The 51647-nt window shown below is 38.9% G+C and carries 41 protein-coding genes (1 of these 41 cut by a window edge); 29 read left to right on the top strand and 12 right to left on the bottom strand.

Going from position 1 to position 51647, the window contains the following annotated elements; genetic code table 11:
* Positions 1-108 precede the first annotated feature (108 nt).
* The 5 genes from GO621_RS01895 to GO621_RS01875 form a co-directional block, all read right to left on the bottom strand.
* Positions 109-1020, bottom strand: a complete 912-nt coding sequence (locus GO621_RS01895) for a Fic family protein (RefSeq protein WP_157563595.1) — start codon at positions 1018-1020, stop codon at positions 109-111.
* Positions 1021-1033: 13 nt separating this feature from the next.
* Complete coding sequence (locus GO621_RS01890) at positions 1034-2497, bottom strand: TonB-dependent receptor (protein WP_157563592.1); 1464 nt, start codon at positions 2495-2497, stop codon at positions 1034-1036.
* A 235-nt stretch (positions 2498-2732) separates the two neighbouring features.
* A complete protein-coding gene (locus tag GO621_RS01885; RefSeq protein ID WP_157563590.1) occupies positions 2733-3212 on the bottom strand; it encodes a gliding motility lipoprotein GldH in 480 nt (159 codons plus the stop codon).
* Entirely contained in the window at positions 3209-4564 is a 1356-nt protein-coding gene (locus tag GO621_RS01880; protein ID WP_157563587.1) for a PSP1 domain-containing protein, read from the bottom strand. The genes GO621_RS01885 and GO621_RS01880 overlap by 4 nt, the downstream gene beginning before the upstream one ends.
* A gap of 1 nt (position 4565) precedes the next feature.
* Complete coding sequence (locus tag GO621_RS01875; protein WP_157563584.1) at positions 4566-5711, bottom strand: DNA polymerase III subunit; 1146 nt, start codon at positions 5709-5711, stop codon at positions 4566-4568.
* Between the two features lie 121 nt (positions 5712-5832).
* Here GO621_RS01875 and ruvX point away from each other — a divergent pair, with 121 nt between their 5' ends.
* The 12 genes from ruvX (at position 5833) to GO621_RS19340 (ending at position 16691) form a co-directional block, all read left to right on the top strand.
* Positions 5833-6249, top strand: a complete 417-nt coding sequence (gene ruvX, locus GO621_RS01870; protein ID WP_157563581.1) for a Holliday junction resolvase RuvX — start codon at positions 5833-5835, stop codon at positions 6247-6249.
* A gap of 65 nt (positions 6250-6314) precedes the next feature.
* Positions 6315-6962, top strand: coding sequence for an O-methyltransferase (locus GO621_RS01865; RefSeq protein ID WP_157563578.1), 648 nt, complete (start codon positions 6315-6317; stop codon positions 6960-6962).
* Positions 6959-7429 (top strand): glucosaminidase domain-containing protein, encoded by a 471-nt coding sequence (locus GO621_RS01860; RefSeq protein WP_157563575.1) that lies wholly within the window; start codon positions 6959-6961, stop codon positions 7427-7429. Before GO621_RS01865 ends, GO621_RS01860 begins: the two co-directional genes overlap by 4 nt.
* Positions 7430-7504: 75 nt before the next feature.
* Positions 7505-8362, top strand: a complete 858-nt coding sequence (locus GO621_RS01855; RefSeq protein WP_157563572.1) for a glucosaminidase domain-containing protein — start codon at positions 7505-7507, stop codon at positions 8360-8362.
* Positions 8363-8423: 61 nt separating this feature from the next.
* The gene (locus GO621_RS01850) at positions 8424-9167 is read left to right on the top strand and encodes a peptidase associated/transthyretin-like domain-containing protein (protein ID WP_157563570.1); all 744 of its coding nucleotides are present in this window, start codon (positions 8424-8426) and stop codon (positions 9165-9167) included.
* Positions 9164-9499: a hypothetical protein gene (locus tag GO621_RS01845; protein WP_157563568.1), complete on the top strand. Its 336-nt coding sequence runs from the start codon at positions 9164-9166 to the stop codon at positions 9497-9499. Before GO621_RS01850 ends, GO621_RS01845 begins: the two co-directional genes overlap by 4 nt.
* Positions 9500-9593: 94 nt before the next feature.
* Positions 9594-10637, top strand: coding sequence for a DUF3078 domain-containing protein (locus GO621_RS01840; protein WP_157563566.1), 1044 nt, complete (start codon positions 9594-9596; stop codon positions 10635-10637).
* Between the two features lie 180 nt (positions 10638-10817).
* Positions 10818-12146, top strand: coding sequence for a signal recognition particle protein (gene ffh / locus GO621_RS01835; protein WP_157563564.1), 1329 nt, complete (start codon positions 10818-10820; stop codon positions 12144-12146).
* 621 nt (positions 12147-12767) lie between these two features.
* Positions 12768-13928 (top strand): class I SAM-dependent methyltransferase, encoded by a 1161-nt coding sequence (locus tag GO621_RS01830; protein ID WP_157563562.1) that lies wholly within the window; start codon positions 12768-12770, stop codon positions 13926-13928.
* A gap of 401 nt (positions 13929-14329) precedes the next feature.
* Positions 14330-15868 carry a YifB family Mg chelatase-like AAA ATPase gene (locus GO621_RS01825; protein ID WP_317163366.1) on the top strand — a complete coding sequence of 513 codons (1539 nt, stop codon included), beginning with the start codon at positions 14330-14332 and terminating at the stop codon, positions 15866-15868.
* Between the two features lie 273 nt (positions 15869-16141).
* Positions 16142-16384: a hypothetical protein gene (locus GO621_RS01820; protein ID WP_157563560.1), complete on the top strand. Its 243-nt coding sequence runs from the start codon at positions 16142-16144 to the stop codon at positions 16382-16384.
* A gap of 70 nt (positions 16385-16454) precedes the next feature.
* Entirely contained in the window at positions 16455-16691 is a 237-nt protein-coding gene (locus tag GO621_RS19340; RefSeq protein ID WP_394350177.1) for a type II toxin-antitoxin system RelE/ParE family toxin, read from the top strand.
* 72 nt (positions 16692-16763) lie between these two features.
* Here GO621_RS19340 and GO621_RS01810 read toward each other — a convergent pair whose 3' ends face one another.
* Positions 16764-17306, bottom strand: coding sequence for an ORF6N domain-containing protein (locus GO621_RS01810; protein WP_157563558.1), 543 nt, complete (start codon positions 17304-17306; stop codon positions 16764-16766).
* 211 nt (positions 17307-17517) lie between these two features.
* Positions 17518-19662, bottom strand: a complete 2145-nt coding sequence (locus tag GO621_RS01805) for a biosynthetic peptidoglycan transglycosylase (protein WP_157563556.1) — start codon at positions 19660-19662, stop codon at positions 17518-17520.
* A 117-nt stretch (positions 19663-19779) separates the two neighbouring features.
* On the opposite strand from GO621_RS01805, the gene GO621_RS01800 reads away from it, so the two are divergent.
* The 3 genes from GO621_RS01800 to GO621_RS01790 all read left to right on the top strand — a co-directional run bounded on the left by GO621_RS01800 (position 19780) and on the right by GO621_RS01790 (position 21948).
* Positions 19780-20862, top strand: coding sequence for an Mrp/NBP35 family ATP-binding protein (locus GO621_RS01800; protein WP_157563553.1), 1083 nt, complete (start codon positions 19780-19782; stop codon positions 20860-20862).
* A 35-nt stretch (positions 20863-20897) separates the two neighbouring features.
* Positions 20898-21176, top strand: coding sequence for a NifU family protein (locus GO621_RS01795; protein ID WP_157563550.1), 279 nt, complete (start codon positions 20898-20900; stop codon positions 21174-21176).
* A gap of 130 nt (positions 21177-21306) precedes the next feature.
* Entirely contained in the window at positions 21307-21948 is a 642-nt protein-coding gene (locus GO621_RS01790; RefSeq protein WP_157563547.1) for a peptidase associated/transthyretin-like domain-containing protein, read from the top strand.
* Here GO621_RS01790 and def read toward each other — a convergent pair.
* Both def and GO621_RS01780 read right to left on the bottom strand, forming a co-directional pair.
* Positions 21945-22514: a peptide deformylase gene (gene def, locus GO621_RS01785; protein ID WP_157563544.1), complete on the bottom strand. Its 570-nt coding sequence runs from the start codon at positions 22512-22514 to the stop codon at positions 21945-21947. The two genes, GO621_RS01790 and def, sit on opposite strands and share 4 nt — an antisense overlap.
* 19 nt (positions 22515-22533) lie before the next feature.
* Complete coding sequence (locus GO621_RS01780) at positions 22534-23763, bottom strand: M16 family metallopeptidase (RefSeq protein ID WP_157563647.1); 1230 nt, start codon at positions 23761-23763, stop codon at positions 22534-22536.
* 97 nt (positions 23764-23860) lie between these two features.
* On the opposite strand from GO621_RS01780, the gene hpt reads away from it, so the two are divergent.
* From hpt to GO621_RS01720, 12 genes are all read left to right on the top strand, one after another.
* A complete protein-coding gene (hpt, locus tag GO621_RS01775) occupies positions 23861-24409 on the top strand; it encodes a hypoxanthine phosphoribosyltransferase (protein ID WP_157563541.1) in 549 nt (182 codons plus the stop codon).
* A gap of 138 nt (positions 24410-24547) precedes the next feature.
* Positions 24548-28666 carry a two-component regulator propeller domain-containing protein gene (locus GO621_RS01770; RefSeq protein WP_157563539.1) on the top strand — a complete coding sequence of 1373 codons (4119 nt, stop codon included), beginning with the start codon at positions 24548-24550 and terminating at the stop codon, positions 28664-28666.
* Positions 28667-29029: 363 nt separating this feature from the next.
* A complete protein-coding gene (locus GO621_RS01765; protein WP_157563537.1) occupies positions 29030-32077 on the top strand; it encodes a SusC/RagA family TonB-linked outer membrane protein in 3048 nt (1015 codons plus the stop codon).
* 16 nt (positions 32078-32093) lie between these two features.
* Positions 32094-33719 (top strand): RagB/SusD family nutrient uptake outer membrane protein, encoded by a 1626-nt coding sequence (locus tag GO621_RS01760; protein ID WP_157563535.1) that lies wholly within the window; start codon positions 32094-32096, stop codon positions 33717-33719.
* A gap of 239 nt (positions 33720-33958) precedes the next feature.
* The gene (locus GO621_RS01755) at positions 33959-36289 is read left to right on the top strand and encodes a glycoside hydrolase family 31 protein (protein ID WP_157563533.1); all 2331 of its coding nucleotides are present in this window, start codon (positions 33959-33961) and stop codon (positions 36287-36289) included.
* A gap of 62 nt (positions 36290-36351) precedes the next feature.
* Positions 36352-37614: a BNR repeat-containing protein gene (locus tag GO621_RS01750; RefSeq protein WP_198170094.1), complete on the top strand. Its 1263-nt coding sequence runs from the start codon at positions 36352-36354 to the stop codon at positions 37612-37614.
* Positions 37615-37862: 248 nt separating this feature from the next.
* Positions 37863-39071, top strand: a complete 1209-nt coding sequence (locus tag GO621_RS01745) for a glycoside hydrolase family 88 protein (protein WP_157563529.1) — start codon at positions 37863-37865, stop codon at positions 39069-39071.
* Positions 39072-39073: 2 nt separating this feature from the next.
* On the top strand, positions 39074-40060 hold the full coding sequence (locus GO621_RS01740) for a family 43 glycosylhydrolase (RefSeq protein WP_157563526.1): 987 nt from the start codon (positions 39074-39076) through the stop codon (positions 40058-40060).
* A 2-nt stretch (positions 40061-40062) separates the two neighbouring features.
* Entirely contained in the window at positions 40063-41301 is a 1239-nt protein-coding gene (locus GO621_RS01735) for a DUF2264 domain-containing protein (RefSeq protein ID WP_157563524.1), read from the top strand.
* Between the two features lie 19 nt (positions 41302-41320).
* Positions 41321-42475, top strand: a complete 1155-nt coding sequence (locus tag GO621_RS01730; RefSeq protein ID WP_232335565.1) for a glycoside hydrolase family 43 protein — start codon at positions 41321-41323, stop codon at positions 42473-42475.
* A complete protein-coding gene (locus GO621_RS01725; protein WP_157563521.1) occupies positions 42472-44325 on the top strand; it encodes a glycoside hydrolase family 2 protein in 1854 nt (617 codons plus the stop codon). Before GO621_RS01730 ends, GO621_RS01725 begins: the two co-directional genes overlap by 4 nt.
* On the top strand, positions 44322-46160 hold the full coding sequence (locus GO621_RS01720; protein WP_157563518.1) for a glycoside hydrolase family 35 protein: 1839 nt from the start codon (positions 44322-44324) through the stop codon (positions 46158-46160). The genes GO621_RS01725 and GO621_RS01720 overlap by 4 nt, the downstream gene beginning before the upstream one ends.
* 50 nt (positions 46161-46210) lie before the next feature.
* Here the strand turns inward: GO621_RS01720 and GO621_RS01715 are convergent, their stop codons facing one another.
* From GO621_RS01715 to mfd, 3 genes are all read right to left on the bottom strand, one after another.
* On the bottom strand, positions 46211-46528 hold the full coding sequence (locus GO621_RS01715; protein ID WP_157563515.1) for a type II toxin-antitoxin system RelE/ParE family toxin: 318 nt from the start codon (positions 46526-46528) through the stop codon (positions 46211-46213).
* Entirely contained in the window at positions 46509-46730 is a 222-nt protein-coding gene (locus GO621_RS01710; RefSeq protein ID WP_157563513.1) for a hypothetical protein, read from the bottom strand. The genes GO621_RS01715 and GO621_RS01710 overlap by 20 nt, the downstream gene beginning before the upstream one ends.
* An 81-nt stretch (positions 46731-46811) precedes the next feature.
* Entirely contained in the window at positions 46812-50171 is a 3360-nt protein-coding gene (gene mfd, locus GO621_RS01705; RefSeq protein WP_157563510.1) for a transcription-repair coupling factor, read from the bottom strand.
* A 181-nt stretch (positions 50172-50352) separates the two neighbouring features.
* Between mfd and GO621_RS01700 the strand changes: the two genes are divergently transcribed.
* Positions 50353-50766, top strand: coding sequence for a DUF4199 domain-containing protein (locus GO621_RS01700; RefSeq protein ID WP_157563507.1), 414 nt, complete (start codon positions 50353-50355; stop codon positions 50764-50766).
* A gap of 53 nt (positions 50767-50819) precedes the next feature.
* A protein-coding gene (locus GO621_RS01695) for a Nif3-like dinuclear metal center hexameric protein (RefSeq protein WP_157563505.1) crosses the window boundary here: on the top strand, positions 50820-51647 show its 5' portion. It continues 270 nt past the right edge of the window; the window shows 828 of its 1098 coding nt (coding positions 1-828); the start codon lies at positions 50820-50822; the stop codon falls past the right edge of the window.

Raw genomic sequence — 51647 nt, 5'->3', positions numbered from 1 at the left:
AATTAGAAAAAAGACGTGGTGGCCTTCTTCTAATATACTGAATGCCAGTCTACTATACGAATAAATTTGCGTTTATTTTACTGATACACACTGCCTTATTAGTTTTTGTCATGTACTAAATTCTATTTTATTATTCAACTCCAACTTAAACAAAGCAATTTCCTTATCAATATCTTCCGGTTCATCAATATCTCTACCTTCAATTGCTTTGAGATATAAATTTAAAGAATTGGTTAAATAATCACCAATATATTCTATAAAAGGCCAGAAATTTCCGGTATCAGCCTGACTTAAATTAGCGTAATAATTTTGCCGGTCTTCCATTTTAATAACAACCGGAGGAAAACCATTTCGCATCAAAATCAGGTTCATCAAAATACGTGATAAACGGCCATTACCATCATCAAAAGGATGTATCGCAACAAATTTATAATGAAATAAAGCAGCTAAAATTAAAGGATGAATTTCTTTATTCTGACTGGCTTCTTTGTACCAATCCATCAATTCCTGCATTTTTGCAGGTGTTTCTTCAGGAGAAGCATAATAATGAGTTTCGCCTGTAACTGTTTTTACATGGTTTGGTTGTGTTTTATATTTACCTAAAGTAATCCGCTTTTTTGTAGAGATTCCTTCAGCAGTTTGAGCAGGAGAATCATAAGGTTCTACCAGAATCCTTTCATGCAAAGCACGAATATCAGATTCAGTAAAATCACGTTCATCTTTCACGATAGAAAGCAGGAAAAGGATTGCTTCGTTATGTCCACGAATGTCTAAATGATCTTTTAAAGATTTGCCTTTTGCCGTAATTCCGGTCATTAAAAAAGCAACCGTTTCGCCGTAATTTAAACGGTTTCCTTCTATAGCGTTAGAATGATAATTCCATTCCAGACGCAGTTTCTGCATTACTTTATCTTCAATTTCTTGCGGTAAGGGGCGTGACTGGTCTATTTGGTTTTTGAGGGAATCAATTCTTTCTGTCAGTTCTGTTTTGCTGAATTCAACTTCTAATCTCAAATCCATTTTTATATTTTTACTAATTATTATTCAAAGAAACTTCTTGGTTTGGAAGCATATTTTCGCCTTTATAACCAAACAAACACCGCTCTTTTATAACCTTGGCCACCTCGGCAGGCACATATTCTTCCCAGCCTGGCGCGCTTTGTTTAATAAGCTGTAAAACATTATCGGTTTGTACATGCAGGTTGTTTTCATTATAATCCCGGATGTCTTCTATTTTATCGTTCACGATCAAATATTCAAACAAATCTACCAAATGCGCAGGCGGAGAAAATTTTCTGACATTCTGAATAACGCCATCGCTAAAAGTAGGGTAAATAAACAGTTTTACTTTCCGGCTGAATAAGGTAGCAAATGATTCTAAAATACCTCCGGGAAGGTTGATATAATGCTCTTCAGAAAAAATATATTCCAGGTTAGGATAACCTAAAACTACGCCTATTTTAAGTTTAGTGATCTTGGAGAGATAAGCCGCCAGCTTATAATATTCGTGGAAATTAGAAATTAATACCGTTTGGCCGAGCGAACAAAGGATATCTACACGGTCAAGAAAATCCTTTTCATCTATTTCGGCATCCGGGTCGGCATTTCTTTCTTTTAGCGCTTGTAAAGTAAGTTCTGTTATCACCACAACTTTAGATGTATCTACATCCGGCTCTTTCATAAACTGTTCTACGCCACGGGTAAGCATATCCAAGTGTACGTTGATCAGTGGCCTGAAACGTCCTCGCATTACCACAATATGCTTTTTATATAAAATTTCCGATGGTTGAATATTTCTACCATCGGAACCAAAAAGAGCTGCATCAGAAAACCCGTATTTTACCAGGTGCAAGCTCATCAGCCGGTTATCTACTTTACTAAAACCCGGGCCTTCAAAACTGATCATGTCTATCTGAATGCGGTCTTTCGATAAATCGTCCATCAAAGACATTAAAAAAATAGAAGGTGTTTCGTGGTAATAAAAACAGGCATACATCAGGTTTACGCCTAAAATACCTACGGCCTGCTGCTGTAATATGGCATCGTTGTCCAGTAGTTTTACATGGATGATAACATCGTGCGAAGCGCCTTTTGGCTCCAACTGGAAACGTACGCCCATCCAGCCATGGCCTTCGTTTGTTTTATGATAATTTAAAGCAGAAAAGGTTCCTGCAAAAGCAAAAAAAGTGGTTGTATCGCCGCGTTGTTCGGCCAGGCGTTCCAATAATAGTTCGTATTCGTGGTCCAGCATCGACTTTAAACGCTGCTCGCTTACGTAACGCTTTACTTTCTGTGCGCCGTAAATGGCATCAGAAAAAGTCATGTCGTAAGCAGACATGGTTTTGGCTATTGTTCCTGCAGCAGCCCCTGCTTTAAAAAAATGGGCGGCTACATCCTGTCCGGCGCCAATTTCTGCAAAGGAACCATAAATGCCGGAATCAAGATTAATAGCAAGTGCTTTTTGCTTGGTTCCAATATCTTTATTATGAATGTTCATGGTACAACAAGTTATTAGGTCTTGCCCTTTATCGCTCTGTTTAATATCACTACGTAAGCGAAACGACAAAGGTAACTACTATTTAGACTTGTCTCAGCAGTAAAGATATTAAAGGCAATACTGTTTTTACCGGTAAAAAATTAAGATGCAGAGTTTCCAGGTGAAAAAGCAGGAAAATAGAAGTTAATACTAATGATTTACCTAAGATTTAAGAAACAGCTATTTTTTAATGGGTTTACTTCGCCCTTTCAACTCTTAAACCCACATCTGCAACTTCCTTTAAAGGATTATCACGCATATTTTGCTCAATAATAAAAGAATAAGTTCCTTTAATCGGAAAACGAAAATTAGTTTGTAAAGGCAAGCGGTAACTGTACAAATTGCCAGAACCGTTGCCCAGCCATTCACCATCCGGATTGGCTAATTTAAATTCGTAACGAATGATTTTAGTTTGATGATCGGGACTAATTTGATGGACTAAAATAAAAATATTGGAATACTTATAATCAGCCGAATGGCGCAGGTTAAAATAAATATTATAAGGAACAGAAATATCCTCAATTTTAACATCCGTTTTGATTTTGTTGATGTACGGCCAGTTATGGTTACTAATTTCGGTACTCTGATCGATTAAAGTCCCCGGCTCGTTACAAGCCTGGAGCATAAAAAAAAGGCCGATAAAAACAGTTGCTAAAAAGAGCTTTACCCTGATCATTCTGCTTTGTTATTGTTTTGCTGATTAGGATTATTTTGATTGTTCGGGTTACGGTTTGGCCGGTTCCGGCGATGATGCCGGCGGTTCGGGTTTCCTTCACGAACGGCTCCTTCTGCCGGGCGTTCCGGATTATTTGGCTGTACTGTTTTAACCTGTACAGTTTGCACAACTACTTTTGTAACTTGTACTATTGGTTTTTGTCCGGCTTCGGCAACTGGTTTTGGCTTATTCCGGTTATTTTTTTTACGTTGGTTAGCGGCACGGTCATCCAAACGGGTCAGACTATCCTGTCCTACAACATTTTCATAATCAAATGCTTTAACTGTTGTTGCAGTTTCTGCGGCTTTGCTTTCACCTAAATCAGCAACCAATTCGCCGCTTTTGTTAAGCGCCTGTATTTCCCGTACCTGTTTGATAGGTACCGGAACCCAGTTTTCTTCCTTTGGATAGCTAAACCACATCAGCTTTTTAAAAATATCCGTTTTTTGTAAACGTGCATCGCCTTTTTCTGTACGCAGAATATGTACATCATCCGGAATATCTTTTAAAGCATCCATATAACTGTCCAGCTCATAGTTTAAACAGCATTTTAACTTACCGCACTGCCCGGCTAATTTCAACGTGTTTAAAGAAAGGTTTTGATAACGTGCCGCAGCTGTAGAAACTGTTTTAAAATCAGTTAACCAGGTAGAACAGCACAGTTCTCTTCCGCAGGACCCAATTCCGCCTAAACGGCTTGCTTCCTGGCGCATGCCGATTTGACGCATTTCAATGCGGATCCGGAAAGATTCGGCCATTTTCTTAATTAGCTCCCTGAAATCAACCCGTCCTTCTGCCGTATAATAAAAAGTAGCTTTGGTTTTATCGCCCTGATAATCCACATCGCTTATCTTCATCGAAAGGTTCAGGTCCAAAGCCAGTTTCCGTGCTTTGTGCATGGTTTCCCACTCCTGCTCTTTTGCAGCTTTCCATTTTTCCACATCCGCAGGTGTTGCCTTTCGGAAGATCTTTTTGGTTACGTCTGCTTCTTTTACATGCTTTTTTACAAGCTGCATGCGCACCAGTTCGCCGGTGATAGAAACGTGGCCCACATCAAAACCGCCGGTTGTGGTTTCGGTAACAACCAGTTCGCCGTTTTCTAAGTAAATGTTATCTATATTGAGGTAAAAATCTTTGCGTGATCCTTTAAATTTTACTTCTATTATTTGAAAAGGTTTATAATTAGAAGGCATATCCATGTTGGAAAGCCAATCGTAAACATCTAATTTGCTGCAACCGTTTGTAAGGCAAGCGCCGTTACTTTTGCAGCCAGCAGGCGCACATCCGCCTGATGAACAGCTTCCACATCCCATGTTAATACAATATATGTTGAGTCCCTTGCGGGAACGTTTTAAATTTTAAAATTTTAATTAATTGCAAAGATACGTCTAAAAATAAGATTCTCGGATTGGCATTCCGTTCCACATGATAATGCGCTTTATCCAGCTCATCTGCAATTACTTCCACCATGGCTATGGTTAAAACTTTGGCAGCCATATTTTGCGCTACGATCAATTCTTTTTCTGGCAGATGGACCAGGCTTCCCGCACCGGAAATCAGCATACCGCATTCGCGGATGAAGCACATGCCGTATTGCAAAAAATTCTTCTGGTTTTCTCGCCCCAGCTTGGCTAATTGTTCTGTAAAATCGATCAGTTTTAAACCATCATTGGTAAAACACAAACGAAGCCAGCGTGTAAAAAGATCGTGATAACTGCTGTCATCACTGTTAATCCTGTGTAAAGCAGCAGTCAGGTTTCCATTGCTGAGGTAAGCAATTTGTTCTGCTGCATGTTCTGTTTGATGATGTTGCTCCAGATATTCCTGCACATCTGCATCTTTTAATGGCGGAATTTTGACTAATTGCGTTCTGGAAAGTATTGTATTTAAAATATCGTCCTGCGATTCGGCAACTAATAAAAAAAGCGTTTTCTGCGCCGGTTCTTCAATAATTTTTAAAAGCGTGTTCCCTTCTTTATCCAGATATTCCGGCAGCCACATGATCAGGATTTTGTATTCTGATTCAAATGGCTTAAAACTTAGTTTCCGGATAATCTGATGGCATTCTGCAATGTTGATGTTTGCCTGTTTGTTTTCAGCCTCCAAATACGTCCGCCATTCATCCAGGTTCAAATATGGATTATGCAGAAACGCTTTTCGCCACTGATCAATAAAAGTAAGCGCTGTATTATCTTTATGCTTGGCAAAAAACGGATACGAAAAATGCAGGTCCGGGTGCACTAATTTCTGATACTTTCGGCAGGAAGAACATTCTCCGCAGGAATCGTAATCCGACTTGTTTTCGCAGGAAATATATTGGGCATAAGCAACAGCTAAAGCCAAACTGCCCGAGCCTTCCGGACCTAAAAAAAGTTGTGCATGGCTTACCCGGTTTTCTTTTACCGTTGTTAGCAGCCTTTGCTTGATGTTTTCCTGTCCGATGATTTCTTTAAACTGCATCGTTGCAAATTAAGAATAAGAATTGAAATTGTAGTTTGGAAAGTTTTACAGATGATATATTTGATGCGAGCGTTACAATACAGTTTGATGCCAGCACCAATTTTTACCCGATAAAAGAAGTATGCCCCGAATTATAGCTTTTGATTACGGCACCAAACGCATCGGTATTGCCGTAACCGACCCTTTACAAATTATTGCTACCGGACTGGAAACGGTCCACCCAAAAGATATTGTAGAATACCTGAAAAAATACCTGGTAAAAGAAGCAGTAGAAAAATTTATTGTAGGCGAACCCAAGCAAATGGACGGAACGCCTTCGCAATCGGCGCCAATGATAAAAGGTTTTGTAACAATTTTAAAAAAGAATTTCCCTTTAATTCCAGTGGAGATGATGGACGAGCGTTTTACTTCTAAAATGGCTTCGGCAGTAATTGCGCAAAGCGGAATGAAAAAAATTGACCGGCAGGATAAATCCCGCATTGATACCATTTCTGCAATAATTATTTTACAATCTTACCTGGAGAAAAATAGCCGGTAAAAGAAGCATCTGGCTAAAAAAACAGACAGCCTGACTACTTTTTTAAATTTTAATATCTTTGCAGGATGGAACTACCAGATGGCTTGCTTCAAACTTACCTGGAAAACCATTGCGAACCAGAACCACCGGTTTTGCAAAAAATAGCGCACGAAACGCATCTGAAAGTACTGCGGCCTCACATGATTTCCGGCCATTATCAGGGAAGATTATTAAGTTTTTTCAGCAAATTATTGCAGCCTAAAGCCATTTTAGAGATTGGTACTTTTACCGGTTATGCTACGATTTGTTTGGCAGAAGGATTAGCAGAAAATGGCGAAATCGATACGATAGAAGTGAACCCTGAATTAGAGGAAATGTTGAAAACTAACTTTTCCACATCCGGTTTTGTGGATAAAATTAACCTTTATATAGGCGAAGCTTTTAATATTTTTCCCTTATTATCGCATAAAATATATGATATTGCATTTATTGATGCTGATAAACGCAATAATTATAAATATTATGAGTTAATACTCGATAATATCCGGCCTGGTGGATTAATATTGGTTGATAATATTTTACGAAAAGGAAAAATATTAGATAACAAACATCAGGAGAACGATATACGTTTACTCCGGGAATTTAATGACAAAATAACTGTGGATGCACGGGTAGAAAATCTGATCCTGCCGATAAGGGACGGACTGATGATCATCCGAAAAAAACAATTATGAAGAAAGCAATATTGCCTTTACTCCTATTGATCAGCTTTTTTGCAAAAGCTCAAAACACCTCACAATCATATATCGAGAAGTACAAAGATGCTGCCATAAGTATCATGCACGACTATGGAATTCCGGCAAGCGTAACATTAGCCATTGCAATGCACGAATCTGCAAGTGGAAACAGTGCGTTAGCCCGGAAATCAAATAATCAGTTTGGCATGAAAGGGAGGCATTCTTACAAAACATACGATTCTGTGCTGGCATCTTTTGAGGATTTTGCCCGGATGATGACCCAAAGAAAGCAGTTTAGCCATCTGGCAGATAAATTCGATTCTTTCGATTATAAAGGCTGGGCAAAAGGCATCCAGCGCGGCGGTTATGCCAGCAGCAGCAAATGGTCTTCGCAAGTACTTTCACTCATTAAAAAATTCAGTTTAAACAGTTTAGATGAAAAACCCGGTCCCGACGATCAGTAATCTTTTTTAATTGTAATTTTCTGTTGCTATCCTAATTACGAAACAAATTATATTTGTGGTCGTAATACTTCTTTTATGTATAAAAAATGGGCTTTCTTTCTGGCTATAATTGTATTAGCTTCTTGTAGCACTAAGAAAACGGGGATTACTGCCCACCAGGCTTCCCGCAATAATAAAGAAGTACAAAAGCTTAATAAAGATGCGATATCGCATTACACTACTTTTGGTGATGTTAACCAGTACATAGACCGTTTTCGCGGGATTGCTATCCAGGAGATGAATACTTATGGCATTCCGGCCAGTATTACTTTGGCACAAGGACTGATCGAATCTGGAAACGGCAATGGCGAACTGGCCGTTGTGGCCAATAATCATTTTGGTATTAAATGTACTTCCGACTGGAAAGGAAAATCCTATTACAAAAACGATGATAAGATCAATGATTGTTTCCGGGTTTACGATAATCCCGAAAGTTCTTTTCGCGATCATTCAGAATTTTTAAAAAGAAAACGTTACGCACCCTTATTTGAACTGGATAAAAACGATTACGAAGGCTGGGCTTATGGTTTAAAAGCTGCCGGTTATGCTACTAATCCGGCTTATCCGCAGATGATCATCAACCTGATCAAAAAATACAACCTCGATCAGTACGATATGAGTGAAACGGACTATCAGAAAATTAAGCGTGAAGACCGTGTTTTAAGCCAGATCAATAAAAACATTGGTAAACAAACCCGTGATTCTTTGCGCTATACTGCACCTGCAAAACTGCCTGTTGTTCCGGTTGGAGGTAAAATGTACCAGGTTAAACAAGGCGATACTTTGTTTAACGTTTCTAAGCGTTTTGGTTTAAGTGTGGATGAATTGAAAGCAATGAATACCATGGGCGATGATAATATTAAAATTGGCCAGCAATTAATAATAGCCCATTAACGTGTTAATTATTGTTAAGGCTACGCAAAATCTCGTTTTCTAAAAGTAGTTTTGTGGTATAATGCTGAAATATTCTCTATGGTTTCTATGCTTTTTATTATTGTTTGGAAAGGTGCATGCACAGGAAAAGCAAATCCAGGGAATAGTTTTTGATCAAAGCACGAAAGAACGGGTTGCACGTGTATTTTTAACTAATGTTCGTACAAAAGCAAACACGTACAACAATATCAAAGGCGAGTTTACAATTACCGTGAAGGTAAATGATTTGCTTGTTTTTACTAAATCAGGTTACTTTAACGATACTGTAAAAATTACCGCTTTCCAATCTGTTCCGGTTTATTTAAAGCGTTCCAGCATTGCTTTGCGCGAAGTAACCATAAAAGATACTGTTTTAAGTGCCGAAAAACAATTAGAAGCAACTAAACGCGAGTTTAATAAAGCTTATGGCGCGCTTGCAAATAAAGATTTATTAACTGTTGGCAGTAACGGTGCCGGAATTGGTATTGATGCCATATACAATATGCTAAGCAGAAGCGGCCGTAATGCAACTAAACTTCGTGAAATTATTCAGCGCGATTACCGGGCCAAAGTGGTTGATGCCCGCTTTAACCCCATTATTGTTGGTGCAATAACGGGCTTAAAAGGAGACCAGCTTAGTAATTTTATGTACCGTTACCGCCCGGATTATAATTTGGTTTTGATTATGAACGATTACGATTTTATTACCTATATCAAATCCTGTTATAACCGGTTCCGCCGCAATCCTTCCGCTTATTTCTTACCTCCGTTACAACCTTTAAAATGAAGTGGCGTTACCCGGTTTTAGTCGTTCCTTCTCTTCCGGCAAACGGAATGGCATTATTTCCCTTCATCCTGGTAAAGCTCGAAAAATCGCGGTTTGATGAAGCAATGGTTCGGCACGAAATTATCCATCTCCGGCAGCAAATAGAGTTGCTGGTCCTGCCCTTTTACTTCTTTTACCTCATCAATTATTTATACAACCGGTTAATTTATAAAGATCACTTTGAAGCTTATATGAATATTGTTTTTGAGCGGGAAGCTTATGCAAATGATGCTTTTCCAGATTATTTAAAGCGGAGAAAATTGTTTTCGTGGGCGAAGTATTTTAAAAACTAATTAATGAATTGCCCTTAAAATGAATATTTCTTCTGAAAAAAATCATTTTTGCTTTTCTTTGTACACTATGCATAAGCTTCCGGCTTTTCTTTTCATGCTTCTTTTACCACTGCTTTTTATAAATAAAACGCTTGCACAGAAAAGGGATTCTATTAAAAGGGATACTGTTAGAACGGATACCATCAGGACCGATACCGTTAAAACGGACACGGTCAAAATCGATACTAACCTGCTAAACCGTTTCCGGATAGAACCTGGCAGGAATATTTTGCCGGTACACTTGCAGCCTTTAAGCCTTCGCCCGGAATTTATCCCGGTACCCGGATTAGACTACAAGGTAAGTTACTGGCGCAAAAACATCATTTTCGGCCTTAACATTAACCAATCTGCTTTTAGTAATAACTGGAGCTCGGGCGGGATCAGTTCTATCGCCGTAGGCTCTAATTTCGATTATAAAACCGAGTACAACAAGGAAGGTAAAGACTTTATTTCAGAACTAATCATGCAGTACGGAAAGGTTAAAAACCGCGGCCAGGTGGAACGTAAAACCAACGACCGGATTTTTTGGGACAATAAAGTTTCTATCAATTTTTCCAAACATTGGGATTTTTACGGCTCGCTCAGTTTTGAATCTCAGTTTGATGAAGGTTTTACGTACTCCAGTGACCCAACAGTAGCGCCTGTTCTTATTTCAAGGTTTATGGCCCCGGGTTATCTCACAGAATCTATCGGATTTGAGTATAAGCCTGCCCCTTATTTTACCGCAAGGTTTGGTACCGGAACAGCCCGGCAAACATTTGTGTTAGATGATGCTGTTTATCACGGCGATACCGTTGCTTATGGTGTTCGTTTAGGTAATCATGTGCTTAACCAGCTTGCTTTTCAGGTTGTTTCTAACATCGATAAAGACATTGCCAAAAACATGAATTTGAAAGCACGTTATCTGATATTCATTCCTTACGACACGCCTTTTAAAATGACACACCGTTTGGATGCAACTTTAACTGCAAAAATTAACCGGCTGTTTAATGTAACGCTAAACGGAACCTTACTTTACGATCCGAATACTTCCGTCAGGCTTCAGGCTTATCAAAGTTTAGCATTAGGCGTTACCTATAAATTTCCTTCCTGGAGATAGATGATTAATCTCAATTTTTACCCGGTAAAAGAAGCATCGTTAAAGGTGAAGGGTGGAAAGGTTAAAGGCGGAAAGGTTAAAGCTGAAAATAAAATCATATTAATCCATCTTTCCGCCTTTAACCTTTTACCTTTCTGCCAATAATCTTAAATTCGCCTTGTAATAAAATGATTTTAAAAAATGTTTGATAATCTTTCGGATAAACTCGACCGCGCATTCAAGGTTTTAAAAGGACAAGGTTCGATCACGGAAATTAACGTGGCCGAAACCATGAAAGAAATCCGTAAAGCTTTGCTCGATGCCGACGTAAACTATAAAACAGCCAAAGCTTTTACCGACGAAGTAAAGCAAAAAGCTTTAGGCGAGAATGTGCTTACGTCTATTTCTCCCGGTCAGTTGCTCACCAAGATCATGAGCGATGAGCTCACGAAACTGATGGGCGGAACTACTGCCGAACTTACTTTCCCGGCAACGCCAACCATCATTTTAATTGCCGGGTTAAATGGTGCAGGTAAAACTACTTTTTCTGGTAAACTGGCCCTTTTCCTTAAAACACAAAAAGGTAAAAAGCCACTTTTGGTTGCAGATGATGTTTATCGTCCGGCTGCAATTGAGCAATTAAAGGTTTTGGGCGGGCAGATCGGCATTCCGGTTTATGCAAACCTCGAATCAAAAGATCCGGTTGCAATTGCTTTGGAAGGTTTAGCTCAGGCAAAACAAAACGGAAACAACGTTTTAATTATCGATACTGCTGGCCGCTTAGCCATTGATGAAGCCATGATGGTGGAAATTGAGCAGGTAAAAAAAGCATTAAACCCACACGAAATTCTGTTTGTAGTGGATGCCATGACCGGTCAGGATGCGGTTAATACAGCAAAAGTATTTAATGATCGTTTAGATTTTACCGGAGCAGTTTTAACCAAATTAGATGGTGATACACGCGGCGGTGCTGCTTTGTCGATCAAATCTGTTGTAAACAAACCAATCAAATTTATTGGGACCGGCGAAAAAATGGAAGCGCTGGATGTTTTCCACCCAGACCGGATGTCGTCACGTATTTTAGGAATGGGTGATGTAATTTCTTTGGTTGAACGCGCGCAACAGCAGTTTGACGAGAAAGAAGCAGCCGAACTGCAAAAGAAAATCCGCAAAAATAAATTCGACTTTAACGACTTTTTCGGCCAGATCCAGCAGATCAAGAAAATGGGCAACATGAAAGACCTGATGGGCATGATCCCGGGCGTTGGAAAAGCGATGAAAGATATTGATATCCAGGATGATGCTTTTAAATCGATAGAAGCCATCATCCAATCCATGACACCGAAAGAAAAAGAAAACCCGGATATCATTAACCAAAGCCGCCGCATGCGAATTGCAAAAGGTTCTGGTAATGATCTGGCAGAAGTGAACCGTTTAATCAAGCAATTTGATGATATGCGGAAGATGATGAAGCAGTTTAGCAACCCGGCGCAAATGGCCAAAATGATGCGCAATATGCCAAAAATGTAACTGAAAAATTTCAGGGATGATTTTGAGGGCCTGTTTAAATTTCTTATTAAGAAAATGCTAATGCTTCTTTTATGCCAGTAAATTTTGTTTTAGCATTAGCCAACAATAAAAAGGATGAAGATTTTGTAATTTTTTAGCTGATAAAAGAAGCATCTAAAATAGATTGAATAAATTTTAACAGGCTCTAAATGTATAATGCTTTTATATTTCGTTTGCAGATAGCAGTTTTCATGATGGAATAGTGGTAATAAGTTTTTGAGGAGCATATTGCATCCCAATAAACATATTCGTCCTGAAACTTCTGCAAAGTATACTTTTGAAAGCCTGTCTTTTTCTTCCCGTTTTTTTCCATTTTAACGCTCTGCAGCGAGAGACATTCGGCATTTTTGTTTAATATCGCAATTAACAAAATCCTGAAACATTCGCTGCTGGTTTTATAACAGCATACTTTTTAAAGCACAACCCTTTTCTGACAGCTTATCATATTTTTTGTTTAGCCTGCGTGTTTAGTTAGTTTTTTTAAAAGTTAATCAAAATAATTACTTTTAAAGTTATAATTAGAAAGAGGGCCCGTTACTCTTAAACCTGGATTATAACCTTATCACTAATTAAACCAAGTAGATGCAACAGAAATATTTACGTTTAATTGGTCTCATTGAAAAGCAGTACAATTCATTAGCTGAGAAAGGGACTAAAATACCTTTCGGATTACGCACAGATAATGGGCTTTTACATATTTTTGGAGGCAAAGAACCTGCTTTTACAATTACGCTGAAGGATGAGCAAGCCGTTAAAGCATTAAGCACGCTCGACCAGAATGCAATTGTTAGTGCTTACATTGATGGCAGGATAGATATTGATGGCAGCCTTATGAGCGTTATGGGATTAAGAAATCTCTATTCCGATAACAGAGGCGTACGTTTTCTCTGGCGATTTATCCAGCCATTTCTTTTCGGCCAGGTAAAGAGTGATAAAAAGTGGATCGCCAATCATTACGACACCGACGAGGAGTTTTTTCTTCTTTTTTTAGATCGAAGGCACAGAGCTTATTCGCAGGCTGTTTATTTAAATGATAATGAAACGCTTGAAGATGCTGAAACACATAAGTTTGATTTTGTATTAGAAGCTGTAAAGGCAAAGCCGGGAGATCGTGTACTCGACATCGGCAGCGGTTGGGGATCTTTTGTTGAATATGCAGGTAAAAAAGGGATACAAGTTACATCGCTTACTATTTCGCAGCGCTCCCAGGCGTTTGTACAAAAATTAATTGAGCGCGAAAACCTTCCATGCCAAGTATTGCTTGAACACTTTTTTGAACATCATCCTAACGAGAAATACGATGCAATTGTTAACTGCGGAGTTACAGAACATTTACCCAACTATCCAGAAACATTAAAACACTATGAAAAGCTGCTAAAACCCGGTGGATATATTTATTTGGACGCAAGCGCCGAAAGGGTTAAACATGCACAAGGAACATTTATAGAACGTTATGTTTTTGAAGGAAACGGATCGCTTCTTTGTTTGCACGAGTACTTAACAGAAGTTGCAAAAAGCCCTTTTGAAGTTATAGGCGTTTGGAACGACAGGCATAATTATTACCTCACTACAAAAGAATGGGCAGAAAGGCTGGACCATAACCGGGAAGATATTGAGCGAAGATGGGGAAAGAAACATTACCGGATTTTTCAGTTGTACTTGTGGGGAAGCGCAGAAGGCTTTAATTCCGGATTGCTTGACGCTTATCGGATAGTGCTTAAACTGTTAACACCCAATTCCTAAGTTTTAAGAATTTTCATAATTTCTGTTATACTTCTTTTATCACCTAAAAAATTTACTCGATTTTCAATAATTTAAGTTTTAAGCAATTAAAGAAGCATTGCAGGAAATTTATACCGTTAAAAGAAGCATGGGTTTATTTAATGGGAGTAATTGAAATTGCCGTCGCTATCGGTTTGCTGGTTCCTTCTTTAAGAACAACAACTTCATAGCTGCTGATTTTATCTGTAAATATTCATTCAGCAGTAAAACATATTGATTTGAAAAAGCAATTGATCAAGGAAAGGGAATCAGATATTTTATTTTAGAATCTATTTAAAACACTTTTTCCAACTATAATTCTTCTTAAAATTGTTATTATTTAATTTTTAGTTAATTTCAGGAAATTTATCAACCTATTTCCTGTGCTTGTAAAAACTTTTGGTAGTGCTGTTTATGGTATCGAAGCTACAACGATAACTGTTGAAGTAAATATTACAGGCGGCACCAAATATTATGTAGTTGGCCTGCCGGACAATGCCATTAAAGAAAGTTATTTCCGTGTAAAATCAGCCTTAAAAAACTGCAATTACCACATGCCCAAACAGCAGGTGGTTGTAAACATGGCGCCTGCTGATATCCGCAAAGAAGGTTCTTCTTATGATTTAACCATTGCTGTTGGTGTTTTAGCCGCTTCCGGGCAAATAGTCCCAGACGAATTGGAGAAATACCTCATCATGGGAGAACTTTCCTTAGATGGCGGATTACAGCCTATCCGGGGCGCTTTACCAATTGCTATACAAGCACGAAAAGAAGGTTATAAAGGCTTTATCCTGCCTAAACAAAATGCACGGGAAGCAGCCATTGTAGATAATTTAGCGGTTTTTGGAGTGAATTCGATCACGCAAGTAGTAGATTTTTTAAACGGAGAAAAGCCATTGGAAGAAGAAGTGGTAAATACCCGGGATGAATTTTACCGCAGCATCAGTTTATACGATGCTGATTTTTCGGATGTAAAAGGACAGGAAAACATCAAACGTTCGCTGGAAATTGCTGCTGCCGGCGGTCATAATCTTATTTTGATTGGTCCGCCCGGAGCCGGAAAAACGATGCTGGCTAAACGTTTGCCCTCTATTTTGCCGCCTTTAAGTTTGTCTGAAGCTTTGGAAACTACGAAGATTCATTCGGTTGCCGGTAAACTGGCTGCTGCAGATGCATTGGTTTCTGTTCGTCCGTTCCGCTCGCCGCATCATACGGTTTCTGATGTGGCGCTGGTTGGCGGCGGCGGAAATCCGCAGCCTGGAGAAATTTCTTTAGCGCACAACGGCGTTTTGTTTTTAGATGAACTGCCCGAATTTAAGCGAACAGTTTTAGAAGTGATGCGGCAGCCGTTAGAAGAACGAAAAGTAACTATCTCAAGGGCTAAAATGAGCGTGGATTATCCTTCCAGTTTTATGCTCGTGGCTTCTATGAATCCTTGCCCCTGCGGTTATTACAATCATCCCGACCGGGAATGTGTTTGCGGGCCAGGAATCGTACAAAAATATTTAAGCAAAATTTCGGGTCCTTTATTAGATCGGATTGATTTGCATGTAGAAGTAACACCGGTTAATTTTTCAGAACTATCTTCAGAAAGAATCTCAGAAAAAAGTGAAGTTATCCGCGAACGCGTAATCAAAGCAAGAGAAATCCAGCAAAAAAGATTTATAGAAAAACCGGATTTGCACTGTAACGCGCAAATGGAATCTAAAATGGTGCGGCAAGTTTGCAAGATTAGCGAAGCCGGACAAATCCTCTTGAAAAAAGCAATGGAGAAATTAGGTTTAAGCGCCAGAGCTTACGACAGGATTTTAAAGGTTGCCCGAACCATTGCAGATCTGGCCGGAACAGAAGATATTCAGATTGAACATTTAGCGGAAGCAATACAGTTTAGAAGTTTGGACCGGGAAGGCTGGGCGGGATAAAGAAAGTACAAGATTTAGTGATAAAAGAAGCATATAAATTTTGTACGTTTGAATCTAAAGTTGTATCTATTTATAAATCCTTTATCCGTTATTTTTTCTGCTAACAGTTTAGAGAATCTGAAAAACTACCACACTTGGGAATTTTGGAGCATGCGTTTATCTGTTCTTTGTTTTGCTTTTGTGTCCTACATCATTTGGATGAATATTTCGAGAAAGTTTAAGCATCAGAATTAAGTTCGTTATAAGAAAATAAACCATTTTAAACCTCAAAACATGAATTTAGAAGCCCGCAAAATATTATTTGTACAAGAATTTCTTAAACTTCAAAACGAGGAAATTATTGGCGGTTTGGAAAAATTTCTTCGCAAACAAAAAGCGGAGTTATTAGAAAATGATTTAAGGCCAATGAGTATGGAACAACTTAACAAAGAAATTGATCAATCATTAAACGATGTAGAAGATGGACTTGTTATGGAAGCCAAAACGCTTAAAAATAAAGTTGGGGAATGGAAATGATTATTTATTGGACGCAATTTGCAGAAGATAAATCGGAAGACATTTTTATTTACCATAATTTAAAGCAGGAATTAGGACTGCCAAAAATTTAGTAAACGGGATTATTGATGCAACAATTAATTTAGAACAAAACCCTTATATCGGGCAGGTTGAGGATTTATTGTCGGAAAGGATTCAGGAGTTTCGTTACTTGGTATTTAAAAATTACAAAATTATATATTGGGTTGATAACACAAATAAAAAGGTCTTTATTTCAAACATCTTTGACACCAGACAAAATCCAGATAAAATTAAAATAACGCTTTAAAGTATATCAAAAAGCTTGAATCGCGAAGGTTGGGTTGAATAAGTTAAAGAAAAATTAGTGGTAAAAGAAGTATCACAATAAATCATCAGACTTAAATCCGATTCGTTTACGTGGATTTTCTATCTCTTTTTTAACTGTTAATCCATCCAGGTATTTAAAAATCGCATTGATATTCTTGCCGTGAGTGCTTAGTTGCTTTTTTATTTCTTCTATTTCGATGCTTAGTTTAGCACCATCCGTTAATACTTGCCTGATTCGTGTAAATATACGTACTACCTGGATATTTACCTGAATAGCTTTTGAGCTATTTAATACACTTGATAGCATTAGTACGCCATGTTCAGTAAAAACATAAGGCAAAGTTCTGCGTCCGCCATAACTTGAAATCACAACTTGTGATTTCAAGTTTTCCCATTCCACCTTATCAAGCTGAAACATAAAATCTTCTGGAAAACGCTCTTTATTTCTGTTCACAGCCTGGTTTAATACTCTGGTTTCTACAGCATAAAGTTCCGCTAAATCACTATCCATCATTACTTTTTGATTCCTCAAAAAATAAATTTTGCTTTCTAAAACCTGGTCAGAAATAGAAGTAACGCTTTTTTTATCGGGCATTTTTATTGCTTTAACAGGCACAATATCACAAATAAATCTGGTAAAATATCGGTACGAAAACGATGTTTGGAGATTGAAGAAGAAAGAGTATGAGTTTGTGGAGACAGGAGCAACTTCAATAGATCATTTGCCTAAAACAAAAAACCGCATTATATTATATCGATAAAAGAAGCATCAACTCAAATAACAATGCTTCTTTTACCACCTAAAATTACATCAACCCCCTATCGTGCAGTTCTTTTTGTTTTTCCTTTTCGCGCCGGCGTAGTTCGCGTTTTTCTATGCGGATTTCTTTCGGGGTTTTTCCGGCTGTATCAACCTTTTTTTCGATGGCTTTTTCTACGGTAGAATCTTTCTTGCCAAATAAGCGCTGAAAGAAGTTAAGATGCTGCAAAGCCCCTACGCCTTCATCACCATCCTGATTTAAACTGTCAGCAGCAGTAGTATCAACAGGTGCCATTTTAGGCCGCAAAGCTTCTCTTAGCCTTACCGTATAAAAACCATAAGCAGATGAATCCGAAGGCGTATAACCTTTAGAAGCCATTAAACGGCCAATCAGGTTAAAATAACCGTGCAAATAAGGTTTTAAACTGCCGTCCGGTTCAAAAGAATACAAGCCTGATTTTGGTTTTGGAACGATGCTGGCCAGGTAAATACTTTCACCAATAGTGAGATCGGCCGGAGATTTACCGAAATAATAACGGGAAGCTTCGCCAATCCCATAAATATTCCGGCCCCATTCAATAATATTGAAATACACTTCCAGCATCCGGTTTTTGGTACTGATGTTGTTGTTTTCAATGATCCACACGATGAGCGTTTCCTCAATTTTTCGGGCAAGCGTTTTTTGTCGGCTTAAAAAAACGTTTTTAACTAACTGCATAGAAATGGTGCTTCCGCCCCGTTTAAACTGCTTTTCTTTAAAATCAGTAGCGATAGATTTGCGGATAGATTCTTCTACAAAGCCATGATGCCGATAAAAAGAAGGGTCTTCTGCAGTCATCACTGCATTTCGCAAATTAGGGGAAATCTGATTTAAAGGCGTAAAATTAGGGTTAGCAGGGCCAACAATTCGCGGAGGCATTGGCTTACCGTTTTCGTAAGGCGTGTAAACAAAAACCTGATTAAGTTTAGTCAAATCTGTTTGTCCGTATTGCAGCACTTTAAAGTTCTCTTTTTCCAACCAAGAATCAAATTGAACATTATCGGCATCTTTTGTATTGAGATAAAACTTCAGGCCATATTTCAATTTTCCGGAAACTTTAATTCCGGCTAATGATTCAAATAAGCCGCCTGGAAAAGAGTTAAACAGCGATTGTGCATCCAGCCACTCGGTATGCAGTTTCAGCTCATAAATTTTTGTAGGTTTGAGCGTGATCTTGATGAAAGGGTTAGCCGAAATATTTTTAAGGTGGATAACGGACGAACTATCGACAGAAACATAATTTTCGCCTATAAAAACATTGGCATCAATTGAAGCGCTTGGAACTACAATATCATTGGAAGCAATTTTAGGATGGTTGATCAGCAGGTTTTTAACAAAGCAGGAGCTGTAAATCTGCGTTTCATCTCCGTTTTGTTCTTCTTTTTTCAGCTCGGTACCAATGGTATCAAAGTTAAGTTTTAATCCGTATTTCTTCTCAATAAAAGGTAATTCTACTTTTTTTCCGTCTGCATAAAGCTGTAAGGCAACGTTCTTTTTGGCTGTATTTACGTTGCCGGCAATGTGCCAGGTAGCATAACCGTTATTAACCAGAATGGTAGAATAAAGCCTGCCACGTTCAATCGTAGCTTTTGGTATTTGCAGGTTTAATTTGTTACTGTCGTCACGAAAAGCAATGTCAAAATTGGTTAAGTTAAGATCATCCGGAATTTTATACAAAAATTGGGTCATTAAGTTATGCGCAAAATCGGCCAGGTTTGCCCCGGCTTTTTTAGATGTGCTGTCTTTTTGCTTTTTAAACAAAAACTCGTAATTGCGTACTCCTTTTATGCTGGTTAAATTAAGTTTGCCATCTTCCATAATAATGGTAGAAAGCTTAACATTACCAATCAGCAATGGCCATACCTTTACACTTACCTGAAAATGGTTAATATGTAACAAGCTATCTCTGTTAAAAGGAACGATGGTAATATCTTTCAGGTTAACGGTAGTAAGCCCGGTAAAGCTGGCAGAGCCTATTTTTACATCTAAATTATACTGGCTTTGGGCTTTTAATTTAGCTTTGCTAATAGCTGTTTCAAGTAGAAACTGCCGTTTTGAATAAGCAATTAAACCGGATATTAGCAGAAGTATCAGTAGGGAAACGAAAACAATCAGACCGATTTTAAGATATTTACGGTTTTTTGGGCGCATCAGTAAATTTTGGCTAAAACTAAAAAATCTTTTCCGCTGCCAAATGTTCTCCGACAGGATATTTTTAACAAAACGATTGATTGTCTGTTTTAAACATGTCGCAAACCAAAAAAATAAATGAGTATTACACGGGAACAAGTATTAAAAGCATTAAGTTATGTAGAAGATCCGGATTTGAAAAAAGACCTGGTTACCTTAAACATGATCGAAGATGTAGCAATTGAAGGAAACCGTGTGAGTTTTTCTGTAGTTCTTACTACGCCTGCCTGTCCGCTAAAAAGCATGATTGAAAATGCCTGCCGTAATGCCATTTTACATTTTGTAAGCAAAGACGTAGAATTGCATATCAACATGACTTCCCGTGTAACTACACCTAAAAACGTTGGTGTTCCGGGCGTAAAAAATATTATTGCAGTTGCTTCTGGAAAAGGTGGCGTTGGCAAATCTACAGTTGCTGTTAACCTGGCGCTTGGATTAGCTAAAACAGGCGCAAAAGTTGGATTAATTGATGCTGATATTTACGGGCCATCTATTCCGATTATGTTTGGTTTGGAATGCGCAAGGCCAAAAGCATCAGAAGTTAATGGAAAAACCAGGATAGAACCAATTGAAAAATTTGGTATTAAACTCCTTTCTATTGGTTTTTTTACTGATCCTAACCAGCCTGTTCCATGGCGCGGGCCAATGGTTTCTACAGCAGTAAAACAGCTTTTTAACGATGCAGACTGGGGCGAACTGGATTATCTGGTTGTTGACCTTCCGCCAGGGACCGGCGATATTCATATCACTTTAACCCAAACTTTTCCGGTTGCCGGCGCTGTTATTGTTACCACGCCGCAAAACGTAGCTTTGGCTGATGCAAAAAAAGGCATTGGTATGTTTATGATGAATGCTATTAACGTGCCCCTGCTGGGTATTATAGAAAACATGGCTTATTTTACGCCTGCTGAACTGCCTCAAAATAAGTATTATATTTTTGGAAAAGGTGGCGGACAAAAGCTTTCAGCAGAACTTAATATTCCGTTTTTAGGGGAAATTCCGCTGGTAAAAAGCATTAGCGATTCCGGAGATGCAGGTGTACCGGTTATTCTGCAAGAAGGAAACCCAATGGCGGCTGCTTTTTTTGATATGGCAGAACGTGTGGCACAGCAGGTTGCAATCCGAAATGCAAAATCAACAGATACGGTTGGAGTTAGATAAAATGATTATTTTTACTGGATAAAAGAAGCATTGCAATGAATTTAACAGAACAGGTGGAAGAAGCATTAAACACCATCAGGCCATTTTTAGATGCCGATGGCGGTAATGTTTCGATAGAAGAAATTACTGCGGAAGGAGTAGTAAAATTACGGTTGCTCGGCTCCTGCGGCTCTTGCCCGATGAGTATTATGACGATGAAAGCCGGAATAGAACAGGCAATTATGCGGGCTGTTCCGCAAGTTAGCGCAGTAGAAGCGGTAAATTTAACGGACATTGATGATCCGCATGCTGTACTGCCGCAAAACCTACAGTAAAATTAATGTTAACTATTGTTAAATAGGATTTTGAACCAGCAGCAGCCAAAAAATTATTGCTTCTTTTGTGCCTGTTTTTTTAGTATTGGTTTGAAATATCACGCTTTATTTTCGAGGGATTAATGATATCATGAAAAAGCTGCTTTTAGCTTTAGGTTTACTAATTTCTTTTTCTGCTTTTGCACAAAAAGCAGAACGGCAGTTGGTGCAATTTACCGGTATCATTATCAATGCTGATAGTAATAGGGTTGTTCCTTATACCAATTTAACCAATATTTCCTATAAAAATCAGGTCGTTTCCTCTAATTACGAAGGCTATTTTTCATTTGTAGTACATGAGAAAGATAGTATCCGTGTTTCTTCTGTTGGCTATCTTACGCAAACTATCGTTATTCCAGAAAATATAACAAACAAAAGCTATGTCTTAAAAATTAAACTGCGGGCAGAAGCTATTAATCTGCCGCAGGTACGCGTTTTTCCATGGGCAAGTACCGATGAGTTTAAAAGAGATTTTCTGGCTGTAAAATTTGCCGATGATGACCTGGCTATAGCAGCTAAAAACCTGAATAAAGGATCGGTTATAGCAATGTCCCGGACCTTGCCTTATGATGGCCAGACGAATCAGATCATGAATTTGCAAACTATGCATAATAACCTGATGTACACAGGTTCGGGGCCTACCAATCCGCTACTTAACCCAATTGCCTGGGGAAGTTTGATCAGGCAGATTATCCGTGGCGATAAAAGCCGCCAAAGTGATGACAGTAATTAACGGCCTTTTTTAACTGCCGGAAATTTCATTTTATATTCTGCCTTTACAATTCCTTTGGAAATATCATTCAGTTTTTTCTGTATCAGCCTTTTACGTAAAGGACTTAAATGATCGGTAAAAAGTTTACCGTCCGTATGGTCGTATTCATGCTGGATAACACGTGCAGCCAATCCTTTAAAGCTGTCTTCGTGATGTACCCAGTTTTCATCGTAATAGGAAATCCTGATATTACTGTTGCGGTAAATATCTTCCCGAATATCCGGAATACTTAAACAGCCTTCGTTAAACGGCCATTCTTCTCCGCTTTCTTCTACAATATGTGCGTTAATAAATACTTTTTTAAAATTTTTAAGTTCAGGTTCATCCTCATCAAAAGGTGTTGCATCAACCACAAACAAACGGATTGACTGGCCAACCTGAGGCGCTGCCAAACCAACGCCGCGTGCAGCATACATGGTTTCGTACATATCTGCAATTAATTCTTTCAGGTTTGGGAAAGCAGGTTCAATATCTTTTGCAACCCGTTTTAATATCGGATCGCCATAAGCAACAATAGGTAATTTCATTACAGCAAAAATAAGGGTTTTAATTTTCCGGCTCAAATATTAAAGTAAGCATACCATTCGGATTAAAAATTTCATTGCTGATAGTTAATAATTCTTCGGCTGTAACCGCATTTATTTTTGCAAAAACTTCTTCCAACGTATCTACCCGGCCAAAATCCATTAAACTTTTTGCCATCGATAAAATCAGGCCCAAACGGTTTTCTTCTGCCAAAGCAATCTGTCCGATAAATTTTTGTTTTGCCTGATGTACCTGAACCGTTCCTAATTTTTTGTCCCGGAGTTTTTGTAATTCTTTATAGACCAATTTCATCGCTTTTTCTGCTTTTTCTGCATCAGTTCCAAAATAAACAGAAAATATACCGCTGTCTGTTAAAGGCGAATAATTGGATTCTACGGTATAAGCAATGCCATGCTTTTCCCGGATCTCCAGGTTTAAACGCGAGCTCATCCCATTTCCGCCTAATAGGTTATTTAGTAAAAGCAGCGCTGTTTTTTTAGTGCTAAAAGAAGCATAAGCGTTGCTTCCTAAAACGCAATGCGTTTGCGAGATCTGTTTTGGTAAACGGATCAGTTCTCCCGCTGCATTTTGTGGTTTAATCCGGTTTTTAGATTGGTTGTTTTCCGGCACTTGTCCGAAATAACGTTCTGCCAGTTTGATAACCTTGTTAAAGTCATAATTTCCGGTTACCGCAAAAACAGCTTCATGTGTATTATAATTTTGTGTGATAAAAGAAGCAATGTCAGCCCGTGTTAAAGCGCTTACAGAAGCCGGAGTGCCCAAAATATTGCGGCCTAAAGCATGGGTTTTAAACAACATATCTTCAAAATCATCCTGGATGGCTTCTTCCGGCTGATCTTGATAAGAAGCAATTTCATCCAGGATCACACCTTTTTCTTTCTCCATATCTTCTTCCGGGAAAGTAGAATGAAAGAAAATATCTTCCATCAGATCCATCGCCCGCTCCAAATATTCCTTCAAAAAAGAAGCATGGATGCAGGTATATTCTTTGGTGGTATAAGCGTTTAAATCGGCGCCAACAACTTCCAAACGGTTTAAAATCTGGTTCGTATTTCTTCTTTCCGTTGCTTTAAACAATAAATGTTCTATAAAATGGGCTAATCCGTCTTTTCCTGGCGCTTCATCGCGCGAACCGGCATTAATCATTAAACAGCAATGTGCAATAGTAGAATTTGAAGGATAGTATAAAATCCGGATGCCGTTTGGCAACTGGTGCGTTTGGTATATCATCATAAATCACGACAAAGATAAACATAAACTGTGCGAATGAATTTTAAGAAACCAATGCAGATTAGTTAGTTTTGCCGGAAAAAATTCAGTATAAAATATGAAGCCGGACGAAGTTGCAGTAGCAGATAAAATATTTAAAAGAATGATTGGTTCTGAAACCATCCAAAACCGGATTGTGGAATTGGGTGAGGAACTTAATCAGGAATTTGAAGGGAAAAAACCAATATTTTTAGGTATTTTAAATGGCTGCTTTTTGTTTATGGCCGATTTGATAAAGCAAATTGATGTTCCTTGCGAAGTAGCTTTTATGAAAGTATCTTCTTACCACGGCGGAATGGAAAGCAAAAAGGTAATAACAGAAGATTACGACCTGAAGATGGACATTACCAACCGCCATATTGTTATTGTGGAAGATATTGTAGATACCGGCCATACGATGCGTTTTATTACCGATAAATTGGTTGCACGAAATCCGGCTTCGGTTAGCATTGTTACTTTATTGCATAAACCGGATGCCATGGAGCATCAGATAGATGAGCTGAAATATATTGCTTTTAAAATTGAAAACAAATTTGTAGTTGGTTATGGGTTGGATTATAAAGGCTTAGGCCGAAATCTGAACGACATTTATCAGGTGGTACAATAGAAGTTTTAATACAATTGCAACGCTTGTAAATTGAAAAGGCGTTAGGTTAAAGAGCAACAGTACAGGATGCTTTAATAAAGTAATTTATGCTACTTTAGCAGGCATAACCAATTGTTATTTCCTAAACTTAAACTTTGTATGGCCAGTGCAAGGGACTGCTTTTTTAAAAAGAATATTTGTGTAAGTATTTTCACTTTATTGCTGCTGCAATTTTTTCTGTTAAAAAAAGCAAGGGCAAACGAAGTACCGGTACAATTCCTGGGCATAGAAAAAGGCCTGTCAAACAACAACGTAACCTGCATCTTTAAAGATCATTACGGTTTTATGTGGTTTGGGACCTTTCAGGGATTAAACCGCTATGATGGCTATGATTTTAAAGTTTTTAAAAATAAGCTGGACGATACAACCTCTTTAGCCAACAATTATGTTTCTGCCATTGCCGAAGACGGTAACAACAATATCTGGGTTGGCACCCAGCGGGGCATTAGTATTTACAGCAACCTTACCGCTAATTTCTCTTCTTTATATTATCGTCCTTATCGCGCTGCCGTCAATTTAAAAGTTACTTCCTACATCAACAGTGTTAAACCTGATGCAAAAGGAGATCTGTTTATTGCAACCAGGGAAACAGGCTTGCTTATCTGCAAAAAAGGTTCAAATAAAGCCTTCCAGGTACCTTTGCGAAACACATTCCATCTCAACCTGCAATACAATGTTCAGGCTATAACCATTATTGGCGATAAAATCTGGCTGTTTATAAAGGATAAAGGTTTGTATCGGTACAACAGCAAAACAGGAGGTTTAAACCTGATAAATGCAGCTATAAACAAAGCAAATTGCATGGAAGCCGATAACCAGGGAACACTTTGGATAGGCACAAATAATGGTATTTACAGGTATAGCATTTCAACAAATACGTACCAGCATTACACGGAGCAGGCCAGTAAATTATCCGGAAGTGTAGTTACCAGTTTTTGTATCGATAAAAACAGCATTTGGATTGGTACAGATGGCGGCGGCATTACGATTTTAAATACAACAACAGGCAAAATATGTTATATGCTTCCCGGTAATGATAAAAATGCATTGAATAGTGGCGCTATTTATACAATTTACCAGGACCAGGACCTGCGGAAATGGATAGGAACGCTGCGTGGCGGCATTAACATCATCGACCCTAAAAAGAATAAGTTTAAGCTGATCGAGCATAATTTGCTCAATAAAAACAGCATCAACAATAATTTCATCCTGTCTTTTTGTGAAGATGCCGGCCACAATATTTGGATCGGAACAGATGGCGCCGGGTTAAATTACTGGGACCGCAGGCAACGCTCTTTTATCAGTATGACGCATAATCTTGCTGATCCTCAATCCTTAAGCAATAATTATGTAACTTACATCCTGCAGGATTACAGGAACAATATCTGGGTGAGTACGTATGGCGGTGGTATCAACAAATACAAAAGCGGGAACCATTCTTTTGAACACTACACTTGTTATAACAGCGTAAGTAAGCACGAAGACGAAGACCTTTGGTATTTGCTGGAAGATCAGCATAAAAACTTATGGGCAGCAGCTGGTTTTGAAGGCGGGCTTTACCAGTTAAACCAGCAAAAAAACCAGTTTGAACTTTTTGATGCCAATATTAAAACCATTTTTTCATTAGCTAAAGATCATTCCGGCCAATTATGGGCAGGCACATTTAATTCTTTAGTTAAGGTTGATACAATAAGCAAAAAGCACCAGGTTATTAAAATAGCTTATCCTGTCCGTTCCATTTACGAAGATGAAGAACATTATTTATGGCTGGGTACAGAAGGCGGCGGTTTACTGCGTTTTAACCCTCAAAACAATCAAATTGAGCATGTAACAGAAGCAAATGGCCTGGCCAGCAATTCTATTTTAAATATTTTGGAAGATAAAAGCCATAATTTATGGCTGAGCACTTATAACGGGATTTCTAAGTACAACGTTATAACCAAAAAGATTTCTAATTTTTTTGATTCCGATGGTTTACAAAGCAATCAGTTTAATTACAATGCAGCTATAAAACTTCAATCTGGCGAGTTTTTGTTTGGCGGGATAAAAGGCTTCAATATTTTTTACCCTGATAGCATCAAACCGGATATACGTGCACCGGAAGTATTTTTAACAGGATTTAAAATTAATAATGTTCCGTTAGAGCAGGATGCTTCTTTTACCGGCAAAAAAAGTGTGCTGGGTTTAAACAGCATCACAATCCCTTACGATAAGGCTGTATTGTCTGTAGACTTTGCTGCGCCCGAATATTCTTATCCTGATAAAATTAATTATGCTTATTTTTTGCAGGGATGGGACAAAACCTGGAACGAAGTTGGGAAACTCAGGACTGCTAATTATTCCAGATTAACCGAAGGGAATTATATTTTAAGGGTCCGGGCAACCAATACCAGTGCCGGCTGGAGCCCGAAAGAAAGGGTTATCCATATCCAAGTCCTGCCGCCCTGGTACAGGACTTGGTGGGCATACGTATTATACTTTTGTGCAGCGGCAGGAGCGGTTTATTACTATTTGCGCTATCAGAAAAAGCAGTTTAGGCTGGAACAGGAAGTTGAGATAACGCACATCAAAGCAGAAAAGGAGCGGGAACTGAATGAAAAACGGCTTTCTTTTTTTACCAATATCTCGCATGAATTTCGCACCCCGCTTACCTTAATTATCAATCCGGTAAAAGATCTTTTAAATACTAAGGGCAAAGATGCGGATACAGCCGATTTGAACATTGTTTATCGTAATGCAAAGCGTTTATTGAGTTTGGTTGACCAGCTTTTACTATTTCGAAAAGCAGAATCCGAAACAGATAAACTTAAAGTTATTGAATTGAACTTTTTTGAGCTTTGCAAAGAAATTTATTTATGCTTTGCCCATCAGGCAAAAAAGCATCACATTTTATATGAGCTGAAATGTGAGAATGAATGGATTAAGGTTTATGCTGACCGGGAAAAATTAGAAATAATATTATTTAACCTGATCTCTAATGCGCTAAAATTTACACCTGATGGCGGAACGATAACGGTACAGATTAAGGAGGATGAAAAGAATGTTTTTTTAGCCGTAAAAGACAGCGGCTGCGGAATTACAGCTTCCGCAGAACAAAAGTTATTTGATAAATTCTATCAGGCACCTCATAAATCTCCTTTAAAAAACGGTTTTGGAATAGGCTTATTTCTGGTTAAAAGCTTTGTTGAAAGTCATAAAGGCAAAATTTCTTATCAAACAGAAATAGGTAAAGGAACAGAATTTCTGATCAGTTTACCAAAAGGAACATTGCATTTTGCCCCCGAATTAATATTTGAGAACGACACCAAACATTATTCTATTTTAGAAGAATTGATAAATGTTGATGTTTTTGCAGAAGAAGCACTTACGGATAAAAAAGCGCAAAACCTGGAAGTCTTAATTTCAGACCAGCAATCTATATTAATTGTAGATGATGACCAGCAGATCAGAGAGTATATTACACGGTTGTTTGAACAGCATTACAAGGTTTATACCGCAGAAAATGCGGAAGACGGGTTTAAGCTGATCAAAGAAAAAGTGCCTAACCTAATTATCAGCGATGTTTTAATGAATGGCGAAAGCGGAATAGCATTGTGTAACCGCATTAAAGCAGACGATCATTTAAGCCATATTCCGGTTATTTTGCTTACGGCAAGTTCTTCCTCAGAAATAAAATTAAAAGGGTTGGAAGAAGGCGCTGATGATTACATCAGTAAACCATTTGAAAAAGAACTGCTGGTTGCACGGGTAACCAACCTTTTAAAAAGCCGGGACAATTTGCAGAAGTATTTTTATAATGAGGTAACTTTAAGATTCAACAACCTTAAAATTTCGGAAGAATACAAGAGCTTTCTAAACCGATGCATTGCTATTGTAGAAAAACATTTAACCAATCCTGATTTTAGTATTAAAACCCTGGCTTCCGAAATCGGTATGAGCCATTCTAATTTATATAAAAAAGTAAAATCTATTTCCGGTCAGTCTGTTAATGCTTTCATCCGTTTTATCAGGTTAAGAAAAGCGGCAGGACTTTTAATCGATACGGATTTAAATGTAAATGAAGTTGCTTTCCAGGTTGGTTTTAATGACCTGAAATATTTTCGGGAACAGTTTAATAAACTGTTTGGTGTAAACCCCTCAGAGTACATTAAAAAACACCGTGTTTGTTTTCATAAAAACTATTCGCTTCACGAAAAAGCATCTAAAGCGAGAGTTTAATTATACGGATGCTTCTTTTATCGGTAATTAATTAATAATCAAAAAATTAAGATAAAGAACCAAAGTTTTTGCAGGGGAAGATAAAAGACAAAAAGTAATTTATCCCCCTGTAATTTATCATTTTACCCCTCACGCTTACCGCTTAACAATCCGAATTTGGCTGCCAGAACCAATTGCCTGATTTAGGTCTGATAGCAATATCTATAGCTGTTGTCGGCCTTAACATTACTGTTTTTATTACCTAAAAATTCCTTCAGAAAGTACCATTTCATGTATGGTATGATAAAGATTAATTAAGGGAAACTATAGTGATGTATTGAACTGTACGAAATGCTTGAATAAATTAACTACTAAATACCAATTATGAAGATGAAAATTTTTACTAAAAAGGCTTTTCCCTATTTAAGTTTGGTAAGGCTATGCATTCTTTTTGTTGTGCTTCTGTACGAGAACGTATCCGCACAAACCACTTCTCCCAATATTAATATAACCGGGAAAGTAACAGATGATAAAAACCTTACGCTACCGGGGGTAAGCATCAGGGTTGAAGCCAGCACAGTCGGAACAGTTACCGATGTTAACGGAGAATTTCGTTTAACAGCTCCCTCTAATGCCCGGCTAAGATTTTCTTACATTGGCTATACAACACAAACAATTGCAGTTGCAGGGCGGACAAAAATAAGTGTAACAATGGCATTAAATGCCAGCGGTCAAAAGCTAAACGAAGTTGTAGTAGTAGGTTACGGTACACAAAAGCGGTCTGATATTACCGGTTCGGTTGCTTCTGTACCTAAATCACGGTTAGAGGAATTGCCTGTTACGAATGTATTGCAAGCGCTTGAAGGTTCAGTTGCAGGTGTAAACGTTAGTACGTCTTCCTCAGTTCCGGGCACCCAGCCAGCGGCGTTGATACGTGGTCAGAACTCAATAACTGCCGGTTCAGGTCCTTATGTTGTAGTAGATGGTATACCGTTAAGTAAAAGTGGTGGTTCGTTAAATGATATCAATCCTAATGATATTGCCTCGATGGAAATACTAAAAGATGCATCTGCTGTAGCCATTTATGGTACTAATGGCGCAAATGGTGTAATCCTGATCACTACTAAGCGAGGTACTTCAGGTAAACCAGTTATCCGTTATAGTGGTTATACAGGACTTGAGAATATTGCCCATATACTTAAACCTCGCGATCCAGCATCTTTTACACAAAAATTTCTGGACTATGAATCTCAAAATAATCTGAAACAGCAGTTTCCCGAACCGGTATACAACAACGCCGAAAGGGCTAATTATGCTGCCGGCCGGACTATTGATTGGGTAAAAGAGGTTACCCAGCAAGGAATCATGCAGGACCATAACCTAAGCATTTCCGGCGGTTCTCCAGATATTAAGTATTTCGTTTCTGGAGATTATTTAAAGCAAAAGGGTGTTGTTAAAGGATATCAGTACCAAAGGGTAAGCGTACGATCAAATTTGGATATCAATGTAACCAATTTTCTAACAGTAGGAATGTCATCATTTATAACCAGTAATAATTATGATGGTGGTCGGGCTAATCTTCTGAATGCTACTGCTATGAGCCCTTATGGTAACGTATATAATGCAGACGGTACTTATGCTATTTATCCGATGTCACCAGAGCAGTTATATACCAATCCTTTACTTGGCTTAACCACAGATCAAATTAACCGTAGTGTTAATCTCCAAGGTAATGGTTATGCTGAGGTTAAATTTGGGGGCGTACTAAAGGGTTTAAGATATCGCCTAAATGCAGGGTATAATTATTTGCCAACCCGTGTAGATAGTTATAGCGGTCGACTTGCCAATACGCCGCTTGGTTCAGCAAGCGCTGCAAGTTCAGAAACGAATGCTTACACTATTGAAAATCTTTTATATTATAATCGTGATATAGGAAAACATCATTTTGATTTTACAGGTTTATATAGTGCTCAAGGGCGGAGATATTTTACTTCAACAGCAGGCGCTACCAACTTCGTAAATGATGTTTTTTCCTTTAACAACATTGGTGCTGGTGCTACACAAACATCCTCCTCATATTCTGACAGGTATGCCGCTGCTTCACAGATGGGCCGTATTAATTATTCATACAACAGTCGTTACCTGTTTACAGTTACTGCCCGTCGCGATGGTTCTTCTGTGTTTGGTGCAAACACAACCAAATATGGCTGGTTCCCTTCGGCAGCGCTCGGCTGGAATATTAGCCAAGAGAATTTTCTTAAAGATTCTAAAGTCGTAAATAACTTAAAATTAAGAGGTTCTTATGGTAAATCAGGGAATGAAGCTATTTCTGTTTACCGCACCATCACTACTGATGGTACGGTTCGTTTTCCGTTTAATGGTGTAAGTACAATAGGCGCACAAGCTGGTAATCTGGGTAACTCTAATCTGCATTGGGAAACTTCAGTACAAGCCAATATTGGAGTTGACTTTGGTGTATTAAATAACCGTATTAATGGTACAGTAGATGCTTATAAAACACATAGTAGCGGCTTGTTACTTAGCCGAAGCTTACCTACCATTACTGGTTATAGCAGCGTTTTAGATAATATTGGTAAAACTGCTAATCAAGGTTTAGAGGTTACGTTAAATACAAGAAATATTGTTAGCAAAAATTTTCGTTGGGAAAGTACGATTGTTTATGCAACAAATAAAAATAAAATTGTTGATTTATACGGAGATCAAAAAAGTGACTTGGGCAACCGCTGGTTTATTGGTCAGCCTATTAGTGTGATTTACGATTATAAAATGACAGGTGTTTGGCAGACAGGAGAAGATGCTTCCAAACAAGACCCAGGCGCTAAACCTGGCGACCTAAAATTTGCAGATACGAATGGAGACGGAAAGATCACGGCTGATGACCGGGTTATCCTTGGACAAACAGCACCAAAATGGACAGGTGGTTTAACCAATACGTTTCACTACAAAAACTTCAACCTAAATATTTTCATACAAACTGCACAAGGCATGCTAAAAAACGATAATGATTACAATTATGCGGATGAATCAGGCAGAAGAAATACACCAGCAGAAATAGGTTATTGGACACCAACCAATGGAAGTCAGGATTTTCAATCACTAACTTATACCAATACCCGTGGTTATGGTTATCCGCATGATGCCAGTTACACCCGTATTAAAGATATTACGCTTAGTTATGTAATACCTCAAAGAGTGGTAAATAACATTGGTTTATCAGGATTAACAGTTTATTTAAGCGGACGTAACTTATATACTTTCACTAATTGGATAGGTTGGGATCCTGAACAAACATATTACACCAGAGGAACTTCAAATACCGGAGCTAACCAATCAGCCTTTGTTGCCGACTGGACAAATAATTATCCTGTAACCCGAACGATTGTTTTAGGGTTAAATATTTCTTTAAAATAAAGATAAATATAAAAACATGAAAAAGTTTTCTATCATATTAAGTTCTATATTAGTGCTTCTCATCTCGTTTGAATCTTGTAAAAAAAGCTTTTTAGCAGAGAAGCCTTATTCTTCTTATACGCCTATAACCCTTACAGATTCGTTAGGATTTGAGGCAGAACTGGTGGGTTTATATCAATATCAAACAGGTACGCTTACTTATTCAGCGAATCAAGGCTGGCCAAGTGTATGGCAGGTGGGTACAGACGTAGCTAATGCTACTGCACAGCAGCAAGGTATAGAAGTACCTTATTACAATTATTCACAGTTAACCAATACAGATGGGGCAGCATCTTATACATGGCAAAGAAATTATTCATTAATTAATAATGCCAATATTATTATTGATGCGGTTGAAGATCCATCAACAACTAAAATAGGACCTGTTGGTAAAAAGCAGGCTGAAGCAGAAGCCAGGTTTTTCAGAGCTTATGCTTATAATAACCTTGCTACTCTATACGGACGCGTACCATTAATTGTACATGCATTAACAGGGCCCAAAACCGACTTTGTACGTGCATCTTTAGACGATGTAAATAATCAAATCATCAGTGATCTTACCTATGCAAGCACTAACCTATACGATTTAAACGGCGGTACCGTTAAAACAAATGTTCAGGGCAAACCGGTTAGCAGGGCAAATAAATATATGGCCATGCAGTTACTGGCCGAAGCTTACTTGCGTATGGGTAAAAACGACTTGGCCGAACAGCAGGCGCAGGCTGTTATTAACAGTGGTAAATTTAGTTTGGTCAAAACCCGCTATGGCGTAAGGGCAAGTGGCGCAGGCGATTACTATTCTGACATGTTTGTTTATGGCAATCAAAGACGCTGGCAAGGAAACTCCGAAGCAATTTGGGTACTAGAACAGGAAAACCCAACTGCTGTTGTTGGTGGAAACGTTGATAATGCACAACAACGGCGTGTATTTGGCGCAGCGTATTATGCTATCCCTGGTATGTTACCTTGCGACTCACTTGGTGGACGTGGTATTGGTAGGTTAAGGTTAAGCAACTGGGTGCTTTACGGCTTATATGGATCTGATGATATCCGCAATTCAAAATACAGCATTAAAAGGCGTTATTATTATAATGATCCGGCGTTTCCAGCCTTGTTAGGGAAACCTGTGCCGTTTACAGGAGCAGATACTTTATTCCGGATTTGTCCAAGTACAACCAAATGGGGAGCATTTGATCCTAATGACACCTTTGGTTATGCCATGATTAAAGATTTTATCATGATGCGACTGGGCGAAACCTATTTATTATTAGCCGAAGCACAATTTAAACAGGGAAAATTAACACAAGCTGCTACAAGTATAAACGCATTAAGGACCAGGGCTGGCGCTGTACAAGTTACCGCAGCCCAAATGACAATGGATTTTATTTTAGATGAACGTGCGAGAGAACTGATAGGAGAAGAAAACCGCCGCATGACTTTAATGCGTACCGGAACATTGGTTGACCGTGCTATAAGGTTAAATTCAAATGATGCACAGCACCCAACCACTGGTTTAACCAGCAAGAATCTATTATTGCCTATTCCATTAACAGAAATTCAATTAAATAAAGATGCTGTTTTAGAGCAAAATCCTGGATATTAATTAAATGAGAATAATTATTACAGCAAATGTTGAAATGTTTGATTTTGATATTTGCTGTAAATAATTATCCTATAAAAGAAGTAAGAAAGCTCTCTTAAGTTTTTCTATAGTATAGTAGTATATGCTTATCTGTTTGATTTATAAAATTTAAATTATCTCTTGCTTAATTTCAAATTAGCATGATTTAATAAATTGAAGTCAGCACCTAATAAGAATACTCTATAAACACAAATTCTACTTTGAAAAAGGAAACTATTACTGTTTTTATAGTTCTTCTTGCCGTTCTGCAAGGTTTTGCTCAACAATATCATCGTACTTCATTGGGTATAAAAACTAGTGCTGAGTCGATGGATGTAGAAATTCAATTCTACTCTCCAGAAATTGTCAGAGTATTAAAATCACCGCAAGGCATTCCCTTTAAAAAGGAAAGCCTCTCTGTTATAAAAAAACCGGAAGCAACACAATTAGGCATCAGTCAGCAAAATAATTTAGTGACCTTAAAAAGCAAAGCGGTACAGGTCGATCTAAATCTGCAAACCGGAAAAGTTTTATTTAGTAACCTGACTGGAAATGCTTTGTTTACCGAGAAAGATTATGGAACACAATTTACGCCCGTAAAAGATGTAAACAGAAATACTTATGCAGTAAGGCAAGCTTTTATGCTCGACAAGGATGAAGTAATTTACGGCTTGGGCGAGCAGCAAAACGGCAAGATGAACCAACGCAATCAAAAGGTTTATCTGCGGAATGAAAACATGAAAGTTTGCATTCCTTTCCTGCAATCCATAAAAGGTTATGGTGTTTTTTGGGATAATTATTCGCCTACAACTTTTACAGATAATCCTCAGGAAACATCTTTTGATTCTGAAATTGGCGACTGTTCCGATTATTATTTCCTTTTGGGCGGAAGCGGAGATGGCGTTATCGCTCAAATGCGAGATTTAACCGGACAAGCACCATTAATGCCATTATGGGTTTATGGTTTCAATCAATCCAGAGAACGTTACAAAACACAAAATGAATTGTTAGAAGTAGTACAAAAATACCGAAACCTCCAGGTTCCGCTGGATGGAATTATCCAGGACTGGCAATACTGGGGAAGGGACAGCATGTGGAATGCCATGAGTTTTGACCACGTTACTTATCCTGATCCACAAGGAATGATAAACAAAGTTCACCAATTGAAAGCGCATCTTTTTATTGTTGCCTGGCCGGGATTTGGGCCTTTAACTAATCAATATGCAGAATTTAAAGAAAAAAAGATGCTGCTTGATTTTGATACCTGGCCGCCTAAAAGCGGAACTAAGCCTTATGATGTGTATAATCCGGTTGCGAGAGATATTTACTGGAACTACCTGAATAAAGGTATTTTTTCTTTAGGAACAGATGGCTGGTGGCTGGATTCTTCTGAACCGGATCATATTAATATTAAAGACAGGGATTTTGATCAGCCTACTTTTCTTGGGTCTTTTCGTAGCGTTATCAATGCTTTTCCTTTGGTACATGTTGGTGGGGTGTACAATAATCAGCGTAAAACAACTTCAGCTAAACGGGTAACTATTTTAACCAGGTCTGCTTTTGCCGGCCAGCAGCGTTATGGCGCAAATACCTGGAGCGGTGATGTTAGGTCTGATTGGCAAACGTTTCGCAAACAGATTCCGGCCGGACTAAATTTTTCTCTTTGCGGCATTCCTTACTGGAATACAGACATCGGCGGTTTCTTTGCAGGCTCATTTGTAAAAGGAGGAGGAGCCAAAAACCCGGAATTTCAGGAGCTTTATACCCGCTGGATGCAGTTCGCAACGTTTACACCAATGATGCGTTCGCACGGAACAGATATTCCGCGGGAGATTTACCAGTTTGGAAATCGCGGAGACGAAATATTCGATGTTCAGGAAAAATTTATTAATCTGCGTTATAGCCTGCTTCCTTATTTATATTCTACAGCATGGAACGTAACTCATAATTCTGGCTCTATAATTCGCGCCCTTTTTATGGATTTTGCGAAGGATAAGCAGGTGTTGGATATAGATAATGAATATATGTTTGGTAAGTCTTTTCTGGTTTCTCCTGTTACTACAAAAGGTGAAAAAAGCCAGTCTGTTTATCTTCCAGCCAACGCCTCCTGGTTTGATTTATGGACGAACGAACGTATTACCGGAGGAAAAACAGTTACGAAAGCCACGCCGATAGACGTTATGCCCTTGTATGTAAAAGCTGGTTCTATCATCCCTTGGGGGCCGAAAGTGCAGTACGCTCAGGAAAAGAAGTGGGAGGATCTGGAAATAAGGATTTATCCGGGAGGCGATGCCGAGTTTGATTTGTATGAAGATGAAGGCGATAGCTATAATTACGAAAAAGGGAAATATTCGGCAATCCATTTTAATTGGAATGACCTAACTAAAACGCTTTCTATTGCTGATCGGAAAAACGAATTTGCCAGCATGTTGCACACAAGGAACTTTAAGTTAGTTTTAATCACTCCGCAGAAAAAATTCAGCTTGCAACCTTATAGCAAAACAGATAAAACAGTTCGTTATGCTGGTAAAAAAATCGAAGTAAAATTATGATTAGGTCTGGAAGGAAACTTTATTTTTTTGCTGCTACGTTCTTACTGAATGCTGTTTTTAGCATGCAAAATTCTAAAGCGCAAAATCTCGTTCCTGTTGCAAAAGCCTGGGCCAATAATTCGGTCAACGCCGTTGTTTTTCGCAAAAATTCATTGGTTACTTTTCGGGATACGCAATTCATTGCTTTTTATGATGAAAACCGATACGTAGTGCTAGGCAAAAGAAAATCAGGTTCTTCAAACTGGCAGCTTCAAAAAACACCTTATCAGGGAAATGCTGCCGATGCACATAATACCATTGCCATTATGGTTGATGGTGCTGGTTTTCTGCATCTTTCCTGGGACCATCACGGTAATCCGTTAAGATATTGCAGAAGTGTTTCTCCCGGATCCTTAATTTTAGGTGATAAAAGAAGCATGACCGGCATCAAAGAAAACCAGGTTACTTATCCTGAATTTTATAAACTACCTGATGGTAATTTATTATTCTTTTATCGTGATGGAAGATCAGGGCAAGGCGATCTCATCATCAATAAATACGATATCAAAACCCAGAAATGGGAACAATTAAGCAATAATTTAATCAGCGGCGAAGGGCAGCGAAACCCTTATACACAAGCTTGCATAGATGCAAAAGGTACGGTCCATATTTCCTGGGTTTGGCGCGAAAGTCCGGATGTGGCCAGCAACCATGATCTGGCTTATGCAAGATCAATTGATGGCGGAAAAACCTGGGAAAAATCAACCGGAGAAAAATATACTTTGCCAATAACAGCCGCAACTGCAGAATATGCGGTTAAAATTCTGCCAAAAAGCGAACTGATCAACCAAACTTCCATGACTACAGATGCTGCAGGTCATCCGTTTATTGCAACTTACTGGCGCGATTCCGCAACTACTGTTCCGCAATATCACATCGTTTACCATAACGGTTCTACTTGGAAAGTCCAGAACCTGGGGTTTCGTAAAACAGCTTTCAGTTTAAGCGGAGGCGGAACGAAAAGCATTCCTATTTCCCGTCCGCAAATCTTAGCATCGCAAAAAAGCAATCATCTTGCAGCCATATTGATTTTTCGGGATGCAGAACGTGGCAGTAAAGTTTCAGCCGCCATTTCTTCCGACCTTGAAAAAGGAAAATGGGAAGTGCAGGATTTAACTACAACTTCTGTCGGTTCCTGGGAACCCAGTTACGATACAGAATTATGGCGTAAAAGAAGCATCCTGAACCTTTTTGTAGAAAAAGTAGAACAGGTAGATGGCGAAGGAAATGCAACTGTTGCACCGCAAATGGTGCAGGTTTTAGAATGGAACCCAAAATTGAAATAACGAATTTTTAACACTTTTTTAAATTATGAAGTTGGATTATAAAATTTTAGTCATCCCCCTAACCCCCTTCAAAAGGGGGAAGCATAACGGCTACCTTTCTATTAAAGGTAAAAGTTAAAAAGGTATGAAACTTTGCGTTCCCCTTTTGAAGGGGGTTAGGGGGATGATTTTTACATCACAAAAAAGCAGCGTTTCAATAAAATTAGTTTAAAAGTTCAAAATCAAATCAGTAATACTGTTTTTACCGTATGAAATTCAGATCGATATCTTTACTTGGCATCAGTTTAATCAGTTTTTCTTTAGTCTGTTTTGCGCAGCATACTTCTTTTAAGCAGGATAAAAACTTGTTGCAAACCATCAACCAAAACTTTAAAGATGCAGATGCGCAGTATAAAGTGTTGATGCAGGAGCTGCCGCCAGATCAGTTTCCGAAAACTTATCATCCAAATACTGATAAACTCGAAACAAGCGGCTCGGGCTGGTGGTGCAGCGGTTTTTATCCGGGAACTCTGCTGTATCTGTATCAGCAAACAAAAGATCAGGCTTTGTTAACGGAAGCAAACCGGATGTTGAACATCCTGCAAAAAGAGCAGTACAACAAAACCACGCACGATTTGGGCTTTATGATGTATTGCAGCTTTGGCAATGCGGAGAAAATAGAACCAAAACCAGAATACAAGCAAATCCTGATCAACAGCGCCAAATCACTTTCTACCCGTTTTGATCCGAAAGTTGGCTGCATCAAATCCTGGGATTCTAATAAACCCGAATATTTAGTCATCATTGATAACATGATGAACCTCGAACTGCTGTTTTGGGCAACCAAAGCAACCGGCGATTCTTCTTTTTATAAGATTGCCGTTACGCATGCCAATACCACGATGAAAAACCATTTCCGGGCGGATTACAGTTCTTATCACGTGGTAAATTATAATCCGGAAACAGGAGCCGTTCAGCAAAAAAGAACGGCGCAAGGTTATGCAGATGAATCGGCCTGGGCGCGCGGACAAGCTTGGGGATTATATGGTTACACCGTGATGTACCGCGAAACGCACGATAAAAAGTATCTCGACCAGGCTAAGCATATTGCTTCTTTTATCCTGCAAAATCCTAATCTGCCAAAAGATAAAATTCCTTACTGGGATTATAATGCGCCTGATATTCCGAATGCTTTGCGCGATGCTTCTGCTGCATCGGTAATGGCTTCTGCGTTTTTAGAGTTGTGCCGTTATGCTGATGCAAAAGACAATCAGCTCTATTTTAATACTGCTCAAACGATGCTGCAAACTTTATCATCTCCTGCATACAAAGCAAAAGCAGGTACAAACGGTGGATTTATTCTGGAACATAGTGTCGGGAACATGCCGCAAAAAACAGAAATAGACGTGCCGCTTACTTACGCCGATTATTATTTTGTTGAAGCGATGATCCGATATAAAAACCTAAATAAAAAATAGCAATGAGATTTTTAGGTGATAAAAGAAGCATCGGTTCAATCCTTTTAACAGCAATGATTTTAATTGGATGGAAAGGCTTTGCGCAGAAAACAGATACATTAAATGCTCCGCCCGCCGTACTTCCCGGTGTTTATGCTGATCCGAATCTAACTGTTTTTAATGGCAAATTTTATATCTACCCAACCACTGATGGCACAACTGGTTGGCTTTCAACTTACTTTACTTGCTGGTCGTCTGATAATTTAGTCAACTGGAAAAATGAAGGAACAATCATCGATCTTCCAAAAGATTTAAGCTGGGCAAAAGTGCGTGCCTGGGCGCCTACCATCGCACAAAAAAATGGTAAATATTACTTCTATTATTCAGCAGATGTAAATATTGGTGTTGCTGTAGCCGATAAACCAACCGGCCCATTTAAAGATCCGCTTGGAAAACCGCTGATTAAAAAAGGTTCGGTACGCGGACAAGTAATTGATCCGATGGTTTTTGTAGATGATGATGGCGCGGCTTACTTGTATTTTGGTCAGGGACAATGCCATGTGGTAAAGTTAAATGACGATATGATTTCCTGCGATACTACAAAAATGATCTCCTTTAAACCAGAAGGTTATAACGAAGGTCCGTTTATGATCAAACGAAAAGGAATTTATTACCTAATGTGGTCTGAATATGATACCCGCGACCCTCGATATTCCATTGCTTATGCTACTTCCACTTCTCCGCTTGGCCCTTTTAAAAAAGCAGTCGGTTTCCCGGTACTAAAAGGAAAAGGTGTGGTAAAAGGAGCAGGGCATCATTCGGTAGTTCAGGTTCCGGGGAAAGATGAATGGTACATTGCTTATCATCGTTTTAAAATTCCCGGTGGAAATGGCTACAACCGGGAAACCTGCATTTCTTCTATGAAATTTGATAAGGATGGAAATATACTTCCGGTAGATGTTTTTGAAAAATTAAAGCCTGTTAAGTTAAAGGATTATAAAAAACGGTAAGAATGATGATGAAAAAACTATTGCTGATTCTGATAGCTACCCTTTTGTTTTTGACAGGCTTAGCTCAAAAAAAAGCCGCTAAAAGCGAAACAACCCGACAAGTATGGCTTAATTATATGGATAAAATTGCCCGGCCTGTCCTATCAAATATTGCGGAGGATAAGTTAAAGGCGAATATGCCAGTCAGACTGTCAGAACATATTGATAATAAAGAGAGCCGCAGCAAAGTAGCTTATCTCGAAGCTTTTGCCAGAACGTTAAGTGGAATTGCTCCCTGGCTTCAATTAGAAGGCGGAAATCCAGTAGAAGTTAAATTACGAAACCAGTACCGTGAGTGGGCGATAAAAGGAATAGCGAACGCTGTAAACCCAGACGCAAAAGATTACTTGCAATGGAATGGCGGCCAGCCGTTGGTTGATGCTTCTTATGTTGCTTTGGCGTTAATCCGTTCGCCGTGGTTGTGGGAGCATCTGGATGAAAAGGTAAAACAGCAAGTGGTTACGGTGCTAAAAATCACCAGAAACACAGTACCGGTTTATACCAACTGGATATTATTTACCGGCGTAATTGAGGCGTTTTTTTACAAGTACGATTTAGGTTATGATGCGGTACGCATGGAATACGGCATTCGTGAATTTACAGAACACTGGTACGTTGGCGACGGCATGTATTCTGATGGAATGCAGTTTCATCTGGATTATTATAACAGCATCGTTATTCAGCCTAATTTAAGTACCATGCTGGATGTTTTGAGTGAAAAACACACTGCATATCCACGCGAAACCGAAAATGTGAAGCTGATTGGTCAGCGTTACGCGCAAATTTTGGAACGGATGATCAATACAGATGGTTCTTATCCTGCAACAGGCCGTTCCATTGTTTACCGCGGAGGCGTTTTTCATCATCTGGCTAATGTTGCTTATAAAAAGCAATTGCCTTCTTCATTAAGCCCGGCACAAGTGAGAGAAGCACTGACCGCAGTAATTAAAAAAACACTCGGCGCACCAGGAACTTTTGATCAAAACGGTTGGCTGAATATTGGTTTATATGGCATTCAGCCTGGCCTGGCTGATTTTTATATCACTACGGGCAGTTTGTATATCTGTAGCAACATTTTTCTGCCGCTTGGTTTGCCCGAAACAGATGAATTTTGGAACACTCCTCCTCAACCCTGGACAGCCGTAAAAATTTGGAGCGGACAAGATGTTCCGGCAGATCATGCACTGGAATTAAGAAGATAATCAGCTTAAATTTTTCAATATGAAAGTTAACATCATACAAAAGTATCATGAAGTTGGAATAATCCTGATGCTTCTTTTATCGGTTGTTTTTCAGGTTGAAGCACAAGATTTAGCCGGTAAAAGAAGCACAAGCTTTCAGCCCGGAGTAATCTGGCCGGATAATAATGGCGTACATATCAATGCGCATGGCGGCGGCATTTTGTATCAGAATAAAACTTATTACTGGTTCGGCGAACATAAAATTGCAGGCGGCGCAGGCAACCGGGCAATGGTTGGCGTGCATTGCTATTCCTCCAAAGATTTATACAACTGGAAAGATGAAGGTATTGCTTTAAGTGTTTCCCCTGATACAACAAGTGATATTGCAAAAGGCTGCATTCTTGAACGGCCAAAAGTAATTTATAACAAAAAGACCAAAAAATATGTAATGTGGTTCCATTTGGAGCTGCTGGGCAAAGGGTACAAAGCGGCTCGTACCGGTTTGGCTGTCAGCAATAAAGTTAATGGCCCGTATCGGTTCATCAAAAGTTACCGTCCAAATGCCGGAAAAATGCCTTTTTATCCGGAAGGAACGCCGGAATCAGAAAAAGTTAACTGTGCAAGTCCGGCTACTAAAAGTGATGGCTTTTTTTGCAGGGATCTGCCAGGCGGACAAATGGCGCGGGACATGAATCTTTTTGTAGATGATGATGGTAAAGCTTACCATGTTTTCTCTGCAGAAGAAAACTTTACGTTAGATATAGCCGAATTAAGCGATGATTACACCAGCCATACCGGCAAGTTTGTAAGGGTTTATGCAGGCCATCAAACCGAAGCTCCGGCTATTTTTAAGCATAACGGTACTTATTATATGATTGGTTCTGGTACTACTGGCTGGGCGCCAAATCCTGCCCGCTGGTTTTCTGCAAAATCTATTTGGGGGCCGTGGACTTATCATGGAAATCCTTGTGTTGGCGATGGTTCTCAAATCACTTTTGGCGGACAAAGTACGTACGTTCTTCCTGTTGCCGGTAAAAAAGATGCTTTCATTTTTATGGCGGATAAATGGACACCAAAAGATGCAATTGATGGCCGATACCTCTGGCTACCCATTACTTTTAAAGGTGATGATATCGAAATTAAATGGCTGGATAACTGGAACCTCGATTTTTTTAACGATAAAAGAAGCAAATGAAAAAAATAACTTTAACAGGATTTACCTGGCTGATTGCTTTTGCAGCTATCGCCCAGAATAATCTGATTACCAATATTCCAAACCGTAAATCCGTTAGTTTAAACGGGAAATGGCAGTATATTGTTGATCCGTACGAAACCGGTTTTTACGATTACCGCTACAAGGAACTCAACGAAAACAATGGCGGTGCTTACTGGAATACAGATGTTCCAGCCAATAAAACCGAGCTGAACGAGCACACTTATCAGGAAAAAAATTCTTTGAACGTTCCCGGCGACTGGAACCATCAGGATCCAAAGTTTCTGTATTATGAAGGAACGGTTTGGTACAAAAAATCATTTGATTATAAAAAATCTGCTTCTGGTAAGGTTTTCCTCTACTTTGGTGCTGTAAATTACCGTGCTGATGTTTATTTAAACGGTAAAAAATTAGGTGCGCACAAAGGTGGTTTTACGCCTTTTAATTTTGAAGTTCCTGCCAACCTGTTAAAAGAAACCAATAACTTTTTAGTCGTAAAAGTTGATAATAAACGTTACGCAGATGAAGTGCCGACTTTAAACACAGATTGGTGGAATTATGGCGGCATTACACGTGAAGTAAAGCTGATTGAAGTGCCTGATAACTTTATTCAGGATTATTTTATTCAGCTAAAAAGAGTATCGCCCGGTTCAATTCCTGCTAAAACGCCGGAAGTGGAAGGTTGGATTAAACTAAATCGAGCGCCGGCAAGCGGTGAAAAACTAACTGTTGAAATTCCTGAACTCAAACTAAGACAACAATTTACGGCATCAGATACGATAACAAAAGTTCATTTTACACTTCCGAAAATACAGTTATGGTCTCCGGAAACACCGAAATTATATCGTGTTATCATCAGTTCAAATTCAGACAAAACAGAAGATAAAATAGGTTTTAGAACGGTAGAAGCTTTTGGCAAACAGGTTTTGCTTAACGGCAAGCCGATTTTTATGCGTGGTATCAGTATCCACGGAGAAATTCCAAAAGAAATCAGACGAGCTTACAGTAAAGAAGATGCAATGCAATTGTTAGGCGAGGCGAGAGAATTAGGCTGCAATATGGTTCGGTTAGCACATTATCCGCACGATGAAACCATGACTCGTTTGGCTGATTCGCTTGGAATTCTGGTTTGGTCTGAAATTCCGGTTTATTGGACCATCAACTTCGGCAGTAATGAAGTGCTGGATAAAGCAAAAGCACAATTAAACGAAATGATTACGCGCGATCATAACAGAGCCAGCGTGATTATCTGGTCGGTTGGAAATGAAACGCCAGTTAGTCCTACTCGTACCAATTTCATGCACAGTTTAATTACTGAGGCTAAAAAGCTCGATCAAACACGTATGGTTTCAGCTGCGCTGGAAGTAAATTATAGCGCGCTAAAAAACCTGAATGAAGTAAATGATCCGCTTGGAGAATTTGTTGATCTCGTTGCTTTTAACGAGTATTTAGGCTGGTACGGCGGCTTGCCGGATAAATGCCGCACTACTAACTGGTCCACACCTTACAATAAACCTTTATTTATCAGCGAAACTGGCGCAGGTGCAAAAGGTGGTTTTCATGCGGATTCTTTAACCCGTTTTAGCGAAGAATTCCAGGAATGGTATTTTAAAGAGCAGGTAGCCATGTTTAAAAAGATGCCTGAAAATTTTGTGGGACTTTCGCCCTGGGTTTTGAATGATTTCCGTTCGCCAAAACGTAACAATCAATACCAGGACGGCTGGAACCGTAAAGGTTTGTACGACGATCAGGGCAACAAAAAGAAGGCTTTTTACATCCTGAAAGCCTATTACAATCAAATTGAAAAAGCATCAAATAGCAAGAAGAAATGAAGATGAAATATATCCTGCCGGTAATACTTTTTTTATGCCTTAAAAACAGCATCGCGCAAAAAGCTACACATACTTTTGCTTTAGGCGATTCGAATTTTTTGCTCGACGGGAAACCTTTCCAAATGATTTCCGGAGAGATGCATTATCCGCGCGTTCCCCGCGAAGCCTGGCATGCACGAATGAAAATGGCCAAAGCAATGGGACTCAATACCATTGGAACTTACGTTTTCTGGAATTTGCACGAACCACAAAAAGGACATTTTGATTTTAGCGGCAATAATAACATTGCAGAATTTGTAAAAATAGCCAAAGAGGAAGGTTTATGGGTGATTTTGAGGCCAAGTCCGTATGTATGTGCCGAATGGGAATTTGGCGGTTACCCGTACTGGCTGCAAAATGAAAAAGGTTTGGTTGTGCGCAGCAAAGAGGCGAAGTATTTAAAGGAATATGAAACTTACATCAAAGAAGTTGGAAAACAATTAGCTCCTCTGCAAATTAACCATGGCGGAAATATTTTAATGGTTCAGATTGAGAACGAATACGGTTCTTACGGCAGCGATAAAGAATACCTTGCCATCAACCAAAAGTTGTTTAAAGAAGCGGGATTTGATGGGTTGCTTTATACCTGCGATCCGGCTGCCGATGCTAGGAACGGCCATTTACCCGGATTGCTTCCTGCAATAAACGGACTGGATAATCCTAAAAAAGTAAAAGCGTTAGTCAATAGTTTACACGAAGGAAAAGGGCCGTATTACATTGCCGAATGGTATCCGGCCTGGTTTGACTGGTGGGGAACAAAACACCATACAATACCGGCAGAACAATATGCCGGAAAACTGGATTCTGTACTGGCCGCGGGAATTTCCATCAACATGTATATGTTCCATGGCGGCTCGACACGCGGTTTTATGAATGGCGCCAACTACAACGATCATTCGCCTTTTGAACCCCAGGTTAGCAGTTACGATTATGATGCGCCTTTAAACGAAGCCGGAAACGCTACGCATAAATTTACGAGATTTAGAGAAGTAATTGAAAAGCATTTGCCGGCAGGGACTAAATTACCAGCGGTTCCGGCCCCGAAACCAGTAATGGAAATACCAGCGGTTCAATTAACGCAATCGGCAAGTTTGCTCGATAATTTACCTGCTGCTGTTAATCATGCAACGCCGTTGACTTTTGAGGATTTGAACCAGGATTACGGGTTTGTTTTGTACAGGACACAACTTTTAGGTGGTAAAAGAAGCATGCTGAAGCTAAAAGAACTCCGGGATTACGCAGTGGTAATGGTTAACGGTAAAACGGTTGGAACTTTGGACCGGCGTTTAAACCAGGACAGCTTGGCAATAACATTACCGGCCGGGCAAGTAACGCTTGATATTTTGGTAGAAAATTTGGGCCGGATCAACTTTGGAAAATATCTCCTTCAAAATAAAAAAGGCATTACAGAAAAGGTAATTTTTAATGGAAGCGAAGTAAAAAACTGGAAAATGTACCGCTTGCCTTTTAATGATACCAAAAGGATCCGGTTTGCTTCTTCTCAAAACAGTAATACTTCACCGGTTATACGTAAAGGAACTTTCCGTTTAAACGAAGTTGCAGATACTTACCTGGATTTAAGTAACTGGGGAAAAGGAGTGGTTTTTGTAAACGGACATAATTTAGGCCGTTATTGGAACATCGGCCCGCAGCAAACCATTTATTTACCGGCAGAATGGCTCAAAAAAGGCAGCAATGAAGTTGTTGTTCTGGAGTTGATAAAAACAGATCAAACCGCACTTAAAGGAATTAAAACGCCTGTTTTAAATGTCAATCGTTTGGAAAAAGCAAAATAAGGTTTAAGAAATTACGGTTATAAAAGAAGCATTGTTAAATTAAGGAAAAGTTATCTCCTTAATATACTTTCTAACTGTTCGGGGTTTCTTCGGGAATCCCAAACGGTTAGAATTAAAATATAATTCTCTTTATGTCTAAAGAATAAAATGTAATTACCAGCTATTAAGCCTTGTAAACCAACTATATTTGTATCAATTCCCGCATCAGGATATTTCTCAATCAAACGTGCTGAATTTCTAATCGTTTTTAAGAGCTTAGTGCTATAAATGGATGACTTATTTCTGTTATCAAAAAATGCTTTTATTGCAATTAGGTCTATTTTAGCACTTTCAGACCAAACAATGGTTTTAGCCATCGAGTATTTCATCAAAAAGAGTATCTGTTGTATAAAATTTTCCTTCTAAATAATCTTTTTCTGCTTGAGCAATTTTAACTTTTTGCTCATCATTAAGAATTATAATCGACTTTTTGGAATAAATATTTTGTAATACACGATGGATATTATTTAGCATTTCTTCATCGTGGATACTTTCAATTTCCTGAATGATTTTTTCTTTTACAACCGACATGTTTTTTGCTTTTTAATATTTAAAGGTAAGAACTTTTACTCATAAAATATTTCAGATTAATGCTTCTTTTACCACTAATTTTTAAGCAACACCAACCGGTTGTCCGGCCATTTCTTCCAAAATTTCTACGGCTTCATCTATCGTTTTGATGCCTTCAAAACTGATGCGCAAGCTGTTTTTTACTTCTTTCAGGTTACATCTTCTGGGGTTCTCCTGCACAAACTGTAAGATCTTATGAAATGAACCGCTTTCAAAATAAGGCGATTGCTGGTTGCTGGTAAAATAACCGCGCAGAATGCTCTTTTTAAGAGATACTTTTTCAAAACCTATCGCTTTGCCAAGCCATTGTAAACGTACGGTGTTGAGCATGTCTTTTACTGGTCGAGGAATCGGCCCGAAACGGTCTTCCAGTTGTTTGGCAAAAGCCTGCAGTTCGGTTTCGTTTTCCAGTTTAGAAAGTTCGGTGTACAAGTTGTAGCGTTCTGCAATGCTGGTTACATATTCATCCGGGATCAAAATCTCCAGATCGGTATCAATCTGCGTAAAAGAAACAAACGGACGAGGTTTTTCATCCTTAAAAACGCCCTGAAACTCTTCATCTTTCAGTTCCTGGATCGCTTCATCCAAAATTTTATGGTACATTTCAAAGCCAATCTCCGCAATAAAACCGCTTTGCTCTGCGCCTAATAAGTTTCCGCTTCCGCGAATATCCAGATCGCGCATGGCCACGTTAAAACCGCTGCCCAGGTCAGAAAATTCTTCGATCGCGCTTAAGCGTTTCCTTGCTTCAGAAGTTAAGGTTGATAAAGGCGGGCTCAGCAAATAGCAAAACGCTTTTTTATTGCTCCGGCCAACGCGGCCGCGCATCTGGTGCAGATCGCTCAAACCAAACATGTGCGCATGATTGATGATGATCGTATTGGCATTTGGAATATCCAGGCCCGCTTCGATGATCGTTGTGGCAACCAAAACATCATATTCGCCGTTCACAAACTTTAGCATTACATCTTCCAAAGCATCACCTTCCAGTTGTCCGTGTGCAATACCAACGCTTGCTTTAGGCACCAATTTATGGATCATTCCTCCTAATTGCGCTAAATCCTGCACACGGTTATGGATAAAGAAAACTTGTCCGCCGCGGTTTACTTCAAACTCAACCGCTTCTTTAATCAGTTTATCATTAAACACATGCAGTTCGGTAACAACAGGCTGACGGTTTGGCGGAGGCGTAGAAATGATAGATAAATCGCGCGCGCCCATTAAAGAAAAATGAAGCGTACGCGGAATTGGCGTTGCGGTTAGAGTTAAAGTATCTACATTAATCCGCATCTGCTTTAGTTTTTCTTTGGTTGATACACCGAACTTTTGTTCTTCATCGATGATCATCAAGCCCAGATCTTTAAACTTTACATCTTTGCTTACCAAACGGTGCGTTCCGATCAGAATATCAACTTTTCCATCGGCTACATTCTGTAAAGTATCTTTTATTTGTTTGGAAGATTTGAAACGATTGACATAATCAATGTTGCAGGGAAAGCCTTTTAAGCGGTCAGAGAACGTTTTATAATGCTGTGCGGCAAGAATGGTAGTTGGGACAAGCACCGCAACTTGCTTACTATCAGCAACAGCTTTAAAAGCCGCGCGAATAGCCACTTCTGTTTTGCCAAAACCAACATCGCCGCAAATTAAACGGTCCATCGGGTGCGGCGATTCCATATCGCGCTTTAAATCTGCCGTTGCTTTTTCCTGATCTGGCGTGTCTTCATAGATAAAAGAGGCTTCCAGTTCGTTTTGCAAATAACTATCCGGAGAAAAAGCGTTGCCATGCTGCGTTTTGCGGACTGCATAAAGTTTGATCAAATCTCGGGCAATGTCTTTAACTTTTTTTTTTGTGGTTTTTTTAAGTCGGTCCCACGTATCCGTGCCTAATTTGTTCATTTTAGGCATTGTTCCTTCTTTACCGCTGAATTTTGAAATTCTGTTTAAGGAGTTGATGTTGACGTAAAGTAAATCATTGTCCGCATAAATTAAACGGATCATTTCCTGCGATTTGCCGTTCACTTCTACCTTTTCTAAACCTGCATATTTTCCGATTCCGTGATCAATGTGTGTTACATAATCGCCAGGTTTTAGTTCTCTAAGCTCTTTTAACGTGATAGCCTGCGATTTCTGGTAGCCTTTTTTAAGCTTGTATTTATAGTAACGGTCAAAAATCTGATGATCGGTATAACAAGCCAATTTTTGTTCGCGATCTACAAAACCTTCACGGATAGAAACCGGAATTGGTGTAAACTTTGCCGTTTTGTCTAAATCATCAAAAATGGCGTAGAGCCGTTCAATTTGCTTGGTAGAATCGGTTAAAATTAAGTTCTCAATCTTCTCCGCATCATTGTTTTTGATATTATGGATAAGCAGGCCAAAATCTTTATTGAATGAAGGTTGCGGCTTAATATCAAAACTAATGGTTTGATCTGCCTGATAAAAAAACTGTTTGCCAAATTCCACCACACTAAAATCCCGAAGTTGGTCAGCAATCATTTTTTCATCAGAAAAGCTATAAATCGGATCGATCCAATCCGGGTTCTCATTCTTTTCTGTTACCGGTAAAGCTTTCCAAAGCTGCGTTGCTTTTTTATAACCTTCCTGGATAATATCTAACGTAAACTGTACGTCTTTTATCCAAACAGCTGTATCTGCATCTACATATTCTAATAAAGAAATATTATTTTCTGTTAAAAATTTAGATTGCACGTTTGGAACAATCGTAATACTTCTCACCTGTTCTACCGAAAGCTGACTTTCGATTTCAAAAGTTCGAATCGATTCAATAAAATCACCAAAAAACTCTACACGATATGGCAGATCGTTCGAAAAAGAAAAAATATCAACAATGCCGCCACGGATAGAAAACTGGCCGGGACTATAAACAAAATCAACACGCTCAAAATCATATTCAATCAAAAACTCATTGATAAACTCGATGCTAAGTTTATTCTGAACACTAATTTCCAGAGTATTTTTTTCTAATGATGCCCGGTTAATTACCTTTTCTGCCAAAGCTTCGGGGTAAGTAACAATCAGGTTTCCAAATTCAGAAGCATGGTTCAGTTCATTCAAAACCTCGGCACGCGCTAAAACGTGGCTACTGTCTGGCTGTGTAAAATCAAAGCCTTTTCTATATGACGATGGAAAATGCAGGATTTCTTTGTCGAGCAGGTTTTCCAGGTCAGCCTGAAAATAACCGGCTTCTTCCTGGTCGGGCAAAACAAAAATCAGATGTTTATGCTGTAAAAAATAAGTTGCAACCGCCAGAAAAGCATCACTCGATCCAACCAAACCACGCAAGTGTACACGCGGATTTTTGCCCGAATTTAACGCCTGGGCCAAACTTTTTACACGGCTATCGGCCTTGTAACGTTCTAATATATCACGGATATTCAAATCGTTGCAAATATACAAATAGAAAATATGGCTAAAAGTGTTTTAGTAAAAGTTAAATCGTATCAAACAAAATTTTATCCGTTTGTTTTCATATATTCAAACAGGATTGCTGATGCTTCTTTTAGTACCTGAAATTTGGTACGGCAGAACCGTTCTTAGATCACCTAAATAAAATCATACCATGAAAAATGCAGTAATTTTTGGAATAGTTATCGGAGTTTTAAGCGGATTGTGGATTTTGATGATGCACCTGCTTGGCTATACCGTATTTAAAAGCACTTCCTCTATTGAATATGTTTCTGCTTTGATCCCGATTATTGGTTTGTATTTTGGCGTTAGAAGATATCGTAACGTAGAAAACGGAGGAAATATCACCTTTTTTGAAGCACTGCAAGAAAGCTTTAAAATTTTAATTGCCGGCGGAATTGTTGCCGTTGCTTTTGCTATTTTATACATCAATTATATAGAAAAAGGTTCGATTGCAGATTTTTCGGGTAAGATTTTTGGCGCCTTATTGGTAGGTGTTATCGCTGCACTCGCAGTTTCGTTATTGATGATGACTGATTCGCGCAGAGTTGATACCAAGCAATCGTAACTGTAAAGCGATACTTCTTTTATCAGGCAAAAAATGTTGTTTAATTTCAGCCAATGAAGTTGAATGAAATTACGGCTTATCTGGAAGGCCTTGCACCGCTTGCCTATCAGGAAGATTACGATAATTCGGGTTTAATTGTTGGTTATGCTGATCAGGAAATTAATCAGGCTTTAATCTCTTTAGATTGTACCGAGGCAATTGTTGATGAAGCTATTGCAACTAATTGCCAGCTGATTATTTCTCATCATCCTATCGTTTTTAAAGGCTTAAAAAAGTTTAACGGAAAAACGTATGTAGAACGTGTGGTAGAAAAGGCAGTTAAAAACAGCATCGCTGTTTACGCGATCCATACCAATCTCGACCATGTTGCTGCTGGCGTAAATAAAAAAATTGCAGACAAATTAGGTTTAAAGAACTGCCGGATTTTATCACCCAAAAAAAGCCTTCTTAAAAAACTGGTTACGTTTGTTCCGCTTGTACAGGCAGAACAAGTACGTGAAGCTTTATTTGCTGCCGGTGCCGGAAGTATCGGCAATTACAGTGGGTGCAGCTTTAACGCCAGCGGGACCGGAACGTATAAAGCCGGAGAAAACACCAATCCGTTTGCGGGAGAACAAGGAATCCAACATCAGGAAGACGAAGTAAGGATTGAAACGGTTTTCCCCGTCAACCTGGAAAGCAAAATTTTGACAGCGCTTTTCTTAGCACATCCGTACGAAGAAGTTGCTTATGATCTGTATCCGATAACCAATCCATATCAGGAAGTTGGTGCCGGATTGATTGGCGAGCTGGAATTTCCGCAGGAAGAACTATCGTTTCTGCATCATGTAAAAACACAAATGAAGGCTGAAGTAGTCCGGCATACTGTTTTTACCGGCAAA

It is taken from the genome of Mucilaginibacter arboris (genome assembly GCF_009754915.1).
GTDB classification, from domain to species: Bacteria; Bacteroidota; Bacteroidia; order Sphingobacteriales; family Sphingobacteriaceae; genus Mucilaginibacter_A; species Mucilaginibacter_A arboris.
Note: the sequence above shows the minus strand (reverse complement) of the source record. Positions and strands in the feature narration are given on the sequence as shown.

Coding starts and splice junctions, on each gene's coding strand:
- GO621_RS01895 (WP_157563595.1), bottom strand. CDS start 1,020: ATGGATTTGAGATTAGAAGTTGAATTCAGCAAAACAGAACTGACAGAA.
- GO621_RS01890 (WP_157563592.1), bottom strand. CDS start 2,497: ATGAACATTCATAATAAAGATATTGGAACCAAGCAAAAAGCACTTGCT.
- GO621_RS01885 (WP_157563590.1), bottom strand. CDS start 3,212: ATGATCAGGGTAAAGCTCTTTTTAGCAACTGTTTTTATCGGCCTTTTT.
- GO621_RS01880 (WP_157563587.1), bottom strand. CDS start 4,564: ATGGGATGTGGAAGCTGTTCATCAGGCGGATGTGCGCCTGCTGGCTGC.
- GO621_RS01875 (WP_157563584.1), bottom strand. CDS start 5,711: ATGCAGTTTAAAGAAATCATCGGACAGGAAAACATCAAGCAAAGGCTG.
- ruvX (WP_157563581.1), top strand. CDS start 5,833: ATGCCCCGAATTATAGCTTTTGATTACGGCACCAAACGCATCGGTATT.
- GO621_RS01865 (WP_157563578.1), top strand. CDS start 6,315: ATGGAACTACCAGATGGCTTGCTTCAAACTTACCTGGAAAACCATTGC.
- GO621_RS01860 (WP_157563575.1), top strand. CDS start 6,959: ATGAAGAAAGCAATATTGCCTTTACTCCTATTGATCAGCTTTTTTGCA.
- GO621_RS01855 (WP_157563572.1), top strand. CDS start 7,505: ATGTATAAAAAATGGGCTTTCTTTCTGGCTATAATTGTATTAGCTTCT.
- GO621_RS01850 (WP_157563570.1), top strand. CDS start 8,424: ATGCTGAAATATTCTCTATGGTTTCTATGCTTTTTATTATTGTTTGGA.
- GO621_RS01845 (WP_157563568.1), top strand. CDS start 9,164: ATGAAGTGGCGTTACCCGGTTTTAGTCGTTCCTTCTCTTCCGGCAAAC.
- GO621_RS01840 (WP_157563566.1), top strand. CDS start 9,594: ATGCTTCTTTTACCACTGCTTTTTATAAATAAAACGCTTGCACAGAAA.
- ffh (WP_157563564.1), top strand. CDS start 10,818: ATGTTTGATAATCTTTCGGATAAACTCGACCGCGCATTCAAGGTTTTA.
- GO621_RS01830 (WP_157563562.1), top strand. CDS start 12,768: ATGCAACAGAAATATTTACGTTTAATTGGTCTCATTGAAAAGCAGTAC.
- GO621_RS01820 (WP_157563560.1), top strand. CDS start 16,142: ATGAATTTAGAAGCCCGCAAAATATTATTTGTACAAGAATTTCTTAAA.
- GO621_RS01810 (WP_157563558.1), bottom strand. CDS start 17,306: ATGCCCGATAAAAAAAGCGTTACTTCTATTTCTGACCAGGTTTTAGAA.
- GO621_RS01805 (WP_157563556.1), bottom strand. CDS start 19,662: ATGCGCCCAAAAAACCGTAAATATCTTAAAATCGGTCTGATTGTTTTC.
- GO621_RS01800 (WP_157563553.1), top strand. CDS start 19,780: ATGAGTATTACACGGGAACAAGTATTAAAAGCATTAAGTTATGTAGAA.
- GO621_RS01795 (WP_157563550.1), top strand. CDS start 20,898: ATGAATTTAACAGAACAGGTGGAAGAAGCATTAAACACCATCAGGCCA.
- GO621_RS01790 (WP_157563547.1), top strand. CDS start 21,307: ATGAAAAAGCTGCTTTTAGCTTTAGGTTTACTAATTTCTTTTTCTGCT.
- def (WP_157563544.1), bottom strand. CDS start 22,514: ATGAAATTACCTATTGTTGCTTATGGCGATCCGATATTAAAACGGGTT.
- GO621_RS01780 (WP_157563647.1), bottom strand. CDS start 23,763: ATGATATACCAAACGCACCAGTTGCCAAACGGCATCCGGATTTTATAC.
- hpt (WP_157563541.1), top strand. CDS start 23,861: ATGAAGCCGGACGAAGTTGCAGTAGCAGATAAAATATTTAAAAGAATG.
- GO621_RS01770 (WP_157563539.1), top strand. CDS start 24,548: ATGGCCAGTGCAAGGGACTGCTTTTTTAAAAAGAATATTTGTGTAAGT.
- GO621_RS01765 (WP_157563537.1), top strand. CDS start 29,030: ATGAAGATGAAAATTTTTACTAAAAAGGCTTTTCCCTATTTAAGTTTG.
- GO621_RS01760 (WP_157563535.1), top strand. CDS start 32,094: ATGAAAAAGTTTTCTATCATATTAAGTTCTATATTAGTGCTTCTCATC.
- GO621_RS01750 (WP_198170094.1), top strand. CDS start 36,352: ATGCAAAATTCTAAAGCGCAAAATCTCGTTCCTGTTGCAAAAGCCTGG.
- GO621_RS01745 (WP_157563529.1), top strand. CDS start 37,863: ATGAAATTCAGATCGATATCTTTACTTGGCATCAGTTTAATCAGTTTT.
- GO621_RS01740 (WP_157563526.1), top strand. CDS start 39,074: ATGAGATTTTTAGGTGATAAAAGAAGCATCGGTTCAATCCTTTTAACA.
- GO621_RS01735 (WP_157563524.1), top strand. CDS start 40,063: ATGATGATGAAAAAACTATTGCTGATTCTGATAGCTACCCTTTTGTTT.
- GO621_RS01730 (WP_232335565.1), top strand. CDS start 41,321: ATGAAAGTTAACATCATACAAAAGTATCATGAAGTTGGAATAATCCTG.
- GO621_RS01725 (WP_157563521.1), top strand. CDS start 42,472: ATGAAAAAAATAACTTTAACAGGATTTACCTGGCTGATTGCTTTTGCA.
- GO621_RS01720 (WP_157563518.1), top strand. CDS start 44,322: ATGAAGATGAAATATATCCTGCCGGTAATACTTTTTTTATGCCTTAAA.
- GO621_RS01715 (WP_157563515.1), bottom strand. CDS start 46,528: ATGAAATACTCGATGGCTAAAACCATTGTTTGGTCTGAAAGTGCTAAA.
- GO621_RS01710 (WP_157563513.1), bottom strand. CDS start 46,730: ATGTCGGTTGTAAAAGAAAAAATCATTCAGGAAATTGAAAGTATCCAC.
- GO621_RS01700 (WP_157563507.1), top strand. CDS start 50,353: ATGAAAAATGCAGTAATTTTTGGAATAGTTATCGGAGTTTTAAGCGGA.